Raw genomic sequence first — 57,428 nt, forward strand, 5'->3', positions numbered from 1 at the left:
CCAACTAATTTGCCGGGCGTGGGGGTTAAATATCACTTTACAACGAATTCCGGGAACATATGCAGCGTTGAATCTGATTCCGGTATTATCAACTCCGTAAGGACTTATGTTTGCCATATTCTGAAGGGAACAACGCCGAGTTTTAGTTTCGGCACGTCAGTTCAGTTTGTTAAAATAGCGGAGCCAAACGCCGTAGGTACCATTACGCAAATACCGTCGGTATCCGTGACTTTTAGCTATAACAACCAGGCGGGACAATACCCGCAGACAAATATGTACAGTGGCGCGGCGCAGGTGAATATTCGGTCGAATGGTTGCAATGTGACTAACCCTAATCTGACTGTTCCGTTGAACGATCATGCACAGTCGGATTTTAAGAATGTGGGATATCAGACTAAGTATCAGGATTTTAATATTTCCCTGAATTGTGATGCCGGGACAAAATACAGCGCTCAAATTACGGGTAATAGTGTTGCTGGCGTTAATGACACAATAGCGCTTGATAATGCAGCAGCAAGTACCACGGCACAAGGTATTGGCGTTCGATTAACGGATCAAAGCGATAGCAGCTGGGTTATTGGTCAGCAATACGCATTGGGTACAGCAGCGAGCGCAGGGATAATCAATATTCCTATGCGCGCACGTTATTACCAGTTTCAGTCAAAAGTGACGCCGGGCGATGCAAATGCTACAGCAACCATGACGCTGACTTATCAGTAAGGACGGCTCAATGAGAGTAATGAAGATAGCTTCAGTCGGCCTGTCCTTAAAAAATGGTCTGCGCTTACTGGCGATCCTTTCAGGATTGATGGTGGCACAGCAGGCCATGGCCGCGTGCAGCGTTGTTTCGGGTGGCCCGCTGTCCAGCTATAGTTTTACCGTTCCCAATATTCGTGTGGCTACCAACGTGCCGCCAGGGACTATTATTTGGGAGGGGCAGGTGCCAGTCACATCGCCCGTCTCCTTTAGCTGCGATCCGATAAATAATTACTCAACAGTAATTGCGCCTGTTCAGGGAACGGATACGGGGATAAAAATTCATGGTAATTACGCCGTTTATTCTATTCCCGGCGTGACGGGCGTTGGCTACGCATTGTCATACGATGCAGGAGGCGGGGTCTTTTCTTATAACGGTACGGATTCTACTTTCTATAAAGGGTTTCCAGTTAACGGGACACAAAGCGCTAACGGGGGGGTGCATACCACTAAGGGATCTTTTGCGCTGGTCGTTACCGGCAAGGTCTCGCCCGGTATTTTGCCCTCAGGTAATTATGGCCGCTGGACCGTCGGCGGAAATTTAATTATTGCCAACTGGATAACTAATTCATCGACGATCACCCCGGTCGGGTGCGAGGTTGCAATGCCGAACATCAATATTCCGCTTAACGACCACGTGCAATCAGAGTTTATTAAGGTGGGCTATTATTCCAGCTACGTTGACTTTAACGTAGGTTTGAATTGCGATGCGTCGACAAAATACAGCGCCAAAATTTCCGGCAATGCTGTCCCGGGAGTTAACGGTGTGATTGCTCTGGATAATCCAGCGGCCAGCACCACCGCGCAGGGAATTGGCGTCTGGCTTACCGATCGGAATGACGTTACCTGGATTATTAATCAGATGTATGACTTAGGCACGGCCTCGGACGACGGAAGAGTGAATATCCCGATGCGGGCCCGCTATTATCAGTACCAGGGAGCGGTGACGCCAGGTGACGCAAATGCCACGGCTACGATGACCGTTTTATATCAGTAAAGAGGATGCGATGAATTTATTACTATCAGGCGTTCTTATGAACTGCTTGCAGACCAATAAAATCGGGATGAGAAAGGCTTGTCTAAACTGGCAGAGCATTAACGTTAAATTTGTTTTATTAATTGCGATTTTTGTATCAGGTTGCCAGGCGGCTTGTGCTGCGTGTACATGGGTATCGGGCGCCAGCGCGACCACGGTCTCAGTAAATCTTGGGACAGTTACAGTACCTCCCTCTACCAGCGTGGGCAATATAGTAGCGACTCAAACCGTGCCAACTAATAAGGCTGGCGAGACGGTTTTTGCCACCGGTTGCGTAAATGGCAGCGATTTCGGATCCTGGCTGGCAGTTAATGCAGTCCCGGCCAGTGGGTTCACCAGGGTCTATCAAACATCGGTAGCGGGAGTAGGCATTAGCGTTCAGGCGGGAACGTCTACGATCTATTATCAAAATCCGCAATCAACAGTCGTTTCGGGCAACAGCCGCTGGGCTTACTCCTCGTGGGGAACCAGTTTTGTCGTTAGCCTGGTTAAAACAGGCAATATTCCAAACAATGGGGATATAGGAGCAAGAACCTTTCGGATGTCGCTTAGCGGTGTGGGTACGGTACTTACGTTAAATATTACAGGTGGGACTATTATTTCACCCTCCTGCACAGTGACAAACCCTAATATTACCGTGCCGCTGAATGATCATCAGCAAAAATGAATTTTCAGGTGTTGGCTACTCTACGAAATATCAGGATTTTAATATCGGATTAAATTGTAACGCTGGCACAAAATACAGCGCCCAGATAACGGGGGCTGGCATTGCGGGCGTTGACGGCACCATTGCTCTGGACAGCCCTGCCGCAGGCACTACCGCACAGGGAATTGGCGTAAGGCTGACCGATCAGAATGACGCCAACTGGATCATCGGGCAACAGTACCCGTTAGGCACGGCGGCCTCGACCGGCTTAGTCAATATTCCAATGCGGGCACGCTACTACCAGTATCAGGATAAAGTTACGCCCGGTGATGCCAATGCCACCGCAACGATGACGCTCACTTATCAATAAGGATAATGCCATGAAAAAGTTAATACAGAAGAACAGGCTGATAGTGGCGTGTTCGTTATGTGCGTTTGCGAATATTGCGCTGGCTGATACGGCCACCATGAAATTCACGGGTCGCGTGCTGGCATCAAGCTGCACGATCCAGTCGCCGGCCAACGTAACCGTGCTGCTCGGGAGCCGTAATGCGCACAGCGACTTTTTTGGCGTGGGGACAGCAACGCCCTGGGTGAATTTTGCCATAAACCTGCAGTGTCCCGCTGGATTACGGGTCTCGTCGCAAATCGATGCTACTGCTGACAGTTCGCTGGCGCCAGGAGTAATGCGACTCAATACGGAGACTGGCATGGCGACCGGGGTGGGCGTGCAAATGTATCTCGATACGACGCCAGAAGCGGCCGTGACCTTCGGTCAGCCTGTTGTCATTACGACGACGACAGCGCAGGGTCCTGTGAATATCAACTACAAAGCGCGTTATTATCAAACTGCCAGCACTATTACTACCGGACCGGCCAACGCTACGGCGCAATATACGCTTTCGTACCAGTAAATTATCAGATTAAGCATGTCACGTACTCTTCAGCTCATTTAACTGAAGAGGCGTGACAGCAGAATTGTTTGTTTTTTTAATCTATTCGCCTGCAAAAGGTGAGGGGGTTTCTTTGCCACAAATAGGGTTGTTTTCTACTGGCGATAAGTAGTTTGATTTCGTGAAGGTCCCGGAGGTTGTGATGAATAAACGTGTGCGAATAATTATTATGGAGCCTGACGATTTATTGCGTGACAGTATATCGCTCTATATCCAGGATTTATTTAGCGAGACTATTTCTATAGTGACCCAGGTCAACAGCCTGTGCCAACTGCGCATGGCAATGACGCAATTTGACTTCGATGTGGTACTGACGGATTTATACGGCGAGCAGGAAACCTTATATCACTGGTGTGATTTTTATGAGCAGTACAAAATTCACTGGCCGGATAAGCCCATTCTTGCCTGGACGGATGTCCCCGAATACTACATGTCTTATGTGAATTCACACATTAATATGCCCTACAACTTCAACAAATCCATCCCATTAGACGAGTTGAACCAGATACTGCAGCTGGTGGCCTGCGGAAAATCCGCATTGCTGAAAAGGCCACAGTTTTTCCGCCCGGTTTCCAGAAGAAATTTTCTGACGCGGCGGGAGCTTCAGGTCATCAACTGTCTTTTTCGGGGGGAGGTGCTGGGCCGGATTGCAAAACGTATGGGGCGCAGCATCAAAACGGTGAGCGGCCATAAGCGCAATGCCATGCGTAAACTTGGCGTAGAGAGCGACGGCATGCTGCTTAGTCTGAATAAAAAATACAGCCCGCTGATGATCCCTGAAGAGCTGGGCAACGAAGACGGGGATTACGACGATGCAGCTTATCCGTAAGGCATAAAAAGCTGTTCGCGCCGTAGAAGCTCTCCGTAACGTTACTATTCGTGGCCGTTATAGTACGGCGTCCCCAGATGCTCGGACTTGTCGCTGATGGTGTTGCTGGCGTGGTTATCAGCAGGGGGCATCATCATGCCGCCGTGGTTGGCCTGGGTGGCGTTATAACTGCCGGATTGTTCCGCCAGAACGTTGCCCGATACCAGAGCCAGTACCAGGGCAGCAGCGGAGATAAAGCGTTTCATGATTTCCTCGGTTACGCCTGAATAAACAGGCGTTTACAGCATTAATGACTTAATGATTTAGCGGATGAAGATACTTTCCGTCGCCGGCAAGGTGCGTGATGCGATACTTGTGCGGCGGCACGGAAAAATAGTTCTTGAACGTGCGGGTCAGCGTCTGCTGGGATTCAAACCCGTACCGTTCGGCTAAATAGAGTATCGGCTCGTCGCTCTCTTTCAGCTTCTGGGCGATCTCGGTCAGTTTGCGATTGCGAATATATTGTCCCAGGGAGTGCCCGGTCTCTTTTTTAAACATTCTTTGCAGGTGCCACTTAGAGTAGCCCGAACGCTGGGAAACCTTCTCTAGCGATAAAGGGGTTTCCAGGTTCTCTTCTATCCAGTCCAAAATGCTATGTACTGTCACTGCATCGTTATTGCGTCTGGACATCGTCTCACCTCATTTCAGCTTTACGGCAAAACCTTTGTCAGCAGGTGATAAAGCGCGTCGACTTCATCTGCCGTCAGGTTTTTTGTTAGTTCCTGGTGCAGGTCCTGGCCTACGAGGCTGTGGCATTTCTCACACAGCGTTTTCCCTTCTGGCGTCAGCCTCACCAGAACGCCGCGTTTATCGTTCGGGTTAGGCAAACGCTCGATCCAGCCCTTACAGAGCAGGCGATCGAGCATGCGGGTTAACGCGCCGAGATCTACCGACAGCACTTTCTTTAACTCAACCGGCGTGATGCACACCTGGCAATAGATGGAGCAGAGCACCTTAAATTGCGTCGCGGTGATATCCAGCGGCGAGAGATAATCGTTGAGCAGGCGGTCTTTATGCTGATTAACCATGTGAATCAGCCGACCGAGTGGGATCATTTCATTGAACAGATCGCTTGTGCTTTTCACTATGGTTGCCCAGGCAAGTAGATTAATCACGCGAGATATTATTGCCCGGGCAAGTATAAGTCAACGTGATGGTCCATCGGCTTAGAAAAATGACACAAATAGCTAAAACGTTTCAGTGTCCAGGGCGGGATGCACCTTGCAACAAAACTCCTGACGGCATGAAGCGCATTTGATTAGTATACTCGGCTGAAATTAACGTAACGGACATAAGGGCTTATTGATGATGGAATTACTGCAGGCCATTGGGCTTGGGCTGGTGGTACTGCTGCCGCTGGCAAACCCACTGACAACGGTTGCGCTGTTCCTGGGTCTCGCAGGGAACATGAACAGCAAGGCGCGAAACCGCACGGCGGTGATGGCATCGGTGAACGTCTTCATCATTATGATGGTTGCGTATTACGCCGGTCAGGTCGTGATGAGCACCTTTGGCATTTCCATTCCCGGCCTGCGTATTGCGGGCGGGCTGATCGTCGGGCTGATCGGTTTCCGCATGCTGTTCCCGCAGCAGAAGGCGCACGAATCGCCGGAGTCCAGAAGCAAGCATGAAGAGCTGAGCGAGGAGCCTGAGGCCAATATCGCCTTCGTACCGCTGGCAATGCCAAGCACCGCCGGGCCGGGGACCATTGCGATGATCATCAGCTCTGCCTCGACCATTAAACACGGCGTCGACTTTACCCCGTGGGTTGTGCTGGTCGCTCCACCCATTATCTTCGCGCTGGTAGGTGTGATTCTGTGGGCCAGCCTACGCAGTTCTGGCGCCATTATGCGCATGGTAGGTAAAAGCGGCATCGAGGCCATTTCGCGCCTGATGGGCTTCCTGCTGGTCTGCATGGGCGTGCAGTTCATCATCAACGGCGTAATTGAAATCATTAAAACGTGGCCTGCGTAAGCCACAAGGAGACGGATATGAAAAATCTCAAACTTCCCCAGGACGATTACAACGCGGTAGTAGGGCATATCGTTGATTACATGGAGGACAAGCACGATCTGCAGCTCGGCCAGTTCGAAGCCGAGTTCTTCCTCGACGAACTGGTGAAGAAGCTCGCACCGCTCTTTTACAATCAGGGGCTTAATAAGGCGATGGACGTAATCAACAACAACGTCCTGACGCTGGAAGAGCTGCTGGATCTGGAAAAAGAAGTGTGAAATGAGAGGGAGGGTGACAATCTCATCATAACGCATATAATGGATATAACCGCGTAAGTAATAGCCGCACGGAGGTGAAAAATGGTGTCGAAGGTAAATCTCGCACGGCGTAATGACATGCCCTGTAACGTCCAGGCTTTAAGCGGCAACGAACTGCATCAGCTAAAGCTCAATAAGGAATCTGAATATCTCCTCATTGATTTAGGTGACATCTCCGGACGGCACGCTGCTTTTGGCGAAATGATGGAAATAGCGATAGAGGCTGCCGTAAACGCGGCGCTGTCATCGCTCATTTCACTGGACGATGAGGTAAGTCGCTCATCTCATCAGGCCGATGCAGAAAAAAAGCAGCAGCGAGCCGAACGTAATGCTCGTCGTCTTGATAAGCTTAACGAGCAGATTTTGCAGGATTCTGTCTGGTTATCGGCCCGTGAACTCTCCGATAAAGCCAATTTTAAAAATAGTAATCCAAGCGCTGGCCCAAATCGCTGGAAGGCATCAGGGGCCATTTTTGCCGTTCCGGTTAATGGCAAAGACAATTATCCCAGATATTTACTGGACGAAGGGTACCGCCCGCTACCAGCGGTAAAAAAAATCCTCAGCATTTTTGGCGATAGCAAAACGCCCTGGGGCCTGGCAATCTGGTTTGGCTCAGGCAATAGCTGGCTTGATGGTCAAAAACCAAAAGAAGTGCTGGCCACCATGCCCGAACGGGTAATCGCTGCCGCTAAGGAAGAGCGCGAGGGAGGACTCCATGGCTAAAGGACACAAGGAGGTGTCTGAAGCATCACGCGAATTTCCTGTCCCGCCCCGGAATTTAAGAGTCAATACCACGCTCTGGCGTGCCGGGACTCAAATCTATCGTATCCATTCAAAACAATTTACGGCAGCCCAGTTTAACCCTGGGGCGGGTAATGCTCGTTTCAGCCCTTTAAGTAATGGTGTCAGCACGCTTTATGGCGGGGTGAGCACAGGCGTTGCTTTAATGGAGACGCTATTTCACGATCTCCCAGTCCATACAGATGGCGTATCGTTCGATCTCCGACGGGCCGAAAATGGGGTCCATTCTGTTCTCGTCCCCGTAATTGATTTAACGCTGGCAGATCTGAACCCCAGGACGCTCCGCAAAATAGGCGTCACGCGCGCCGAACTGCTGGACTCATCGGCTTCGCAGTATCCTTTCACGCGAGAGTATGCCCTGGCTATTTACGAGGCCCACCCGGAACTTCATGGTTTGCAGTGGTCATCCCGGCAGCACGGCGGATTTGCCATAATGCTGTTTGGCGACAGGGTCAAAAATGACCTGCTTAAGGTGCTCGTTGAATCAGAGCTGTTGCTGGAGTCTGAGATGTTAAGGGATATTCTTGAAGAAGAAGCCGATCAGCTTGGCCTGATATTGCTGGAGCCCGGCGGGGGGAGGAAATAAGCGGGTGGCGTAACGGCCACCCGAATTTGTTCAGCTATGATGAGCCTGCTCTTCCAGCGCCACGGGCCAGCGGCGGAAAATCAGCACCGACCAGATTAACGCCGCCAGCGCCGGTATCGCACCTACCCAGCCGATGCTGGCCATCGACAGGTGCAGGCTGACCTGATTTCCCAACAGCGCTCCCGCACCGATGCCGATATTAAATATCCCGGAAAAGAGCGACATGGCCACGTCCGTGGCGTCCGGCGCCAGCGCCAGAACCTTCACCTGCATGCCCAGCCCGATCACCATGATGGCGATCCCCCAGAACATGCACAGAACCGTCAGGTTAATATTGCTGTCAGATGCAGGCAGAAGCAGCGCCAGGCACAGCACCAGTAACGCAATAGCACCGCTAATAAGCGTTGAAGCATGTTTATTGCCAAGCTTGCCAAACAGCACGCTGCCAATAATCCCCGTGCCGCCAAGCACCAGCAGCAAAAGCGTCGCAAAATTCGCGCTTCGCCCGGCTACGGTGTTCACAAAAGGTTCAATGTAGCTGTAAGCCGTGTAGTGGGCGGTAACCACGACAGCCGTCAGCAAATAGATGCTCACCAGCGCAGGGCGGCGGAATAGCTGCGGAACGCTGCTCAGCGAACCTGAGTGTTCGCTCGGCAGTTTCGGCAGCAGCTTAATCAGGCAAACCAGGGTAACTGCCGCAACCACGCCGATAGCAAAGAAGGTGGTGCGCCAGCCGAAATACTGCCCGACTATACGTCCCAGCGGCAGGCCGAGCACCATGGCAAGCGCGGTGCCGGTGGCAATCAGGCTCAAAGCCTGGGCTTTCTTACCCGCCGGGGCCATGCGAATCGCCAGCGAGGCGGTTATCGACCAGAAAATTGCGTGGGCAAAGGCGATGCCGATGCGGCTAATAACCAGCACGGTAAAGTTCCACGCCAGGAAAGAGAGCACGTGGCTGGCGATAAACAGCACGAAGATGCCAATCAGCAGCTTGCGCCGTTCAACCATGCTGGTCATCAGCATAAACGGCAGCGACATCAGCGCCACCACCCAGGCATAGATCGTCAGCATAATGCCGACCTGCGCGGTCTCCATGCCGAAACTGTTGGCAATATCCGACAGCAGGCCGACGGGCACAAATTCAGTGGTATTAAAGATAAACGCCGCGACGGCAAGAGTAACGACTCGCAGCCACGCGGTTTTACGTGAGACCGTATTTATAGTCATAAGAGTTTCGCGTAGGTCAGACAGACGGGAGAGAAGGCGATCATAAAACCATCGATCGGGGCATACAACCCATTTTGTGATTAATGTCTCATTTTTTTGCGTAGCGGCGAGGGCCTGAAAAATTGTATACGCTTAGTCAAAGGCTTATGGCAGTGTAAGCGTGATGCACAGACAAATAACAACGAGAGGTTTAGCTATGCAACCAATTGACTTTTACATGGTGGATGCCTTCTCCGATACCACCTTTGGCGGCAATGCCGCCGCGGTTTGTCCGCTAACGGAATGGCTGCCGGATGAAACGCTGCTGAAAATGGCGAAGCAGCATAACCAGTCGGAAACGGCATTTTTCGTCACCACTGATTCCGGCTTCGAGCTGCGCTGGTTTACCACGCAGCACGAAATCAATCTCTGTGGGCACGCCACGCTGGCGGCGGCCCACGTGATTTTTGAGCATCTCGATTATCCCGATGCGGTTATCCATTTTGATACGCGCTTCGTGGGGCCGCTGACGGTCACCCGTAACGGCGAATGGCTGACGATGGATTTCCCCGCGTGGGCAACGGAGCCGGTCATGCCTCTGCCTCTGCTGCTGGAAACGCTGGGCATCAGCGAATGTAAAGAAGTCCGCGTGGCGCGTGACTATATGGTCGTTCTGGAAAACCAGCAGCAGGTGGAGGCGGTAAAAGCAGATATCAACGCCATGATCCCGCTGGAAAAAATGGTCTGCATTACGGCACCTGGCGACGGCGATTACGATTTTGTCAGCCGCTTCTTCTGCCCGGGCGAAGCCGTGGCGGAAGATCCGGTGACCGGCTCCACGCACAGCATGCTCATTCCTTACTGGGCGGAAAAACTGGGTAAAACGCAGATGCTGGCCCGCCAGGTGTCCGAACGCGGCGGCGATTTGCGCTGCCAGCTCGAGGGAAACCGCGTGCATATTGGCGGTAAAGCGACAACCTATCTGATTGGCAAAGTCCTGCTACGCTAATGCATACGTGCCTTCACCGCGGAGGCACGCTCTACACTCTGTGAGATTTCATATGGATTTGGTTAAAAAACTTCTGGCCGTATCCGTCGCCGCGCTGCTGTTTCCGCAGGCTGCTTTTGCCGTTAAAACAATAATCTACACCGACCACGAGGCGCTGGGCGGCATGCGTACCCGCTTCCTGAATGACGTTTTCTTTCCGGCGGTGGAAAAAGAGTCTCATGGGCGATTAAAAATAGAGCCGCACTGGGATGGCGAACTCTCAACCAGCTATCGCGCCTTACAGACTGTTGCGAAGGGGGCCACGGCAGATATGGCCGTTGTGGTGCCCGAATATTCCGCCAGCGAACTGCCGCTGCATCAGATTTTCAAAAGTTTTCCCGTCGGGCCTGCGGCCGACAAACAGGTCGCTTTTTTCCGTCGCGTTTATAAAGAAGTACCAGCTTTCCAGGCAGAGCTTCTGCGGGCAAACATCGTGCCCGTGTTTATTGCTACCGGGTATCCCGTGGCGTTTTTCAGCACCCATGAAATCAAAAAGCTCGACGACCTGAAGGAGACCAAATGGCGCACGGCGAGCTTCTGGCATCAGGACTTTCTGCGCAATGCCGGGGCCACGCCGGTCACCATGCCCTGGGGCGACGGTATCTACAAGGCGCTGGCAAACGGCAGACTGGACGGGGTGATGGTCAACGTGGACAGCGGCTATGAGCTCGAAGTGCACGAGGCCGCGCCATACGTGCTGATTTCCCCCGAGCTGTGGCTCGGGCATGTGTATCTGGTTGCGATGAATAAACAGACCTGGGACGAGCTAAGCAAAGAGGATCGGCAGGCTTTACGGCGCGCCGCGGCGTCCTCCTATAAAACGCTGGGGGGCATTATGAAGCAGAAAATGCTCACGCAAATCAGCGATATGAAAAAACAGGGCGCGCAGGTCAGGCTCGTGCGGCATGCCGAAATACTCAAGTGGGAAAATGCCACCCGCTACCAGGACGTTCAGGCAGGCTGGGTTAAGGAGCAGGAAAGCAAGGGCATCACCGAGGCCGGGCCGGTTATGCAGCGCGTCACCGAAATTATGAAAGAGAGCCGATAGACGGCCTGGCGCGCGCCAGCATCGGCGAAGGTCAGGCGAGCGGGTTCAGCAGCCCCATAAACGCATCCAGCTGGCGGGTTTTTGCGCCGCGCCGCCAGATAAGCCAGGTTTTCAGATAGCGCCAGTCGGGCGGCAGCGGCCAGGCGCTGGCCTGATGGCTGCCGGGCATGCTCTCCAGCATGCTGCGCGGCATCAGGGCAATGCCCGCTCCGGCGACCACACAGGCCAGCATGCCGTGGTAGGACTCCATTTCGTGAATTTTCCCCGGCATCGCGCCGTCGTGATGAAACCAGCTTTCAAAGTGGCGGCGGTAAGAGCAGTTGGCCCGGAAAGCATAGATGTCAGATCCGTTAACCTGCCGGGCATCCCTGATGGCAGAACGGTCGCCCGGCGTGACTATCACCATTTCTTCTTCGTAGACGGGCACGCCGTCGAGCGACGGATGCAGCACCGGGCCGTCGACAAAGGCGGCGGAGAGCTTGCCCTCCAGCACGCCGTCAATCTGATCCCCCGAAGGGCCGGTCGCCAGCGAGAGCTGAATTTTGGGGTAGCGCTGGTTGAAAGAGGCGAGAAGCGGCGGGATCCTGACGGCGGCGGTACTTTCCAGCGAACCCAGCGCCAGCATGCCCTGCGGCTCATCGCCGGCGACCACCATTCTGGCCTCGTCCACCAGCGCAAGAATACGTTTGCTGTACTCGAGGAAGCTGTGCCCGGCGGGCGCCAGCTTCAGGCGCTGGTTTTCACGAATAAACAGATCGACGCCGAGATCGGCCTCCAGCTGCTTGATGCGCGTGGTGAGGTTAGAGGGCACGCGATGAACCTTCTGGGCGGCGGCGTTTATGCTGCCGGTTTCGGCCACGGCGTTAAACATCTCCAGCTGTATCAGGTCCATTTGTATTCTCATTTCGTGAATGGTGTGCTTAGTATTATTCATTTTTAAACTTTTCGCCTCAAGGATAAGGTAGCCTCACATCCACTGAACGAGGCATCACCATGCATTCTGCTACCCCGCAAACGCACGCCATCTCCCTTAACCCGGCGAACGGCGAGCAGCTCGCTGCTTATCCCTTTGCCACCGATGCCCAGCTGGATACGGCTTTGGTCAACAATCACCGCGCTTTCCAGTTCTGGCGGAATATTCCCCTTGCTCAAAGGGCGCAGAAACTCAGAGATCTCGCCGTCGTGCTGCGGGATAACGCCGAAGAGATGGCCCGGATGATTACCGCCGAAATGGGCAAACCGATTGCTCAGGCGAGGGCGGAAGTCACTAAATCAGCAAATTTGTGCGACTGGTATGCGGAGCACGGTCCGGCCATGTTAAGTACGGAAGCAACGCTGGTGGAGGATAATAAAGCGGTGATTGAATACCGTCCGCTGGGTTCTATTCTGGCCGTGATGCCGTGGAACTTCCCGCTGTGGCAGGTGCTGCGCGGTGCGGTGCCAATCCTGCTGGCAGGGAACAGCTACGTGCTCAAACATGCTCCCAACGTGATGGGATGCGCGGCGCTAATCCAGGAAATGTTTGTTAAAGCCGAATTCCCGCAGGATTTATTCTCGGTAATCAACGTCACGCCCGAAGGCGTCAGCAGGGCGATAAAGGATCCGCGCATCGCCGCCGTCACGGTAACCGGCAGCGGACGTGCGGGCGCGGCCATTGGCGCTCAGGCTGGAGCAGCGCTGAAAAAATGCGTGCTGGAGCTGGGCGGCTCCGATCCTTTTATTGTGCTCAATGATGCCGACCTTGAAGAAGCAGTCAAAGCCGCGGTCGCCGGACGCTACCAGAACACAGGGCAGGTCTGCGCGGCGGCAAAACGCTTTATCGTTGAGGCGGGCGTTGCGGATGCGTTTACCGGTATGTTTGTTGCCGCTGCGGCGAAGCTGGTTTCCGGCGATCCGACGTCAGAAACCACGCAGCTTGGGCCGATGGCGCGCTACGATCTGCGAGACGAGCTGCATCAGCAGGTGACAACGTCACTTAGTGAGGGCGCGACGCTGCTGCTGGGCGGGGAGAAAATAGCCGGAGAAGGAAATTATTACGCGCCAACCGTGCTGGGCAACGTCACACCTGAGATGACGGCCTTCCGTCAGGAGCTTTTCGGGCCCGTAGCTGCCATCACCGTTGCACGAGATGCACAGCATGCGATGGAGCTGGCAAACGACAGCGATTTTGGCCTCTCCGCCACAATTTTCACCGCAGACGTTCAGCGCGCCGAAGAAATGGCGGCACAGCTTGAGTGCGGCGGCGTATTTATTAACGGCTACAGCGCAAGCGATCCGCGAGTAGCGTTCGGCGGCGTGAAGAAAAGCGGATTCGGGCGCGAGCTGTCCCACTTCGGCCTGCACGAGTTCTGCAATGCGCAGACCGTCTGGAAAGATCGTCGTTAGAAATGCAGGCAGCGGGTGTTTACCGCACCCGCTAAGCCGTTAAAACAGACTGGCCCGCTTCTGCTCGCCGAGCCGCCGTAGCCTTTCCGCCGTCATCACGCTCAGGGCATCCGTTGGGCAGGTCCGCACGCAGGCGGGGCCGCTGTCGTCATGCTGGCACATGTCGCATTTTATTATCGACATCGCATGCGGCGAACCGCCGTCCGCGACTATCTCTATCGCCCCGAACGGGCAGGCCACCATGCAGCTTTTACAGCCGATACACAGCGCTTTTATCGGTTCGATAATGCCGTTATTTTTACGCAGCGCCCCTGTCGGACAGGCGCTCAGGCACGATGCCCCTTCGCACTGGTGGCATACCGCAGGGGCGCTGTCCTGAGTGGCTTTATACACGCGCAGGCGAGGGTGAAAGCCGCTTTGCCCGTCAGCCTGATGATTAACCGCGCAGCTGACCTCGCAGGTTCGGCAGCCGATGCAGGCCTGGGCATTAACGTAAATAAACGAGGTGTTCATGAGGCCACCTCCATCGCTTCTGTCGATTGGTGCTCAAGCAAATCCACGATATCTTTTGCAGCCCTGCGCCCATCGGCCATCGCGGTGACGACCAGATCCGCGCCGCGCACGGCATCACCACCGGCAAACACGCGCGGGTGGGTTGTTTGCCCAGGATAGCGTGGGTTCAGGCCAATCCGGATCTGCCCCCACTTGTCGCATTCAACGTTGCCCTCTTTAAGCCACGGCATGGCGTGGGCCTGGAAGCCAAAGGCAACGATCAGCGCATCGGCTTCCAGCACAAACTCCGAGCCTTTAATGATTTTTGGCCTGCGGCGTCCGCTGGCGTCCGGTTCGCCCAGCTCGGTGCGCAGCATTTCAATGCCGGTAACATGGCCTTTTTTGTTGGTGATAATGCGCTGCGGCTGGACGTTAAACTGAAACTCAACGCCTTCTTCGCGGGCGTTTTTAACCTCTTTACGGGAGCCGGGCATATTCGCTTCGTCGCGGCGATAGGCGCAGGTGACCGACGTTGCCCCCTGGCGCACCGCCGTGCGCAGACAGTCCATGGCCGTGTCGCCTCCGCCCAGCACAACCACCTTTTTGTCCGCTAATGAAATAAACGGGTTATCCGGATCCTCAGGCAGCTGCATGACGTTACGCGTATTGGCAATCAGATAGGGGAGCGCTTCGAGCACGCCGGGTGCGTTTTCATTATCCAGACCTGCCGTCATCGACTTATAGGTGCCGGGGGCGATAAATACGGCGGCGTGTTCGCGAAGGAGCTGGCTGAAGCTGATATCGCGGCCCACCTCGCAGTTGAGCACGAACTCAATGCCCATCTGGCTAAAAATTTCCCGGCGCAGGGTCAGCACCTGCTTATCCAGCTTAAAGGAGGGAATGCCGAAGGTTAACAGGCCGCCAATTTCCGGATGGCGGTCATAAACCACAGACTTAACGCCGCTGCGGGCCAGCACATCCGCACAGGCCAGGCCCGCAGGGCCCGCACCGATTATGGCCACGCGTTCCGGGCGCGGCTGCACCTGGCTTAGATCGGGTCGCCAGCCTGCGGCGAGCGCGGTATCCGTTACGTACTTTTCTATGCAGCCCACGGTGACCGAGCCGCCGCTGCTTTTGAGCGTGCAGGATCCTTCGCATAGCCTGTCCTGCGGACAAACGCGCCCGCAAACTTCCGGCATGCTGCTGGTGCGGTGGGATAGCTCGACCGCTTCCATGATCTTCTCTTCTTTGGCGAGCCTTATCAGATCGGGAATCGCATTGTGCAGCGGGCAGGTCCAGCGGCAGTTGGCCTGTTCCGCACACATCAGACAGCGTTCACCTGCCTCGCAGGCCTGCGCGGGGGTAAACGAGCGGTAGATTTCTTTAAAGTGCAGCCGACGCTCTGCCGCAGGGGTTTTCTCCGGATCGCTACGCCTGCGGCTGCCGTCCAGCAGGCGCTCCCTTGCTGAGCGTGACAGGCTCCGTTTGCCGTTCAGCGTTTCCTGCTGACGTTTACGCCGCACCTGGCTTAGCTGTTCCTGAGTCACCAGCGACAGGGCGCTGGTCGGGCAAACCTGCACGCACGCCGGGCCGGTGTCAGCGCTTCGGTGCTGGCACAAATCACATTTTTCTACCACCGGGGACTCGTCGTGGTTCAGGGCAATGACCCCGAACGGGCAGGCGAGAATGCAGTTTTTACAGCCAATACACTTTTTCTGATCCAGATTAATGCGGTCGTTACCGTAGCTCAGCGCGTCCGTAGGGCAGCTGGTAACGCAGGGGGCGTTATCGCACTGGTGGCACATCATCGCCGTAGAGGCCTCCGGCGAGGCGAGCACCGTCACGCGGGGACGCAGAGTTTGGCCTGGCTCGGGATAACGCTCCTGATTGTGCGCGAGCACGCAGGCAATTTCACAGGCTTTGCAGCCGATGCAGTCACGAGAATTAGCGACAACAAAACGATTCATAATTACTCCCAGTATTGCGTTTTGCCAGCAGATGCAAGAAAGGTGCTCAAACGGTCTTTAAGTGGAATATCGATAAAATTTTGCGGTGCGTTTCACAATTCACGATTAAACCCCACGTTAATTACCGGCGACGATGCTAACGCGGCGGGTAAATTATCAGATTGATAAATTCGATATTATTCTCAATTCGATTAGCTTACTTCAGGCATTCGGCCAGGTTATTTCCCGCGCAGTTGTGCAAAGTTTTATAATCCGCCTCGCAAAAATAACAATGAAAAGTCCTTCTGCCGGTGAATGGCATGGCCTTTGCTTAGTCCTGCCTGATGAATTCACTTTTAGCTCTCTTCTTATTTACGGAGAATGGTATGGAAACAACGCTGGTAGGCACTGAAGTCCCGCGCGTTGACGGCGAAGCAAAGGTCAAAGGCAGTGCCATTTATGGTGACGATATCGTAATGACGGGGATGCTGTACGGCGTTTGTCGCTATGCGGATATCGCCGCGGGTCGTCTTGAAACGCTGGATATTAGCGAAGCGCAGAATGTTCCGGGCGTGGTTTATATTGCCACCGCCAAAGACGTGCCCGGCGTGGATCGCATAGGCGTGATTATTTCCGACTACCCGCCCATTGCGAAAGACGAAATCGCCTTCCGTGGGGATGTCATTGCCGTGATCGCGGCAGAAACCTACGAGGCCGCCTGTCTGGCCGCCGACAAAATCACCGCCACCTATACGCCCTACACGCCAATTACCGACCCGGCTGAGGCATTAAAGCCCGGCGCAAGGCTTATCCACTGCGACACCGAAAGCAACGTTATTAATCGTCACCACACGGTAAAAGGCGATATAGACGCAGGTTTTGCTGCTTCGACGCATATTTTTGAGCGCGATTACGAGGTGGGGTTCCAGGAGCATGCTTATATCGAGCCGGAATCCATCACCACCTATCTTGATCCCAACGAAAACATTATTACGGTGGCCGGCTCTATTCAGAACGCCCACCGCGTGCGCGGCATTGTTGCGAAATACCTCAACTTGCCGCAGGCAAAAGTTAACGTTAAGCGTTCGGTGCTCGGCGGATCGTTTGGCGGCAAGGACGATATTATCGACCATCTTGCCTGCCGCGCATCGCTATTAACGCAAATAACAGGCCGCCCGGTTAAATTTACCTACAACCGCGAGCAGTCCATGCGCGAAAGCTACAAGCGCCACCCTTATAAAATGAAATATAAGATAGGCCTGGACGACAAGGCGAAAATACAGGCGATTAAAATCGACATTATTGCCGATGGTGGCAGCTACGCGGGCCAGACGATATTCGTCACCTGGCGCAGTTCGGTGCAGGCGGCGGGGCCGTATAACATCCCTAACGTCCGCGTGGACGTCACCGGGGTTTATACCAATAACAACTATACGTCCGCCTATCGCGGATACGGCGCACCGCAGGTAATCTTTGCCAACGAATCGTTAATGGATGAGGTGGCGGCGGCCTTTAATCTCTCCCCGGTAGAGCTTCGACGCCGCAACGTCCTGAAGCAGAACGATACCAGCATGGCCGGGCAGGTGTTCAGCGAGCACACCGTGTCGGCACAGGAAGTGCTGGATCGCGCCCTTAACAGCAGCGAGTTCTGTGCCAAAAGGGATCACTATAAAAAGCTCAACGCGCAGAACGGGCCGATCAAATACGGTATCGGCCTGGCCCTCAGCCACCGCGGCTGTTCGCTGGGCGCTGAAGGGCTGGACGCCTCATCGGCGCTGATTCAAATCAACGCCGACAGCAGCCTCAACGTCTCCACCTCCGTTTCTGAAAACGGCCAGGGGCTGCAAACCACCATGTCGCTCATTGCCGCCGAAGCCTTCGGGCTAGAGCTTGATCGGGTGATGTTTACCGATCCGGCAACCTCAATGATTGCGGACGGTGGCTCCACGGTTGCTTCGCGGGGCACGCTGATGGGCGGCCAGGCGGTGCTGAGCGCGGCCAACAAGCTCAAAGGCAGAATGCTTAAGGCCGTCGGTCAGGAGCTGAACGCCAACAGCGTTGAAGAACTGTGCTGGCTGAAAGGCGAGGTCTTTAACCGCGCTCAGCCCGATCTGCGGCTCTCGTTTACGGACGTGGTCAATAAAACCAAAGCCCTTGGGGAGAACCTTTCTGCCTACGGCTGGCACGTTGCGCCGGATATCCACTGGGATGAGCATAAAGGCTCTGGCAGCCCGTACTTCACCTGGGTTTACGGCTGCCAGATTGCCGACGTGGCCGTCGATACCCGCACCGGGAAAATCACCCTCAACCACATCACCGCGGTGCACGACGTGGGTAAAGTCATCAACCGCGTGGGGATAGAAGGACAGATTTACGGCGGCGTAGTGCAGGGGATGATCGGCTACGGCATGCTGGAAGACTTTAATACCGCCCATGGCGAAGTGAAATCTGAAAACTTTGATACCTATCTGTTGCCGACCATCAAAGATGTCCCGCCAATCACGGTGATTACCGTGGAAAACCATGACAAAGCCGGGCCGTACGGGGCGAAGGTTATCGGCGAGCCGGTGCTGGAACTGGGCGCCGCGGCGCTGAACAACGCCGTCAGCTTCGCCATTGACCGCTGGAACCGGCAGATCCCGCTAACGCTGGAGCAGGTTCGCCTGGGCTACAACCTGAAAAAGCCGGAGCGGCAAAGCGAGGTTCAGGGTGAGCCGGGCGCCAAAAAGCAGGTACTGCGCATCAACAATATGCAGGTCTGCAACCCGACAAGCCTTCAGGAAGCGCTTGATGCGCTGAAGGAACCCGGCGCAACGGTGATTGCCGGAGGAACGGACCAGCTGGTGCAGGCCAGAATGCAGTCGGGAACCACTAAGCTGGTCAATATTTCCGGGCTAACAGAGTTAAGCCAGATTGCCGAGGCCGACGGCGGGGTGGTGATTGGTGCCGCAGTCTGTTTCAGCGACCTGATTGCCCATCCCGGCATCGCGGATAAATACCCGCTGCTGGTTACCACCTGTCGCACGATTGGCTCGCTTCAGCTGCGTAACCGGGCCACCCTCGGCGGCAATATCGTCAACGCCGCGCCCTGCGCAGACTCCGTGCCGCCGCTGGTGATCCTGGATGCGGAAGTCGAACTGCAGTCTACCGGGGGCGTGCGCTATCTGCCGCTCAGCCACTTTATCGAGGCGGGATACCGTACGAGCCTGAAGCCGGGCGAACTGCTGACGCGAATTATGATCCCGGCACCACGAAGCGATGTGCAGCTGCAACGCTATCTGCAGCTGGGCCGCCGCAACGCGCTTAACATCACGCGGCAAAGCCTGACGGGGCAGTTCAGCCTTTCTGCGGATGGCAGGCTCACGCTTTGCCGTCTGGTGGATGGCGCGCTGTTCAGCAAGCCTCAGCGGCTGTACGACATCGAAGACTGCCTGCTTGGTAAAGCGCTGTCCGCAGAGCTGATTGACTCGGTGGGCGAGGCCCTGAACCAGAAGATGGAGGCGGCGATCGGCGGGCGCTGGTCGGCCCCGTACAAAATTCCCGTCTATCTCGATATGTTCCGCCAGATGCTGAACGATGTGATGAACGCCGGAAAGTGAACAGGACTGAAAAATGAAAACGATAGAGCTGAAAGTAAACGGTATTCGCATTAGCCGCGAGGTTGAAGACAGCCGCAGGCTGGTTGATTTTCTGCGTGAAGATCTCCGTCTGACGGGGACCAAAGAAGGGTGTTCGGTGGGGGAATGCGGTGCCTGTACCATTGTGATGAACGGCAAGGCGGTTTGCTCTTGTCTGATCCTTGCGGTGCAGTGCGCAGGAGCCGAAATCACCACGGTTGAGGCGCTGCACCACGATCCGGTGGGCGTGAAGCTGCAAAAGGCCTTTGTTCGCCACGGCGGGACGCAGTGCGGGTTTTGTACGCCAGGCGTCCTGATGAGCAGCAAGGCGTTGCTCGATGCTCATCCGCATCCTTCTGACGAAGAAATCTGCGAAGCCCTGGAAGGAAATCTGTGCCGTTGTACCGGTTATCATCCGGTAATTAAGTCCATTAAAGCCGTACTTAAGGCAGTTTAGCCACTGTTTGGCCCCGATTTTCGGGGCCTTTTTTGGAGCAAAAAAATGGAGAGCAGACCTGAATGCGTCATGCTGGCAGCTGGCCTTTCAAGCCGCATGGGTACCTGGAAAATGATGCTGCCCTGGCGGGAGACGACCCTTCTTGATAGCGCCATTGAAAACGCGCTGGGGTTTTGCAAACGTGTCATCCTGGTGACGGGACACCGGGCCGAAGAACTGCACGTACGGTATGGCGGACACCCTCAGGTGACCCTTGCCTATAATCCTGACTTTCATGACGGCATGTTTTCTTCGGTCGTCTGCGGCGTGATGCAGACTCGCGGCGAACATTTCTTTGTGTCGTTAGGGGATATGCCCGGCATCCCCCCTTCGGTTTACGCCAGGCTTTGGGAGGCGCGAGGAGATAAGTGCGTAGTGCCGGAGTTTGGCAGCTATCGTGGCCACCCGGCGCTGCTGCCCGCAGCCATGCGGGGCATTATTCTGGCTGCCCCGCCGGAGGCAACGTTAAAGCCGCTGCTGGACGACTTTGGTCGCGTCAGCATTGCCGTGGCTGAGCCAGCTATCCACGAGGATGTGGATACGCCAGCTCAGTATCTGGAACTCTGCGCCATCCGCTCGCGCCAGCCGCTACCGGCGGCTACAGGCTCCCGGTTTTCGCATCTAAAGATTCCAGACCATATTTCTTAATCTTGCGGTACAGCGTGGCGACGCCGATGCCCAGCTCTTCGGCGATCGCGCGCTTATTGGCCTTGCGTATCAACGCTTCTTCAATCAGCGTTCGCTCTATGGATTTCAGGCTGGCGCCATTGTTGAGCGGTAAATCCCGCGGCTGTGAAGATGTGGGCACGGGGAGAGTATGGAAAGAAGGGGGCAGCATGGCGCTGTCAATCACTTCGCCCGTTGGCACGATATTCACCAGATACTCAATTAAATTGCTCAGCTCGCGAACGTTTCCCGGCCAGCGGTAACGCTGGAAGGCGAGAATAACGTCGCTGTTTACGCCGGGATAAGCCTTGCCAATCCTTTGCGAATGTAAATTGAGGAAGAAATGCATGAGCAGTTCTATATCCCCCTGCCGTTCGTGCAGCGGCGGAAGCGGGACAGGAATAACATTCAGACGGTAGAAAAGATCTTCGCGAAACTGGCCGTCGGTAATTTTTTGATCGAGCTTCTGATTGGTTGCTGAAATAACGCGAATATCAACTTTGACCGTATGGTTAGCCCCTACGGGCTGTAGCTCACGGGTTTCCAGCACCCGCAGGAGCTTGGCCTGTAAAATAAGCGGCATGTCGCCTATCTCATCCAGAAATAACGTGCCGCCCTGCGCCGACTGAATAAGGCCAATTTTCCCTCCCGGTGCCGCGCCGGTAAAAGCACCCTTGGTATAACCAAATAATTCGCTCTCCAGCAGGTTTTCAGGAATTGCGGCGCAGTTAATAGCGATAAAAGGTTTCGCATGGCGGGTGCTGAGACGATGCACGGCGCGGGCTACGACTTCTTTACCCGTGCCGCTTTCCCCGGTGATCATAATGCTCGACGGGCTGCTGGCAACCTGGGCTATCAGACGCTTTACCGTCTGCATCTGGAAGGAGTCGCCGATGATCTGCTCGATTTTGACCTCGCTGTGGTTCCTCTGCTCACCGTCCAGCAGGTGCGACTGGTGGAACGCAAACAGCAGCAGGCGATGGTTATCCACCGACAGAAGCTGACAGGTTGCCGTTTTTTTGATGTCGTTACACTGCAGGTGATACTGAACGAACCCGTTCCTGGCAATCGCCGAGAACGTCAGCGGCTGTAAGTCGATGCGCTGTCCGACCAGGGTATCTTCGGGAACGCCAAGAAAGTTAAGAGCGTTTTCATTGCACAGCACTACGCGATTCAGATCGTCGAGCACCATTACGCCCTGGTCCATTGCCGCGACCAGACGCGAGAAAAGCTGCGTGTCGCGCACGCTGGCGCTGCCGTGACGGGTGAGGTTGCTTATCACCAGCGCTGAAATATGCTTGATGTACTGGGTAAAGACCTGGCTGTTGTCACACAGCCGCTGGTACTGCTCCGGCGTGGTTGCAATCAGGCTAATCACACCTAAGCATTTGTCGTCATGCAGCACAGGCACGCCGATAAACGCCATTTCATGGCAGCAGTCGCGCCCGTCGCAGTCCTTGCAAAGCGGGTCAAGCCGGGCATGCAAAACGACCTGCTCTTTTTTTGATTCAATGACGGAACGTAGCAGGCTGCTATTTGTATTGGGGACTTCCCCCAGGTCGTAACCATATATTCCCGTCCCGGCAACCCGGACGTAGTGGTTATCAATAACTTCCACTTCGAGGTGTAAAACACGGTGCAATAACTGTGTGAAATGCGCCACCGTCGCCTGCACTTTCATTAATGTTCCTGGAGCGCCTGGGGTGATTTTCTTTTCTGGCATAAAAGTACCTGTAATCGTCAGGATATTTTGCAAATCATTTCAGATTGCTGCAAATATGCATTTTGCACGAAGGCAATCTGGCGCGATGATAATCTCATAATGAGAAATCTAACTGGCTTTATCATTTTGAACTGCTGTATATCGGCGCTGAACACCGCTTCCGGACAATAATTCATCATGTTCTGGCATTGCTGGCCTGAATCATTATCAATGAATTAGCGATTTCTTTTAATTGCACAGGAAATTTCGACTGTCCTCACATAATTCAACCCACTTGTCTCTGTCTGAACGTTCTGGCACGAAAGTTGTTACCTCTTTAATCCATAAGCAGGATGTGCCGAGAGGCGCGGATTATTTTCACTCACAGAGGTCAATTGTCATGAGTTCAATTGCAGGATTAATTGAAGCAATTAATAAATTACCGTCAGAGTTGCACAGCAAAGACTTTCTTCTTACCTGGGAGCAGAGCCAGAGCGAGCTTCAGCAGGTGCTCGGGATTGCGGAAACGCTAAAAACCATGCGGGCTGAAAATATTGCCACACGTCTCTTTAACAGCGGGCTGGGCATCTCCGTATTCCGCGATAACTCCACCCGTACGCGTTTCTCCTACGCCTCTGCGCTGAATCTGCTGGGCCTGGCGCAGCAGGATTTAGACGAAGGCAAATCGCAGATTGCCCATGGTGAGACGGTGCGCGAAACGGCGAACATGATCTCTTTCTGCGCCGACGCCATCGGCATCCGCGATGACATGTACCTGGGCGCGGGCAACGCCTACATGCGTGAAGTGGGGGAAGCGCTGGACGACGGCTTCGCCCAGGGCGTGCTGCCGCAGCGTCCGGCACTGATCAACCTGCAATGTGATATTGACCACCCGACCCAGTCGATGGCGGACCTGGCCTGGCTGAAAGAGCATTTTGGCGGGCTGGACAAGCTGAAGGGCAAAAAAATCGCCATGACCTGGGCCTACTCGCCGAGCTACGGCAAGCCCCTATCCGTGCCGCAGGGGATCATCGGCCTGATGACCCGCTTCGGGATGGACGTCACCCTGGCCCATCCCGAAGGCTACGACCTGATCCCGGACGTGCTGGACGTGGCGCGTAATAACGCCAGCCAGAGCGGCGGCAGCTTCCGTCAGGTTTCCAGCATGGAAGAGGCGTTCGACGGGGCCGACATCGTCTATCCAAAATCCTGGGCGCCGTGGCAGGTTATGCAGACCCGTACGGAACTGCTGTACGCCGGTAATGACCAGGGCCTGAAAGAGCTGGAAAAAGCCTGCCTGACGCAGAACGCCCAGCACAAGAACTGGCACTGCACCGAAGAGATGATGAAGCGCACCAAAGGCGGTAAGGCGCTCTACATGCACTGCCTGCCAGCCGATATCACCGGCGTCTCCTGCGAGGCCGGGGAAGTCGAGGAGAGCGTCTTCGAACGCTACCGCATCGCCACCTACAAAGAGGCCAGCTGGAAGCCCTACATCATTGCCGCAATGATCCTCGCCCGTAAATATGCCCGTCCAGGGGACGTGCTGGCGCAGCTGCTGCGTGAAGCCCAGCCGCGAATCAAATAAACGGCCCGTCGCCCACCCGGGCGACGGCCACAAGGAGGATGTAATGTCCCGGTTTACGATTCCGATGAATATCGCTGATAACGGCTGGTTTAACGGTCAGGGAATGGCGCTTTTCTCCAGGGAACCTGCGCTGAAGGCGCGGGCCTTTCACCAGCAGCTGCCCGGCTATCAGCCTACGCCCCTCTACGCCATGAATGCGTTTGCCAAAGCGCTGGGCGTAAGCCAGGTGTGGGTAAAAGACGAGTCCCGCCGCTTCGGGCTTAACGCGTTCAAAATGCTCGGCGGGGCGTACGCCATCGCTCGTCTGTACTGTCAGAAATACCAGATTGATATCAATAACTTCTCCTTCGAGCAGTGCCGTAACTCCCCGCGAGAGAAAATGACCTTTGCCACCACCACGGACGGCAACCACGGGCGCGGCGTGGCCTGGGCGGCGAAAGAGCTGGGCCAGCACGCGGTGATTTACATGCCGAAAGGATCGTCCCAGGAGCGCGTCGATCACATTACCCGTCTGGGTGCCGAATGCATCGTCACGGACATGAACTACGACGACACGGTGCGTCTGACCGAACGTACGGCGACGGAGCACGGCTGGGAAGTCGTGCAGGATACCGCCTGGGAAGGGTATACGGAGATCCCAACCTGGATCATGCAGGGGTACGCAACCCTGGCGGTGGAGGCGGCGGAACAAATGCCCGTCGCGCCAACGCATGTCTTTTTACAGGCTGGCGTAGGGGCAATGGCCGCTGGCGTGCTGGGCTACCTGGTGGACGTGTACGGCGCGGAAAAACTGCACAGCGTGATAGTCGAACCAGACCGGGCCGACTGTCTTTATCGCTCGGGGCGCAGCGGCACGATTACGCCCGTTGGCGGCGACATGAATACCATTATGGCCGGTCTGGCCTGCGGTGAACCTAACCCGCTCGGCTGGCCGCTGCTGCGTAACTGCGCCCACCAGTTTATCTCCTGCGACGATCGCGTCGCGGCGCTGGGCATGCGCGTGCTGGGCAACCCGCTACAGGGCGACACGCCGGTTATCTCCGGTGAGTCCGGTGCCGTCACGATGGGCGTACTGGCCGCCGTCATGTTCCATCCGCAAAAACAGGATCTCATGCAACAGCTGGGCCTGGACGAAAGCTCCCGCATTCTGCTTATCAGCACGGAAGGCGATACCGACGTTCAGCACTACCGGGAAGTGGTATGGGAAGGAAAACACAGTATTTCAGGTTGTAATAATCAGGAGCATCAACATGGCTAACATTCCGTTTAGCGACATCGTCGCAAAAGCCGAAAGCTACAAAGCAGATATGACCCGTTTTCTCCGCGATATGATCGCCATCCCCAGCGAAAGCTGCGACGAAAAGCGCGTGGTTCACCGCATAAAAGAAGAGATGGAGAAGGTCGGCTTCGACAAGGTTGAAATCGACCCGATGGGTAACGTGCTCGGCTACATTGGCCACGGCCCGCACCTGATCGCCATGGATGCCCACATCGACACCGTCGGCATCGGCAATATCAAAAACTGGGAGTTTGACCCCTACGAGGGGATGGAGAACGACGAAATCATCGGCGGGCGTGGCTCGTCCGATCAGGAAGGGGGCATGGCCTCCATGGTTTACGCCGGGAAAATCATCAAGGATCTGGGGCTGGAGGGGGATTACACCCTGCTGGTCACGGGGACCGTGCAGGAAGAGGACTGCGACGGCCTGTGCTGGCAATACATCATTGAGCAGTCGAAAATTCGCCCGGAATTTGTTGTCAGCACCGAGCCAACGGACTGCCAGATCTATCGCGGCCAGCGTGGGCGCATGGAAATTCGCGTTGACGTGCAGGGCGTGAGCTGCCACGGCTCGGCACCGGAGCGCGGCGATAACGCCATCTTCAAAATGGGGCCAATACTGGGCGAGCTGCAGGAGCTTAACAACCACCTTAAGCATGATGATTTCCTGGGTAAAGGCACGCTCACCGTCTCCGAAATTTTCTTCACCTCCCCAAGCCGCTGTGCGGTGGCGGACAGCTGCACCGTCTCCATCGACCGCCGCCTGACCTGGGGTGAAACCTGGGAAGGGGCGCTGGAAGAGATCCGCTCTCTGCCTGCGGTGAAGAAGGCGAAGGCAGAGGTCAGCATGTACAACTACGAGCGTGCGGCCTGGACCGGGCTGGTCTATCCAACCGAATGCTACTTCCCAACCTGGAAAGTGGAAGAGGATCACGTCACCGTCAGAACCCTGAGCCAGGCCTATCAGGGACTGTTCCGCAAAGATCCCGTGGTGGACAAGTGGACGTTCTCCACCAACGGCGTCTCTATTATGGGCCGTCACGGCATTCCGGTAATCGGCTTTGGTCCGGGTAAAGAACCGGAAGCCCACGCGCCGAACGAGAAAACCTGGAAAGCCCATCTTGTTACCTGCGCGGCCATGTACGCCGCTATTCCGCTGACCTATCTGGCCCAGCGTCAGGGGTAAGTCATCAGATCGTGGCGGGTAGCAGTCTACCCGCCTACTAAGGCGAGAACGATGAAACGGTTAATCCAGGGCGGCACCGTTGTCGATGAGTGGGGCGAATACCGCCAGGATCTGCTCATTGATAACGAAAAAATCCTCAGCCGCGAAACGCATATCTCCCCGGACGAGGAGACAGAAGTTATTGATGCCACGGGCTGTCTGGTGATGCCCGGCGGCATAGATGTTCATACCCATTTCAATATCGACGTCGGGCTCGCCCGCAGCTGCGACGACTTTTACTCCGGCACCCGCGCGGCGGCCTGTGGCGGCACAACCACCATCATCGACCATATGGGCTTTGGCCCGCAGGGTTGCAGCCTGCATCACCAGCTGGCGCTCTATCATCAGTACGCGGCGGGAAAGGCCGTCATTGACTACGGTTTCCACGGCGTTATCCAGCATATCGACGACGACATCCTCAGCGAAATGGCGTCAATGGTGACCGAAGAGGGCATCAGCAGCTTCAAAATATACCTTACCTATCAGTACAAGCTTGACGATGCCGCCGTGCTGAAGGCTTTTGAAGGGCTGAAAAGAGCAGGGGCATTAATCACCGTTCACCCAGAAAATGACGCGGCGATTAAATCGCGCGTTACGCAGTTCGTGCAGGAAGGCAAAACGCAGCCTGTCTGGCACGCCCGCAGCAGACCCATAGCCTGCGAGGCAGAAGCCATTTCACGCGTGGTTCATCTTGCCCAGCTGGCGGGTAACGCACCGCTCTACATTGTGCATCTTTCTAACGGCCCTGGTCTGGACATCCTGCGCCATGCCCGCGCTCAGGGACAGCCGGTGTGGGTTGAAACCTGCCCGCAGTATCTGCTGCTGGATGAAAGCAGCTACGAGCAGCCCGACGCGCTGAAGTTTATCCTCAGCCCACCGCTGCGGGACAAAGCCCAGCAGGCGCTGCTGTGGGACGGGATCTGTGACGGGTCGATAGACACCGTCGCCACCGACCACTGCACCTTCCCGTGGTCGCAGCGCCTGCTGCTTTCCGACGGCAACTTTACCCGCTGCCCTAACGGCCTGCCGGGCGTCGAAAACCGCATGGCGCTGCTGTTTACCTTCGGGGTGGCAACAGGCCGCATTACGCCGTCTCGTTTCGTGGCGCTGACCAGCAGCAATCCTGCCAGGCTGTTTGGCCTGTGGCCGCAGAAAGGCTCATTACAGGTGGGCGCTGACGCCGACATCGTCCTTTTTGCGCCGCATAAAACGGGCATTGTTCGCCACGAAGCGCTGCACGATAACGTCGACTACTCGCCCTACGAGGGCATGGCGCTGCGCGGCCTGCCGGTAATGACCCTATGCAGGGGCGAGATTGTCTGGCGGGACGGCTTATTTACCGGGCAGGCCGGTTACGGTCGCTTTTTACATCGTTTGCCTTTTACTACAAGGGATATTTCATGAAGAAAAGAATTGTGCTGGCGCTGGGAGGGAATGCCCTCGGTGAAGACCTGGCGCAGCAGATGCACGCGGTCAAAACCACGGCCAAAGCGATAGTCGACCTGATTGCCGAAGGGCATGAGCTGGTGATCACCCACGGCAACGGGCCGCAGGTCGGCATGATCCACCAGGCGTTTGAAGCGGCGGCCGTCCAGCACCACGGTCAGGTACTGCCCATGTCCGTGTGCGTGGCCTTAAGCCAGGGATACATTGGCTACGATTTGCAGAACGCTCTGCGCGAAGAGATGCTCAACAGGGGCATTCATAAGCCGGTGACTACGCTGGTCACGCAGGTACAGGTTGATAAGCACGATCCGGCGTTCATTGAACCCAGCAAGCCAATCGGTTCGTTCCTCAGCAAAAGCGAGGCCGAAAAGCTGATGTCCCAGGGCGTAGCGGTACGGGAAGACTCCGGCCGCGGCTGGCGGCGGGTTGTCGCTTCGCCTAAACCGAAAGATATCATTGAGAAGGAGTCGGTTAAGGCGCTGCTGGAAGCCGGGCATGTCGCCATTACCGTCGGCGGCGGCGGTATTCCGGTGATCGCGCAGGGTAACCATCTTAAGGGGGCAAGCGCGGTTATCGACAAAGACTGGGCCAGCGCCGTGCTGGCAGAGATGATTTGCGCTGATCTGCTGATTATCCTCACGGCGGTAGAGAAGGTGGCGATTAACTTTAACCGCCCTGACCAGCAGTGGCTGGACGCGATGTCCGTCGACGAAGCGAAACGCTACATTAAAGAAGATCAGTTTGCGAAAGGGTCAATGCTGCCAAAAGTGGAGGCGGCGATGCATTTCTCATCCTCCGCACCGGGCCGTGAAACCCTGATAACGCTGCTGGAAAAGGCGAGCGAAGGGATAGCCGGCAAAACCGGCACCCGGTTACGCAATATGTAAATCCGCTTTCGTCTACGGCAGGCCGGATGGCGCCGCGCTCATCCGGCCTGCCGTAGCGAGAGTTCCAGCGTACCCCCTGTTTCAAATGGCGGCGCAGGCCGCCATTTCTTCTTGCTCCACGGCTTTCATTTTGTGCTTCGGCCCTTTGGTGACCAGCAGCAGCTCCGCCATCACGCTTACCGCTATTTCTTCCGGCGTTTCGGCGCCAATATCCATCCCCACCGGCGAATGCAGATGGGCCAGCTGGTCTTCCGTTATGCCTTCTTTTCTGAACAGTTCTCTGAAATGCTGGGCCTTGCGGCGGCTGGCCAGCAGGCCGAGGAAGCGCGAAGGGCGGTTGATTAAGGCGCTCAGCGACTCTTTGTCCTGATGGTTGGTGGCGATAATCACCAGGCTTTTATCGTCCAGCGGCAGATTGGCAATCAGGCCGGTGAAGCTTTCCCCGTGGTAGCGGTGGCAGCCCTCCGGCAGTTCGGGATGGTCGAGATTCTCCAGCCAGGTATCCACCACGTGGACTTCAAAATTTAGCGGCACCGCCATCTGCGCGATAGCGCGATTCACATGGCCGCCGCCGATCAGCATCAGGGAAGGGCGCCGGGGATAGACGGCGATGTGCACCGTCATCGCGCCGCCGCAGTCCGACCCCACGGCATGCTCCCCCTGCTGCGCCATGCGGCCATGAAACAGCTGGGACTGCCCCTCTTTTAACGCCTCGCGGGCTTTCTCCAGCACCAGCCGTTCCATCATGCCGCCGCCAATCGTCCCGGCCATCTTCCCGTCCTCGGTAACTATCATGCTTGCGCAGTGGCGCGGCGTTGACCCCCGGCTTTCAATAAGCTGGATCAGGGCAAAACTCCGGTTCCGGCTTTCGCACAGGCTCGCAAGTTGAAAAAGCATCATCACAGTTCCTCTTCGACAGTTGAATACAGCTATCCCTGCAATATTCATGCCCTGCGGCAAAGAGCATTAAACCGGGAGGTGAAGGGGATGCGGCTTATCAATACGATAATTGTTTTCTTAATATGAAAATGAGAGGTGTAAAAGAGATGCGTTAACCCAGCAATATGCCTGAGAATAATTAAAGCGTGCGATCGTACTCACATATTTACTCCCTTCCTGGGCGAACGGGCCGCCATGGCGCGGTTGTTGCTTTACTGAAAGAAAAAACGCAGACGCGATGAGCTATTTATTCTTTAAGGAGCAATGATCGATGAGTGATATTATGCGTCCGATTCCCTTTGGCGAACTTCTTCACAGAATGTTTGCTGAATATGAAACGAATCGCTCTATTTTTGGCATCCCCGAAACAGAATTTTATCTTCGCGACCCGGGCAGACAGCTGACCATTTTTGGTGAGACCTGTGACACCCCCGTCGGGCCTGCCGCCGGGCCCCATACCCAGCTTGCGCAAAACATCATTACCTCTTGGCTGACCGGCGGGAGCTTTATCGAGCTGAAAACCGTGCAGATCCTGGACCGTCTGGAGCTTGAAAAACCCTGTATTGATGCGGAGGACGAGGCTTTTAATACTGAATGGTCTACGGAATTTACGCTGCTGAAGGCCTGGGATGAATATGCCAAAGCGTGGTTCGCGCTCTGGCTGCTGGAAGAGATATTTACCCCTCGCCACCAGCAGGCGGGCCGCTCATTTATCTTTAATATGAGCGTCGGCTATAACCTGGACGGCATAAAACAGCCGCCGATGCAGAAATTTATCAACGAGATGATGGATGCATCTGAAAATAGCAAATTTGCATCTTATCGTAACGAATTGAAAGAGTGGGTTGCGCGCGAAGAATTTATTAACCTGATGGGGCTTGCCTCCCGTAAAAAAGATTTGACGGCGCTGCCGGATCGTATTCCGGCAACCATGGTAAAAGGCGTGACGCTTTCCACCATGCACGGCTGCCCGCCGGAGGAAATAGAATCCATTTGCAGCTATATGCTCACCGAGAAGAAATTACATACCTTCGTGAAGCTTAATCCTACTTTATTAGGTTACGCGCGGGTACGTGAAATTTTAGATGGCTGCGGCTTTGATTATGTCGGGCTCAAAGAAGAGTCTTTCGCCCACGATCTGAAGCTGGACCGCGCGCTGGAAATGCTGCAAAGACTGATGGCGCAGGGCAAAGCGGTCGGGCGCGAGTTTGGCGTGAAGCTGACCAACACGCTGGGCACCATCAACCATAAAGGCCGCCTGCCGGGGGAAGAGATGTACATGTCCGGCCGTGCGCTTTATCCGCTGTCGATCAACGTGGCGGCAACGCTTTCACGCGCCTTTGACGGCAAATTGCCTATCTCCTATTCCGGCGGCGCCAGCCAGTTCAATATCGCCGATATTTTTGCCACCGGCATACATCCCATCACCATGGCCACCGATCTGCTCAAACCCGGCGGCTACCTGCGCCTGGCCGAGTGCGCAGGCATTCTGGCGAAGGCCGAAGGCTGGGAACGGCATTCGGTTAACGTAGAGAAACTCGAACGGCTTGCCGCCAGCGCGCTGAAGGAAAACTGGTCGCAGAAAGAGTGGAAAAGCAAAGAGAGCATTGATGCGGGCGGCCCGCTGCCGCTCACTAACTGCTACGTGGCCCCCTGCGTTACGGCCTGTGCCATCAAACAGGACATCCCCGAATATCTGCGTTTAGCCGGGGAAGGCCGCTACGTGGATGCCCTTGAGCTGATCTATCAGAAAAACGCCTTACCCGCCATTACGGGGCATATCTGCGATCATCAGTGCCAGTACAACTGCACCCGCCTGGATTACGAAAACTCGCTGAACATCCGCGCCATTAAGGATCTGGTGGTTGCTAAAGGATCGGCGGAATACCGCAGCCGCTGGCATAAACCTGCGGGGTCGGGGAGCAAACATCCCGTTGCGGTAATTGGTGCCGGACCTGCGGGGCTCGCTGCGGGCTATTTCCTGGCCCGGGCCGGACACCCGGTAACGCTGTTTGAACGCGAAGCGAACGCGGGCGGCGTGGTACGCAATATCGTGCCGCAGTTCCGTATCCCGGCGGAAAAAATCATCCACGATATCGATTTTGTTGCTGAGCACGGCGTGAAGTTTGTCTTTGGCTGCGACCCGGCGCTGACGGTTGAAAAACTTCGCCAGCAGGGTTTCCACTACGTCTGCATCGGCATTGGTGCCGACAGCAACGGCGGTATGCCCCTGGCCGGGGACAACCGTAACGTCTTTAAATCCTTTGAGTTTCTGCGCGCCTTTAACCGGGGTGAGGCCCTGAATCTGGGGCGGCATGTCGCCGTCGTTGGGGCGGGCAACACGGCGATGGACTGCGCCAGAGCGGCGCTGCGCGTGCCCGGCGTTGAAACCGCGACCATCGTTTATCGCCGCAGTAAAAACGAAATGCCCGCCTGGCCGGAAGAGGTAGAAGAGGCGGAGCAGGAGGGCGTTCGCTTCCGCTTCCTTGCCAGCCCAGAGCGCTTCGATAACGGTGGCCGTCTGGTGGTGCGTGAGATGACGCTGGGCGAGCCGGACGCGAAGGGCCGCCGCAGGCCGCTTGCTACCGACAGGTTGGAGGTGCTGAGCATCGACTCGCTGATCTCCGCCATTGGCGAAAGCCCGGACTACGATCTGCTGGCCCGGATGGGCGTGCCGCTGGATGTGAAGGGCTACCCGCAACTTAACGCCGGAACGCTGGAAACGTCCGCATCCGGCGTGTACCTGATTGGCGATGTGCAAAGCGGCCCGTCGTCCATCGTGGCGGCCATTGCCGGAGCGCGCAAAGCCACGGACGCTATCCTCGCCAGGGAAAATATCCGCTCTGACAAAGGCGACAAGCGCTGGCTGAATAACGATCCCGTGGCGACCTACGCCCGCAAAGGCCGCATCGCGGTACAGCAGCTGGGGGCGGACGCCGGTGACGACTTCGCCCGCCAGGAGGCGCAGCGCTGCCTGGAGTGCAACTATATCTGCGCCAAATGCGTGGACGTCTGCCCAAACCGCGCCAACATCTCGCTGGCCGTACCCGGCTTTAAAGATCGTTTCCAGACCCTGCACCTGGACGCCTACTGCAACGAATGCGGCAACTGCGCCCAGTTCTGCCCGTGGCAGGGCAAGCCGTACAAAGACAAGCTCACCGTGTTTAGCCTGGAAAAAGACTTTTACAACAGCACCAACCCTGGCTTCCTGTGGCGCGGCGACGAGTGCCTTATCCGCCAGGGAGAAGGGGTCTGGAATCTTCCTGTCACGGCTGAAGGCCGACTGGGCAACGCGCCGGAAGAGCTAGCCGAGGTCTGCACCATCATCAATTACGTTAAACGCCAGCACGGCTACCTGCTGGGCGCGGTTGAGGAGTAATCATGCTAATTTTAAAAAATGCTACGGCGGTACAGTTCTCTCCGGCCAGCGTGCAGGAGGGCATCGACATCGTCATTGAGGGCGACCGTATCGCAGAAGTGGGAAGCAATCTTTGCGCGAAATACCCTCAGGCGGCCAGCAAGGAGATGCGCGGGCGCATAGTTATGCCGGGGCTGGTCTGCGCCCATAATCACTTTTACTCCGGGCTGTCGCGGGGGATCCTGGCATCCATCGCGCCCTGTCCGGACTTTATCTCCACGTTGAAAAACCTCTGGTGGCGGCTCGACCGAGCGCTGGACGAAGAGTCGCTTTATTACAGCGGGCTGATTTGTTCGCTGGAAGCTATTCGCCACGGCTGCACTTCCGTCATCGACCACCACGCCTCACCGGGGTATATCGCCGGTTCGCTGAATATTCTCCGCAGGGGGTTTATGGAGGCGGGGCTGCGCGGGATGACCTGCTACGAAACGACGGATCGCAACGGCGGTCTGGTAGAGCTTGAGAAAAGCATTGAGGAGAACGTTGATTTTGCCCGCCTGATTGACGAGGAGAAAAGAAAAGCGTCAGCGCCTTATCTGGTTGAGGCACACATTGGCGCACACGCGCCCTTTACCCTGCCTGATACCGGGCTGCGAATGCTGAAATATGCCCTCGACAGCACGTGGCGCGGCTTACATATTCACGTTGCAGAAGACCGTTACGATGTTTCCCACAGCCACGACAGGTACGGCATCGACCCCGTTGTGCGCCTCGATGATGCCGGGCTGATTAACCAGAAGGCACTTATCGCCCACGGGCTGTATCTCAGCGATGCCGAAGTCGACATCATCAATCAGCGTGGGGCAACGCTTGCCCACAACGCGCGCTCCAACATGAACAACCACGTCGGCTACAACCAGCAGCTGACGGCAATAGAACGCGTGGCGCTCGGCACGGACGGCATCGGCGCAGATATGTTCGAGGAGCTGAAGTTCGCTTACTTCAAGCACCGCGATGCGGGCGGGCCGCTGTGGCCGGACGGCTTCCTGGCCATGCTGCACCAGGGCAACGCCATTCTCGAAGCTAATTTTGGCGCGCGCTTTGGCGTGCTGGCAGCAGGGTATACGGCGGATCTCACCATCCTCGACTACACCCCGCCAACCCCGCTGCAGGCCGAAAACCTTGCCGGACATTTCGCCTTTGCCATAAACAGCAGTCACGTAGACAGCGTTATGGTGGCGGGCCACATGGTGTATGAAGACAAAGCGTTCCCGCAAAGCGTGGAACACCTGTACCGCGAAGCTGCCCACAGCGCGAAAAAACTATGGGCAAGAATGGACGCTCTGTAAGCGGAGGTATCGTAATGAGCACCATCCAGAAAGACGTTATGCCCCGGCACGTGGAGCCGGTAGATGAAGTTTTACCGCTAGGACAGATGATCGTGTACGGCTTTCAGCACGTGCTGGTGATGTACGCCGGGGCGATTGCGGTGCCGCTGATCATCGGCAAGGCCGTCGGCTTTACCGACAGTCAAATCATCCTGCTGATCAGCACCGATCTGTTTATCTGCGGCTGCGGCACCATTCTGCAGTCCATCGGCATCGGCAAATGGATCGGCAGCCGCCTGCCGATTGTGCAGGGCTGTACCTTCGCCGCCCTTATCCCTCTGGGGCTGATAGGGCAGCAGTACGGTATCGGCGGGATTTCCGGCGCGGTGATCGTCGCCGGGATCTTCACTCTTATCTGCGCCCCGTGGATAAGCAAGCTGGTGCGGTTTTTCCCGAAAGTCGTGATGGGAACTATCGTCACGCTGATTGGGCTTTCCATTCTGCCGGTGGCGGGCGGCTGGATCGGCGGCGGGGATGCCCATGCGGCGACCTTTGGCAACCTGGGGTCGCTGGTGATGGCGTGCTTTACCCTGGTGGTTATTCTCACCATTTATACGTTTTCCACGGGGATGCTGAAAAATCTGGCGGTGCTGCTGGGGATTATTATCGGCACGCTGGTCTACTTCTTCCAGGGGAAGCTGAGCATCGGCTCCCTGGATGAAGTGGGCTGGATGACCTTCCCGAAAATTATGCGCTTCGCCACGCCGGAGTTTCACTTTGTCCCCGCCGTGCTGCTGTCGATGGTGATGATAGTGGTGATGGTCGAAACGATGTCCTCGATGATGGCGATGGGGGAGATCGTTGGGCGCACCGCAGATAAAAACGTGCTCAAGCGCGGGCTGTATGCGACGGGGGCTGCCACGCTTGTCGCGGGGATCTTCAATATGTTCCCGTACTCCGCCTTTGCCCAGAACGTCGGGCTGGTGAGCATGACGGGCATCCGCAGCCGGTTTATCGTCGGCGTCGCGGGCTGCATTCTTATCGTCATGGGGATGTTCCCGGTGCTGGCCGCGATGGTGGTCGCCGTGCCCAAGCCGGTGCTTGGCGGTGCGGGGATTGTGATGTTTGGCATGGTGGCGGTGGCGGGTATCCGCACGCTTGGCCTGGTGGATTATCGCAACAACAATAACGGCATGGTGGTGGCGCTGACGCTGAGCATCGGCCTGTTGCCGGTGTTGGTGCCGCAGCTGTTCCATAATCTTCCCCCGGAAATTGCCATGTTCCTGCACAGCGGCATAACCATCGGCACCGCGGTGGCGATTATCTCTAACCTGGCGCTGAACGGCGGCGGACGCAGGAAAGAACAGGCCTGCGCCCACTGCGAGCCGGGAGAGATAGATAACTCCACCACGGCGGCCCGCAGCGCGGCAATCCGCACCGTGCGCGTCTGGCTGCTGGTGCGTCGCGCTCGGGAAGAGCGGGCCGCGCACCACAAGCTCTGATATAATGGCGGGCGTAAAATTCCCGCCAGTTCAGGAGCTTCGGGTGCCCGTTCAGTTAGATAATCATTTGCTGGAAGAGATTCTGGCGCAGGTCAGGCCCCTTATCGGCCAGGGTCAGGTGGCGGACTACATTCCCGCGCTGGCAGAGGTTCAGGCCGATAAGCTGGGCATTGCCGTCTGCACCGTTGACGGCGATCTGTTCACCGCCGGCGACGCGCAGGAGCGGTTCTCCATCCAGTCTATTTCTAAAGTGCTGAGCCTGGTTCTCGCCATGGGGCGCTACGAAGAGGCGGAAATCTGGCAGCGCGTCGGAAAAGAGCCGTCCGGCCAGCCCTTTAATTCCCTTGTGCAGCTTGAGCTGGAGCAGGGAAAACCCCGCAACCCCTTTATTAATGCCGGTGCGCTGGTGGTCTGCGATATGCTGCAAACCCGCCTCAGCGCCCCGAGGCAGCGCATGCTGGAGGTTGTCCGCCAGCTCGCGGACCAGCCGGATCTGGCCTACGATGCCCGTATCGCAAAATCAGAGTTCGAACATTCGGCGCGCAACGCCGCCATCGCATGGCTGATGAAGTCCTTCGGCAACTTCGACAACGACGTCATCACCGTTCTGCAGAACTATTTCCACTACTGCGCGCTGAAAATGAGCTGCGCGGAGCTGGCGAAAACGTTTCTGTTTCTGGCAAACCAGGGGCAGACGCTGCAGCACGACGAGCCGCTAATCACCCCGCAGCAGACCCGCCAGATTAACGCGCTGATGGTGACCAGCGGCATGTACGACGGGGCCGGGGAGTTTGCCTACCGGGTTGGCATGCCGGGCAAGTCGGGCGTCGGCGGGGGGATTATCGCCATCGTTCCGCACGAGATGTCGATTGCCGTCTGGTGCCCGGAGCTGGACGCCTCCGGCAACTCGCTGGCGGGCACCGCCGCGCTGGAGATCCTGGCGAAGCGTATCGGCCGCTCTATTTTTTAAGACGGTCCTCAACACAGGTAAAAGGAATAAACAGTGAAGATCAGAGTTGCCACACCGAACGACGTGGCTGATATGTTTCGTATTCGGCTTTGCGTCGAAGACAACAAGATGAACATGGAAGAGCTGGCTGAGTATGGTATTACGCCTGAGTCGCTGCCGGAAATGCTCTCCGGCGACGGGCGGGGATGGGTGGCGGAGCTTGAGGGCCAAACCGTCGCCTTCGCGATGGCCGATGCCAGCGAAGCTACCGTGTTCGCCCTGTTTGTCGATCCCACCTTTGAGGGGCTTGGCGCCGGCCGAAAATTAATGGCTGAAGCCGAAGCCTGGCTTAAGGAGAGAGGATGCGCACAGGCGTGGCTGGAAACGGACAGCGACACGAAAGTGCGCGCGAACGGGTTCTATCGTCATCTGGGCTGGCTGGAACATGGCATGCAGGAGGATGGCCAGACAAAATTCATTAAGGATTTATAGCCGCAGCCCCGAGCCGGGCCTTTGCTGACGCCTTTGGGCTACCAGAAAATCATGGTGCCCGGATGCGTCAGCAGCAGCAGGCTGACCGAACTTACCGTTACCAGCACCGCGCCCATAATCATCGTCACCACCACAGCTTCAGCAAGCGTCGACTTTCTCAATCTCTTCTCCAGGTAATCATTAGTCTGCTCAATATAATCCCGCCACCGTAAACGCCGCGTAAACCAGCGGCCGGGTACAACCTGTTGTACTCGCTGAAAATAAATCTGCGCTTCTGGTCACAATTTTACCCGCCAGAGATCGCTTCCCGGCGGCTGAAAAGCAAAGTTTGATCCGTTTCACATTTGACGACTCCCCTGGCCGCCACACTGATTCCATCAGACCAGACCGGAGTCCAGCATAGTGGAATCAACCAAAGTACCCGCCCTGACGCGATCCATTGAGATCATGAATTTTATTGCCCGGCACGGCCCGACCAGCGCCGCGACGCTTATCAGCGAACTGGCTATCCCGAAAAGCACGCTTTACCTGCTGCTGGGCGAACTGCGGAAGCACCGTTTTGTGTCGGTAGATGCTCAGGATAACTACTGCCTGTGGACAAAACTCGTTGAGCTGGCGGAGCAGGCGCTAAGCAAAATCGATCTGCGCGACATTGCCCGCAGGCGGCTTACGCAGCTGATGGAGCTGACGGGGCTGCTGTGCCACCTGGGGATCATTGATGATGGCAACGCCTACTACATCCTGAAAATAGAATCTTCCGCGACGATAAGCGTGCGCTCCCACGAAGGCAAAAGCCTCTCGCTCAGCCGCTCCGGCATCGGCAAATGCCTGCTGGCATGGCAGCCCTCGCCGCTGCGGGAGAGCATTATTGACGGGCTTGATTATTCTCCCCGCACGCCGACCTCCATCACCACGCCCGAGCGGATGCGTCAGGAAACGGACAAAATCCGCCGCCAGGGCTGGAGCTATGACCACGGGGAAGACTACCCGGACGTTCGCTGCGTTGCCGCTCCGGTATTTAACGGTCATAACGCGCTGACCGCCGCGATTTCCGTAGTGGGTACCCGATTACAAATCAACGATGACAATCGCGATCTTATCGCCAGCCAGACCATAGCCTGCGCGAAAGACATTTCCCGCCTGCTCGGCTGGCGCAGCCCGTTCGACTTAAAAGCGTCTTAACGTAACGTAAGGAGACAGATTTATGAACTTACCTAAAATCAAAGAAGTGCGTGCATGGTACCTGGGAGGGGCGACCGCCGAAAAGGGCAGCGGCGGGGCGGACTATCACGATCAGGGCAACCAGCACTGGATCGACGATCATATCGCCACGCCAATGAGCAAATACAAGCAGTATGAGCAGTCGCGCCAGTCGTTTGGCATTAACGTGCTGGGCACGCTGGTGGTAGAGGTGGAAGCGGATAACGGGCAGGTTGGTTTTGCCGTGTCCACCGCCGGGGAAATGGGCTGCTTTATCGTTGAGAAACACCTCAACCGCTTTATTGAGGGCAGGTGCGTCAGCGACATCAGGCTTATCCACGATCAGATGCTGGGCGCCACGATGTATTACTCCGGCTCCGGCGGCCTGGTGATGAACACGATTTCCTGTATTGACCTTGCGCTCTGGGATCTGTTCGGCAAGGTCGTCGGGCTTCCCGTCTACAAGCTTCTGGGCGGTGCGGTGCGTGACGAAATACAGTTTTATGCGACCGGCGCACGCCCGGATCTTGCCAAAGAGATGGGATTCATCGGCGGGAAAATGCCCGCCCATTATGGCCCGCATGACGGCGATGCCGGGATCCGCAAAGATGCGGCGATGGTGGCCGAATACCGCGAGAAATGCGGCGATGACTTCTGGCTAATGCTCGACTGCTGGATGAGTCAGGACGTGAATTACGCCACGCGGCTTGCCCACGCCTGCGCGCCCTACAATCTGAAATGGATTGAGGAGTGCCTGCCGCCGCAGCAATACGAAGGCTACCGCGAACTCAAAAGGAACGCGCCTGCGGGGATGATGGTAACAAGCGGCGAACACCACGGCACGCTGCAGTCATTCCGCACGCTTGCGGAGACCGGTATAGATATTATGCAGCCGGACGTGGGCTGGTGCGGCGGGCTGACTACGCTGGTGGAAATTGCCGCCATTGCGAAATCGCGCGGCCAGCTGGTTGTGCCTCACGGATCGTCGGTTTATTCCCACCATGCGGTGATCACCTTCACCAATACGCCGTTCAGCGAATTCCTGATGACCAGCGCGGACTGCTCAACTCTGCGACCGCAGTTCGACCCGATTCTGCTCAATGAGCCGGTACCGGTAAAAGGGCGCATGCACAAATCGGTGCTGGATAAGCCCGGCTTCGGCGTGGAGCTGAACAGGGATCTCAACCTGAAACGCCCTTACAGCCACTGATTTTAAGCGTCACGTTATGCAGCCGAACAGCATGAAGTAAACGTGACGTTGTCACCTAAAAACGACCTCATTGAGGATATTCGCTATGGATTTAATTCTGAAGAGCGCGGTGAAGAAGAATCGGGTGCGGCTGATCCCGTTCATGCTGGCGCTTTATATTCTGGCCTTTCTTGACCGCTCAAACATCGGCTTTGCCAAAGAGACCTATCAGATTGATACCGGGCTGAGCAACGAAGCCTATGCTCTTGGCGCCGGGATATTTTTCGTGGTGTACGCTCTGCTTGGCGTTCCGGCAAATCTTTTGATGCGCCGTTGGGGGGCGCGCAGATGGATTGGGGGTACCACGCTGCTGTGGGGATTTCTCTCTGCCGCCATGGGCTATGCGGACACGGAAGCGAAGTTTCTGCTGGTGCGTACCCTGCTTGGCGCCGCTGAAGCAGGCTTCTTCCCCGGCATGATTTATCTCACCTCCCAGTGGTTCCCGCAGCAGAACCGCGCCGCCATTATGGGCCTGTTTTACATGGGCGCGCCGCTGGCCTTAACGCTTGGCTCGCCGCTCTCCGGCGCGCTGCTCGAGATGCACGGTTTCATGGGCAGCCCGGGCTGGTACTGGATGTTCCTGATTGAGGGGCTTCTGGCGGTGGCCGCCGGGGTCTTCACCTTCTTTTATCTGGACGATACGCCGCAGAAAGCCCGTTTTCTGAGCGAGGAGGAAAAGCAGGTGCTGTTAGCGCAGCTGGCGAGCGAAGAGCAGACCAAAACTACTTCTCGCTTCAGGGACGCCATCAGCAACGGCCGCGTCTGGCAGCTCGCAATTGTCTACATGACCATCCAGATTGCCGTTTACGGGCTGATTTTCTTCCTGCCGACCCAGGTCGCGCAGCTGATGGGCACTAAAGTCGGTTTTACTGCCTCCCTGGTCACCGCCATTCCCTGGGTGGCCGCGCTGTTCGGCACCTGGTACATACCGCGCTATTCCGACAGAACCGGCGACCGCCGCAACGTGGCGGCGCTGACGCTGCTTGCCGCGGGGGTTGGCATCGGTGTCTCCGGACTCGTCAGCCCGGTGCTTGCCATCGTGGCGCTGTGCGTGGCGGCGGTTGGATTTATCGCCGTGCAGCCCGTGTTCTGGACGATGCCCACCCAGCTGCTGTCCGGCACGGCGCTGGCCGCAGGCATCGGCTTTGTGAATTTGTTCGGAGCCGTGGGCGGATTTCTTGCGCCGCTTATTCGCGTGGAGGCAGAGAAGACGTTTAACAGCCATGCGGCGGGCCTGCTTGCTCTGGCGGGGATCGCCGTTGTTGGTTCATTAATTATTTTGACGCTGAGCGTGGCAAAGCAAAATCCGCTTGCCGATCCGCAGCGTTCCTGACCTGGAGGGAAGTTTATGAATTCGGTTTTAAGCAATCCATTTAAGCAGGGCTTACTGGCGGGCAGGGTGCAGCTGGGGCTGTGGCTAAGCAGCACGTCATCTTATCTTGCTGAGATCGCCGCCACGGCGGATTACGACTGGCTGTTAATCGACGGAGAACATGCCCCCAATACCGTGCAGGACCTTTATCATCAGCTGCAGGCTATTGCGGCCTACCGCAGCCAGCCGGTGATCCGGCCCGTTGAAGGGCAGAAAAGCCTCATCAAGCAGATGCTGGATATCGGAGCCAGAACGCTGCTGATACCGATGGTGGATACCGCAGAGCAGGCTCGTGAAATCGTCAGCGCGACCCGCTATCCGCCGCTGGGGACGCGGGGCGTAGGGGCAAGCGTTGCCCGCGCTGCCCGCTGGGGACGAGTGGAAAACTACATGGCGCAGGCGAACGAGGAGCTGTGCGTGCTGATTCAGGTAGAAAGCAAAACGGCGCTCGATAACCTCGACGAGATTCTGGAGGTGGAGGGCATCGACGGCGTCTTTATCGGTCCGGCGGATCTCTCCGCCTCGCTTGGGTATCCCGATAATGCCGACCACCCCGAGGTACAAAAAACAATAGAGCAGAGCATTCGGCAGATCCGCCGCGCGGGCAAGGCGGCGGGATTCCTGGCGGTGAGCCCGGACATGGCGCACAGGTGCATTGAGTGGGGAGCAAACTTCGTCGCCGTGGGCGTGGACACCATGCTTTATACCCAGGCTCTGGACGCGCGTCTCGCGCTCTTCACCGGCTGTGCCCCCGAGAGCGATAAGCAGAGCTACTAGAGCCTGCGGCGACTCAGGGACGAGTCGCTATCACCTGGCATAGCTGAATGTGTACGACATCACATTACTTAAAATTACTTCGGCGAACGTAGCCTGGCAGGCAGGAGCGTAAAACAAAGATTAGCAGGCTATTAATGTGCAGAACGCATCAATAGATGCATAAATTGCACTTATGTCCGCGTCGCGGCGGGCGCACTCTGTTGGTTATCAAAAAGTTACTGACAATTAACGAAGCTGTTAATAATGGAGTGCTGAATGCCAGCTGTTATCCCTCTTACCACCGTCCGCGCGAAGGCCAAAGCGATCCTGCAGGTCACGTCGGGAAACTTCCTCGAGCAGTTCGACTTTTTCCTGTTTGGCTTTTATGCCACCTACATCGCCCACACCTTCTTCCCGGCGGAAAATGAATTCACCTCGCTGATGATGACCTTTGGCGTCTTCGGGGCAGGCTTCCTGATGCGCCCGCTGGGCGCGGTGATCCTCGGAGCATGGATTGACAAAGTAGGGCGTCGAAAAGGCCTGATTGGCACCTTGTCTATCATGGCGACGGGAACGTTTCTGATTGTGCTTGTACCGGGATACGACACTATCGGCATCTGGGCACCGCTGCTGGTGCTCAGCGGGCGCTTACTGCAGGGATTCTCTGCCGGAGCAGAGCTGGGCGGCGTGTCCGTCTATCTGGCGGAGATGGCGACGCCGAACCGCAGGGGGTTCTATACCAGCTGGCAGTCCGGCAGCCAGCAGGTTTCCATTATGGCGGCGGCAGCGCTGGGCTATATCCTTAATCAGGCCCTTAGCGAATCCGCGATCCATGACTGGGGCTGGAGAATACCCTTCGCCATCGGCTGCCTGATCGTGCCTTTTATTTTCATCCTGCGTAAAAATCTCAACGAGACGGCGGAATATGCCAAACGCCAGAGCCACCCGACGTTAAAACAGTCCGTCAGGATTTTAATGGCAAACTGGCACGTGGTGCTGGCCGGGATGTTTATGGTGGCGATGACCACGACGGCTTTCTACCTGATCACGGTGTACGCGCCAACCTTTGGCAAGAAAGTGCTGCACCTTAGCGCATCGGACAGCCTGCTCGTTACTTTGCTGGTCGCCATTTCCAACTTTATCTGGTTGCCGATTGGCGGCATGGTTTCTGACCGCATCGGACGCAAACCCGTGCTGCTGGCGATGACCGTGCTGGCCATCGCCACAACCTGGCCCGCGCTGCGGATGCTGACCCACGCCCCCGATTTCAGCATGATGCTGGGCGTGCTGCTGTGGCTGTCGTTTATCTACGGCATGTACAACGGGGCGATGGTGCCTGCGCTCACCGAAATCATGCCGCTGGAGGTTCGGGTTGCGGGCTTCTCGCTGGCCTACAGCCTGGCGACAGCCCTGTTTGGCGGCTTCACCCCGGCTGTCTCAACGGCGCTGATTCAGTACACCGGCGACAAAGCCGCCCCCGGCTACTGGATGAGCTTCGCTGCTGTCTGCGCGCTGCTGGCAACCCTGTACCTCTACCGCCGCGCTTCACATCAGCAGTTCGGTACCGCCCGTCTGGCTAAGGAGAGGGCATGAAAAATCAGGCCGTATTCATCCCGCTGCTGCCGGTGCAGACGCGAAGGCCACGGTAGAGAAAACCGGGCTTACTGCTCTGCCAGCCAAACTGAACGACTGCGCTGCTTAAGCGCTGGCCTGATAAAAAGAGACGATTTCGGCTTCAAGCCCGGCGGCAAGCGGGGAGAGCGCTTTACCCGCTTTTTTAACGAGCCCGACCTGGCGTTTTACTACCGGGTCGGTGAGGGGGATCTGCACCAGTGACGGGTAAGCGTAGTCCGGCACGGCCATCTCCGGAACTGCCGCTATACCCAACCCGGCATTGACCATGCCGAGCATCGCCGTAACGTGTCGCGTTTCACAAACCGGCGGCCTGGCGGGCTTGATGCTGCCGAGAGCCTGATCGAGAAGCTGCCGGTTCCCCGACGGCTTATCCAGCCAGATATAGTCGCCCCCGAAGAACTCCGTCCAGCTGAGGCTGGCGCGCCGGGCCAGCGGATCGTCCCGGCGGCAGACGGCGCGGTAGGTTTCATCTACCAGCGGCATAAAGATCAGGCCGACGTCGATACTGGACAGAAAGCTCAGGCCAAAATCCGCCTGGTGGTGCTGAACAGCCGAAGCAACTTCCCCTGCGCTGGTGTCGACAACTTTAATCCTCGCTTTCGGGAAGCGCGTTCTGAAGCGGGTTATCACCTGCGGCATAAAATAGTTCGCCGCAGAGGGGACGCAGGCGACCGTAACCAGCCCCGTTCCGTGCGCTGCGCGGTCGCCAATCCCCGCTAAAGCATCCTCAAATTCAAGCAGCAGATGCTGCGCCCGCGGCGCGAAGGTTCTGCCGATCTGCGTTAGCGTGACCCGACGGGTGGTTCTGTCAAATAATCTGACCCCCAGCAGGTTCTCCAGCTTTTCAATGCGTCGGCTCAGCGCGGACTGTGAAATACAGATAGCCTCGGCGGCGGAGCGGAAGCTTCCGTGTTCGTTCAGGGCGAGGAAGGCGTAGAGATCCTGTAAATCGAAGCTGGGCAAGGGTTATTCCTTAACAATTTATCAACATCCTACTCTAGCGCATCGATGTTTATCAGGGACAGGTTTTTGTCTTTATCCTCCCGGATGACAGCCGCGATCGGCGTATGAATACGCTGAAACAGGGCAAGCCCAAATACCCTCTGGTTAATTGCGGTTATTAGCGGATTATTATCCGCCTTATTAGCAGGGTTTTGAATTTATTACTTAATCTGACTCATCCGATCAGGTGGTGGGAAAACATGCTACTATAAATTCAAATTTCCTCTCTCTCCCACGGGCTTATTTTCCCGTCACGTGAACGCCTACATATGAATCTTAATCGCATGGCTAGCCAGAAGAAGTTGGTTTTATTTTCCCCGGACAAAACGCTGGCCAATGCTATCGGCATATTTGTTATCACCTCGCTGTTTTATTTCTTTGGCGCCGCCCTGCGCCTGATAGACGAACTGTCGCTTTTCTGGCCGCTAAACGCCGTGCTGGCGGCGGTCTTCGTCCGCAATCCCTTTCTTAACCGTGCGCTTTACTACGCCCTGTGCTACTGCGCGATGATCGTCTACGACGCCTTCACTGCGTCCTGGGGCTGGCAGTCGTTAATCATCAATTTTTCAAATATGGTATTTATTATTACCGTAGCGCGATTATTACTTCGTTATTCTTATCAGCACAGCGACAATAACTGGGCGGTTAACGCTTTTAATATTTTTCACTTTAGCCTGATTGGCGCAATATTATGCTCTTTGGTCGGCGCGCTTGGTTCAATTGATAACTTCAGCGATTATCCCAGATTGTTACCATTGTATGCGGACTGGGTTAGCGAGCAATTTTCCACCGGGGTGCTGATGCTGCCGTGCCTGCTATCGGCAAAATGGCCGGACTGGAGCAAAATTCCCCCGTTCAGACTCTCAAAACTCTATCCCCTGGTAGGGCTGGTGGTTTCCCTTTGTGCCTCGGTGGCCATCGGCGGTGCGGGCAGCCTGGCATTCCCGCTACCGGCGCTTATCTGGTGTGCCATTCGCTACCCGCTGCCTGTTACGGCGCTGGTCACGCTGCTGACCGGCGGCACGGAAATCATTCTGGTGGCCAGCTCGGTGATTAGCATTAATGCCGACCAGCCGCTGCTGGTAAACCAGATGTTTTCCGCGCGGCTGGGTATCGCCACGATTGCCATCTGCCCGCTGATTGTGTCCGTGAGCGTGGATGCTATTAACCAGCTGATTAAGCAGACCTCGCTGCGCGCCGATTTCGATTATCTGACGGGCGTCTATTCCCGCTCTGGCCTGTTTGAAACGCTGAAAACAGAACGGTACCCCCTGGCCGGGCAGGATAAGCCCACCCTGTGCGTCATGCTGCTGGATATCGATTTCTTCAAGCGCATTAACGATAACTACGGCCACGAATGCGGCGACATCGTACTGGCCTCTTTCGCCACTAAGCTGCGGCAGGTCGTCGGGGACAAGGGGCTGGTGGCTCGCATGGGCGGCGAGGAGTTTGTGGTCGTGGCAGGCGTTGAAAATGAGGCTCAGGGCTATGCCCTGGCAGAGCGGGTGCGTAAAAGTATCGAGCTGGATTCCTTCCGCTATCAGCAGGAGAGCCTGTACATCACCGTCAGCGTAGGGCTTGCGACGGCCAGCATCACCCGTAGCCCGTTACTGGAACTTTTTAACGAGCTGGTCCATGAGGCGGACAGGAACCTCTATACTTCGAAGCGCAATGGCCGCAACCAGACCATCACCTCATCCGCTGGTCCGCAGGACGTTAGCACCTCTTTTCAGTCCGCCCCCTGAGCCGAGGACGAAGCGTGTTTAACTCTTCAGGAAATTTTACCCACAGGAAAGCAGCTCATGAACTCTGAATCCCCACTGCATGACGTCGCAACTACCGATGAACTCACCGGCCTGTTAAACCAGCGGGGCTTCAATCTCCTTGCGGATTACCTGATGGTAGCGTCCCAGCGCCGGGCCGAACCGCTGAGTTTTGCGCTCATCGCTCTTGATGATTTCGGGCAGATCAACAGCCACGGCGGTCCGGAAGAGGGCAATAAGGCGCTTGTGGCAATGGCTGGCCTGATGAAAAATGCATTCCGCGATACGGATGTCATTTCCCGTTCCGGCGGCGACAGGTTTGCGATTATTTTTGCCGACACGGACGAAGCCGGGGCGTTTATTGCGCTGGAGTATCTGGGCGAGCAGGTAGCTGAATTTAATCGCACTTCCGGGCTGCCGTGGCAGCTGAGCTATTCGGTGGGCATTCTCGAATACAATGAGCTGGTCTTTACAGGCAGGGCGGATATTATCCTCCGTGCTGAAAATGAGATGCAAAAAATGAAAGCGAACCATCAAAAATCCGTCGGTCACTGAGTTTTTACATTCCGTGCTTTAAACTGACCGTCCTGATGTTTTCATAACGCCGTTGTAATTACGTATAAGTTTCCCCTCATACACTTTGCCCGTTGAATTTAAGGATTTTGAGGCGAGGGGAAAATGACTATTCTTGACCAGCACGAGACGCTGCGGGCAGAAAATACTGGGCTGTCGACAATTATGGCTTTAATTGGCGGAGGGCTTATTCCCGCTGATATCTGGCGTGAAAAAGCCTACCGGGCAAAATTCTGCCTGCGCACGCTGCTGGCCCCCCGCCAGACGCTGCGTTTCTTTAACGAGATGACCCGCAACCGTTATTTTTCGGCTCTGCTTTCGGCCCAGAAAACATTACCCAGCAAAATCCATCGTCATTATTTGCATCTGGGCCTAAATGCGGCTTCGCGCGTCGATGCAATTGTCAGCCACTACGCATTTATAGACAGACTTGATGCAGGGCAGTTAGGCCAGGCGCTTACCTCAGCGGATAAAGTCTCGTTAATTCACCTGACGGGGAAAGAGGGTGAGGAGATAACGGTTCGCGCCAGCTCCGCCAGCGGCGCGGAACGCGAAGGGGAAAGTACGCTGTGGCTGTATATGAACGAAACGCTGCTGGCATCGGTTACTTTTTGCGTCACGGGGCCAGCGGGCGACCAACAGATTGTCATCGGTGGGCTACAGGGCGCAAGCCGTCATGTACCGCACGAGACAATTAAAATCGCCACCAAAGCCTGTCACGGCCTGTTTCCCAAGCGGCTGCTGATGGAAACTTTGTGGCTGCTGGCGCAGCGGCAGAATATTAATGCCGTATACGGCGTCAGCGACGGGGGACATGTATTTCGCGGGCTGCGCTATCGCCTGAGCAAGGGTAAGCACTTTCACGCCAGCTATAACGAATTCTGGAAATCGGTAGGCGGAGAAAAATATGACAGCCACCTTTTCAGCCTGCCGCTTTCGCTGCCGCAAAAAGATCTGAGCGAAATCCCCAGCAAAAAGCGCTCGGAATACCGTAAGCGATATGCGCTGCTGGATGCCCTGAAGCAAGAGTTTGTCCTGCTGAGATAAGTAATTCCTCTGACCCGCATGATTGACGCCGGGCACAGGCTCTCTACCGGGAAAGTTTGGAGACCGAAAATTACCGTAGATTATGGCTGTTGGGTCTGAAATAGTATTTTATTGCCGCCAGCCATTTCCTCCGCACGGGTACGCTCCATTACACAGGCATCTCCTCGAGATAAGTCAACGACTAAAATCAATAAGCAAAAAAAAAGTAAGCTCAGCTCAATCAGCTTATAGCGATAATTTACTGTTCTTTACATAAATGAGCTTTACATATACATTTGCGTCATGTAAAGGTTGAGTGGCACTTTATGTTAAACTAAATTTTTTAAAAGGGATTTTTATGCCGAATATTAGAGAATTGAGCTTCGATGAGATTGCCTTAGTCAGTGGCGGCAACGCAAACAGTAATTATGAACGTGGCGGGAGTCGTAGTAGAAAATCTGGAGCCCGTAACTCCCTGGGACGAAATGCACCGACACACATTTACAGTGACCCGAGCACAGTTAAGTGTGCTAATGCTGTTTTCAGTGGAATGATTGGTGGTGCCATTAAAGGTGGACCTGTAGGAATGGCCAGAGGAACTATTGGTGGAGCAGTTATCGGCCAGTGTCTCTCAGGTAGAGGAAATGGGAACGGAGGCGGAACCGGAGCGGGTTCAAGTAATTGTTCAGGAAGTAACGTTGGTGGTACCTGTAGCCGATAAATAAGTATCAATGGAGGATACTGCAATGGTTATTAGAATATTCTCTTTTATATTAAGTTTACTCCTGGGTTTCGCGCTATTAAGTGGTTCCTCCATCATTGATTTATCCTGGTTTTCGTTGCCTGAGGAATTTTCAAAAATAGTCATCACATTAATCACTTTATTTTCCACTGCTAAATTTACAGATATGGTTTTAGCAAAAATAGCAACCTTTATAAAGTGAAGCCTTGTAATGAATGTGCATGCGAGCCAATTTATATATAGCAAATAGATGCGTTTTTCATCCAGTATCAGCAGCCTGACCGATAAGTTTTTTTCCTGGCGTATGCTCGATGTCTACAACGAACGTCTGGCTGATATTGTACTGACTCCTACTGAAGGTCATCAGCAACAGTCTTTTCGTGAGCAGACCGACACTTCTCTCTTTCCTTCTGTATTGCGTAGAGAGATGGCTGTAGATGCTCATTCTCCGCTATTTATTGAGCACATTATATTCAGCCACAAGGGCGGGAATACACCGATAATCCGCGGGGTGTCGCTGACACTCAATCCCGGAGAATTGGTTGCCATCACAGGTAAATCCGGCTGCGGGAAATCGACGCTGGTGAAGCTCATCCCTGGGATCCACATCCCTGATGAAGGCAAGATCAGGACATTTGGCATACTGCATACGCACCCAGATTATTTTCAGGTTCGTCAGCGGATCGGTACCGTACTGCAGGATGACCATCTTTTTAGAGGTTCTGTTGCAGATAACATTATTTTTTTCAGCGAAGACCGCAATTATGAACGAATGATCCAATGCGCCAGACTGGCATTTATCGACTGCGATATTATGGCAATGCCGATGGGGTATCAGACGCTGATTGGTGAAACCGGCGGAGGGCTTTCCGGAGGGCAAAAACAACGCATTCTGCTGGCAAGGGCGTTATACAAGAAACCGGGATTTTTGTTACTGGATGAAGCGACCAGCCATCTTGATATTGAGAGCGAAATTCTGATAAGCCAGATGCTACGTCAGTTGGGGCTTCCTGTCCTGCTGATAGCCCATCATCCGGAAACCATAGCATCTGCAGACCGTGTTCTGAATCTGGCAGAGGGCTACTTTACGTAGCTGGGACACAAGCGCACCATCGATGATGACGATCCGGGTTGTGATCTTACTGATGACAGGAAGGTCAAAAATCAATCTTTACGTATAATAATTATCTGCCCCTAATATGCCAAAACAGCTATATAACGGAGAGAACCCGATGACCGATCGGCTCATTCGCGCACTGCCATTTTCCGAGTTTGCCTCCCGCATTCCGCAGCTCAATGAAATCCTCATTGAGTGCGTGGCCGGTGGGGCATCCGTCAGCTTTATGCACCCGCTCTCGGTTAGCAAAGCGACGCAATTCTGGCAAAACGTCGCGCTAAGCGTTGGCAATAACGAACGAACCGTTCTGATTGCGGAAGATGAAAACCAGCAGATCGTCGGCACCGTTCAGCTGATTACGGACCAGCCGGAAAACCAGCCCCATCGCGCAGACGTTTCAAAAATGCTGGTACATCCTCGCGCGCGCCGCCGGGGCATCGCGCAAAAGCTCATGCGGCAGCTTGAAGCTACTGCCAGCCAGGCCGGTAAAACGGTGCTGGTGCTGGACACCGCGACGGGAAGTGATGCCGAGATGTTATACCAAAGCCTGGGCTGGGTCAGAAGCGGCTCCATCCCGGACTATGCCCTGATGCCCGATGGTGCCTTATGTTCAACGACTTTCTATTTTAAGCATCTAAAATTGGTATAATAACTTTGACTTGATCAAAACGGGGTTTCAGCGCAAAAGATTCTGCTACGTTAGCTGGACGTGTCTGTCGTCGTCCTTACCTCTGCTAACGAAGGAACCCTATAGTGAAAACGCTAAATCGTCATGATTTTCCCGGCGCTCGGTATCCCACCCGCATTATTCAGTTTGGTGAAGGCAACTTCCTGCGTGCCTTTATCGACTGGCAGATCGATTTACTCAATGAACACACCGACCTCAACGCGGGCATCGAAATCGTTCGCCCGATTGACAGCGCGTTTCCGCCATCGCTGTCCATTCAGGATGGGTTATACACTACCGTAATTCGCGGTCTGAACGAGCAGGGCGAAGCCGTCAGCGACGCGCGTCTGATTCGCTCCGTTAACCGTGAGATTAACGTCTATCAGGATTACGAGCCTTATCTGAAGCTGGCGCACAATCCGGATATTCGCTTCGTCTTTTCAAACACCACCGAAGCGGGCATCAGCTATCACGCGGGCGATAAATTTGAAGATGCGCCTGCGGTGAGCTACCCGGCCAAACTGACGCGCCTGCTCTTCGAACGCTTCAGCCATTTCGACGGGGCCGCCGACAAGGGCTGGGTCATCATTCCCTGCGAGCTTATCGACTATAACGGCGAAGCCTTACGGGAACTGGTGCTGCGCTACGCGCAGGAGTGGGCGCTGCCGACCGCCTTTACCGAATGGCTGGATGAGGCCAACACGTTTTGTTCAACGCTGGTTGACCGTATCGTGACCGGCTACCCCCGCGAAGAAGCCGCCGCCATTGAGCAGGAGCTGGGTTACAAAGACACGTTTCTCGCAGCGGCAGAACACTTCTATCTGTTCGTTATCCAGGGGCCTGCGTGGCTGGCAAAAGAGCTGCGTCTGGATAAATATCCCCTCAACGTGCTGATTGTGGACGACATCAAACCTTATAAAGCCCGGAAAGTTGCCATTCTGAACGGCGCGCACACCGCGCTGGTGCCGGTCGCGTATCTGGCCGGGCTGAATACCGTTGGCGAAGCGATGAACGATGCTGACGTGTGCCGCTTTGTGGAAAAGACCATAGCCGAAGAGATTATTCCGGTGCTGGACCTGCCGCGCGACGAGCTGTTGACCTTTGCTGAAGCGGTTACCGGCCGCTTCCGCAACCCGTACATTCAGCACCAGCTGCTGTCGATTGCGCTGAACGGCATGACAAAATTCCGCACCCGTATCCTGCCGCAGCTTCTGGCCGGACAGCAGGCGAGCGGAACGCTGCCGCCGCGTCTGACCTTCGCGCTGGCGGCGCTGATCGCGTTTTATCAGGGCGAGCGCAACGGTGAAAGCTATCCGCTGCAGGACGATGAGCACTGGATCGTGCGCTACCAGCAGCTGTGGACGCAGCTTCGGGACCAGCAAATCACCGTTCAGCAGCTGGTTGCTGATGTACTGGGCGACAGCGCACACTGGGAACAGGATTTAACTCAGGTTCCGGGCCTGGTCGACCAGGTGGCGGATAATCTCCAACAAATTCAGAGCCTGGGGATGCGTGCAGCTTTGGCTAAGATGTAAAGCGTAGGCCGGATTCGCGCAGCGTCATCCGACAAATCAATACGGTGCGGCTCCTGCCATGGGCCAGGCCCGGCGTGATATAGTGCCTGTCATTTCGACTGGCAGGCACTTTTCATGGACAATACCGCGCTCTGGTTTCGTCAGTTCGGGCACCCCGAAGACGTCCTGACCCTTGAATCTCACCCCCTCCCGCCTCGTAAACCCGGCATGCTGCGCGTGCAGATGCGCTATTCACCCGTTAATCCTTCCGATCTGATTCCCATTACTGGCGCTTATCGCCACCGCGTTCTGCCGCCAAAGATTGCTGGCTATGAAGGCATGGGCGTTGTGGTTGAGGCGGATAATCGCGCGCTTCCCGGCCTGCGCGTTCTGCCGCTGCGTGGGGAGGGGACATGGCAACGGTTTGTGGACTGTGATGCAAGCCTTGCGGTGCCCGTCCCGGACGAGATCCCCGATTTGCTGGCAGCTCGCGGCTACATCAACCCGCTGGCCGCCTGGGCGATGCTTAACCAGTGGCCCGTGCGGGGCAAAACGGTGCTGCTGACCGCCGCGAACTCTTCCTGCGCGGGGCTTCTGGCGCAGTGGGCCAGGCGGCAGGGAGCGAAGCACATTTTTGGCGTTTATCGCTCTGCTGTCGCTGAGAAAAGCGGAATAGTACCGCTAGAATCAGACGATTTTACGGGGCTGGCGGAGGCGGCACGGCGCTCGGACGTGGTTTTCGATGCCGTCGGCGGGGAGCTGGCAACTACGCTGCTACGGCACCTGCCCGCAGACGCAGATTTTGTCTCTTATGGCCTGCTCAGCGGCCAGCCCTATCAGCTGAACGGCAGCAGGGTTAACCCCCGGCGCTTTCACCTGCGCGATACGCTCGCCACAACGCGGCCGGACGTCTGGCAGCAGTGGTTTAAGGGGATCTGGACGCTATTACCCGAAAGTCAGCTACCGGAAGTAAGTTTGTTTGCGCTGGAGGAGTGGCGGGAGGCTTTGCGGGAGTTCGCGGTGCCGGGAAGACGCCGCAAACCTGTTTTAGCGTTCTGAATACGATGCCTTAACGGTGGATGACGCTGACGCTTATCCACCCTACGAATTACCGGTACTACACAAAATATGTTCGTAGGTCGGATAAGCGCAGCGTCATCCGACACAAAATTACGGCTTGCCGCCCATTATCGTCTGCAGCGTTTCGGCATCCGGCAATCCCTGATGCTGCTGAAGGCGTCCGCTATCATTCAGGTAATAAATGGATGGCGTGGCGTTCCCCCCCAGCTCGTCCATCAGCGCCAGATTGTTTTTCAGCGCCTCGTTGATGTCAGGCTTGATGGCCTCTGGTTTCTTCAGCGCCATCTTGCCCTGGCTGTTTTCATAATCCGCCAGGGTTTTCGCCGGGTCGTCGGCCATCATAATCGCCGCGGCTTTCTGCGCGCTGTCCGGACGCAGCATGCCAACCATCAGCACCCGCAGCTGAACCTTGCCGGATTTCAGCCACGGCTGGGCGCTCTGCCAGAACTGCGTGCAGTACGGGCAGTACGGATCCGCAAAGGCATAGACGATACGCGGCGCATCTGCTTTCCCTGCGGCAATCCAGTGGTTTTTCTCCAGCTTCTGCCACATCTCTTTGGCCATCGGGGCATAGACCCACTTCTCGACCTGCGCATCGCTGAGGTTTTTGCCGCCCGCGTCCACCATATTCCCCATGATGGCGTGCTGCTTATCCGGGGTGAGATACACCGTGGTGCCTTGTCCCTGATACTGCATGGCGTACCCCTGATGATCGCCGGGGGCTTTAAATTCACCTTTCAGCTCAAAGCCCTGTTTTTGCAGCGCTTCAATGGGGGCAGGGAGCTTAGTTTCTGCTGCAAGCACGCCCGTGCTGGCAAGCAGGGTAAAGGAGGCAAGCCAGGTTGATGCAATTTTCATGTATCGTCCTTAAGGGTTTTAACGAATTTTTACCAGCGTCCGGCCCTGAATGGCGTTGTTCAGGAAATCTGCGGCGACTTCAGGCGCATTTTCCAGAGAAATTTCCGTGGTGGCAGTTTCGTAGAAACTCTCCGGCAGAATGTTTGCCAGGCGCTCCCAGGCTTCGGTGCGGCGTTCGAACGGCGCGCTGACGGAATCCACACCCTGTAAACGCACGTTGCGCAGAATAAATGGCATTACAGTAGTCGGCAGATCGAAACCGCCTGCCAGGCCACAGGCGGCGACGCAGCCGGAGTAGTTAGTTTGTGCCAGAACCTTAGCCAGCACGCCGCCGCCGACGGTATCGACAGCGCCTGCCCAAATCTGTTTTTCAAGCGGGCGGGTTTCCGCAAACTCGCTGCGTGGCACAATGCGCGACGCGCCGAGTTTTAAAAGATACTCGTGAGTGCTTTCACGGCCCGTTACCGCCGCAACCTGGTAGCCAAGCGCATGCAGAAGCGCGACCGCCGTGCTGCCAACGCCGCCGCTTGCGCCGGTTACCACCACTTCACCGCTTTCTGGCTTCACGCCAGCTTCTTCCAGCGCCAGAACGCAAAGCATCGCCGTCAGCCCGGCCGTACCAACAATCATTGCTTTACGGGCAGACAGGCCGACCGGAAGGGGGACCAGCCAGTCGCTTTTTACCTGCGCCTGTTCTGCAAGGCCGCCCCAGTGGTTTTCACCCACGCCCCAGCCGGTTAAAACAACCTGCTGGCCAGTGGTGTAACGTGCGTCGTTGCTGTGCTTAACGGTACCGGCGAAATCAATGCCGGGCACCATCGGGAATTGACGAATGATTTTGCCTTTGCCGGTGATCGCCAGGGCATCTTTATAGTTCAGGCTTGACCACTCCACGTCCACCAGCACGTCGCCCGCCTGCGCGGCAGGCAGATCGGCCTGTTTAATCGTGGCCTGGGTTTTGCCGTCTACCTGCTCGAGCACTATCGCTTTCATTATTTTTCCTCTGCTTACGCCAGCATTTTTCACAAATTTGAGTCCGAAGGGTACCCTAAGCCTGTTTGCCAGCCGAATCAACACCGTGGTGAATGGGTTGCGGAGTAAGTTGATTTCGCTCAGTATGGCGCCCGTCATTTCTACAGAATTCAGGACCCGCGCAATGAACACCCCTCCTTCAAAAGATCCTCTCCACGGCGTGACGCTGGAAGCGCTGCTGAACGCGCTGGTAGCCCAGTACGGCTGGGAAGAGCTGGCTAAGAAAATCAAAATCAACTGCTTTAAAAGCGATCCGAGCGTGAAGTCGAGCCTCAAGTTTTTGCGCCGCACGCCCTGGGCACGTAAAGAAGTTGAAAATCTCTACCTAGATTCGCTGGAAGAGAGGGCGGAACCCCCGGCGGACGGCCCGTGGGCCAACTGGCGCAGCAAGAAAACGGATTGATCGGCTTATAAAGACTTATATTTTTTCTTCAGGTGCCGATAAAGAGAGGGATCTTTCATCTTCAAGGGGAAAAATATGAACATAGGAGCCGCGGGAAACGCCGCTGCCGTAGCGAAAATGGAACAGCTATCGGCCCCCTCCGGCGGCGGCGGGAACATTGCCGCACAGATCAGAATCGTGATGAATAAAATTACCGAGCTTGCGGAGTATATTCAGAAAAACGCTGCCGGGATGAGTAAAGAAGAGCAGCAGAGCGTGCAGGAGCAGATGGCGATGCTGCAACAGCAGCTTGCAGACCTGATTCAGAAGCAGGCGCAGGAGGCGCAGCGCAGGCAGCAGATGTCCGGCGTTGACAGCGTAAGCGCCGTCGATACGCAGGCAAAGCCTACCACCATCGATGTACGGGTCTGACGATCGGGGTCGCTCTGGCGGCCCCTTACCCTGCGCCGATTTATTTTTAGATAAAATAATCGCCAACAAAGCACGATAAACGCAGCGGCAAAATTCTCAGGCGACTAGCATGCGCGTTCTTTTAACATTATTCATAACCCAGCGTTATTTCCGGGTTATGTTTTGAAATGGAATGCACATGCGATTTAAACAAATACTGCTTATTGCCGCCGCCGTTGTGGCGCTCGCAGGCTGTAGTGCGGATGGCGACACCGCCAGCCAGCAGCGCGCTGCCATTGAGCACATGCGTAACGACACCCTCAATCAGCTGTATAAGCTTCATCCTGAAGTCAAAGATGAGATCAAGAAATCCCAGGGCTACGCCGTCTTCTCGAGCAACAGCAGCAAAATCTTTGTCGTCGGATTTGGCGGCGGCTACGGGGTCGTCAAAGATTTCCGCTCCGGTAAAAATACCTACATGAAAATGGCGCAGGGCGGAGCGGGTCTGGGGATCGGCGTGAAGCAGCTGCGTACCTTGCTGATCTTTAACGACAGCAAAGCGCTGACCGATTTCATCACCAACGGCTATATCGTCGGTGCCGACGCGAACGCCGCGGCGAAATATGACGATCAGGGTTTGCCGGCTGTCGGCGCTTCCGCAAGCGCAGTGGCGCCAAGCAGCGTAGAAGTCCCGAAACCAGTTAGCGTTTATGAGCTGACGGAAAAGGGTCTGGCGGCGCAGGCGATGGTCAACGGCTACAAATACTGGCCGGATGACGAGCTGAACGCAGCCAAATAACGGTTAATGAAAAGAAATTTTAAGGCGCCTGACGGCGCCTTTTTTATGGGGTTCATTTGATGGACTTAAGCTGGCTTACGGCCTGATTGACGATATCTGCGGCCTGAGCCTGGATTTCTTCGCTGCTGCCGTGGTAAGCGTGCAGCTGGCTGCGCAGATCGTGAATCGCCTGGGTAAGCGACGGGGCAAAAGGCTGACGGTGTTCGAACATGGCCTGGTTCACGGAGTCGCTCTGGCGGGCAAACATCTCAAGCTTTGCCAGCAGGGCATCGGCGGTGGGTTGATTGTCCGCAAGGTAGGCTTCTCCCTGCTCATTAATGGCGTAACGCTTGCGGGTCCCTTCCTGCTGCACGTTCACGTAACCGACGTCCTCCATGTAGGTCAGCGCCGGGTAGATAACGCCCGGGCTTGGGGTATAGAAGCCGCCGCTCTTTTCCGCAAGGATTTTGATCAGCTCATAGCCATAGCTGGCCCTGTCTTTCAGCATACTAAGCAGCAGAAGCTGCAGCTCGTCCGCACCGAATTTACGGCCGCGCAGGAAAGAAGGGCGATCGCGATGACCGGCATCATCCCCGCCGCGACCATGGCCACGATGACCGCCGCCCGGGCCGCCCCGGCGTTCGGCATGGCGGCGATGGTGATGGTGGTGATGCTCACCGCGTGGATCTTTGAATATTGAATTAAACATGGGTTGTGTCCTTATTGGGTAAGTGTATCTTACGACTGCATCGTACG

General features: G+C 55.9%; 54 protein-coding genes and 1 pseudogene (1 of these 55 only partly in view). 41 read left to right on the plus strand and 14 right to left on the minus strand.

Translation table 11 applies throughout. The features are described 5' to 3' along the window. The 6 genes from AAE045_RS05725 to AAE045_RS05750 form a co-directional block, all read left to right on the plus strand. Positions 1-720 carry the 3' portion of a fimbrial protein gene (locus AAE045_RS05725; protein ID WP_455546864.1) on the plus strand. It extends 306 nt beyond the left edge of the window, so only the last 720 of its 1,026 coding nucleotides appear in the window; the start codon falls outside the window, past its left edge; the stop codon is at positions 718-720. 10 nt (positions 721-730) lie between these two features. Beyond that, the gene (locus tag AAE045_RS05730) at positions 731-1,753 is read left to right on the plus strand and encodes a fimbrial protein (protein ID WP_455546865.1); all 1,023 of its coding nucleotides are present in this window, start codon (positions 731-733) and stop codon (positions 1,751-1,753) included. A gap of 10 nt (positions 1,754-1,763) precedes the next feature. Further along, positions 1,764-2,459, plus strand: a complete 696-nt coding sequence (locus AAE045_RS05735; RefSeq protein WP_455546866.1) for a hypothetical protein — start codon at positions 1,764-1,766, stop codon at positions 2,457-2,459. Next, positions 2,440-2,808, plus strand: a complete 369-nt coding sequence (locus tag AAE045_RS05740) for a fimbrial protein (RefSeq protein WP_455546867.1) — start codon at positions 2,440-2,442, stop codon at positions 2,806-2,808. The genes AAE045_RS05735 and AAE045_RS05740 overlap by 20 nt, the downstream gene beginning before the upstream one ends. A gap of 10 nt (positions 2,809-2,818) precedes the next feature. After that, positions 2,819-3,352: a fimbrial protein gene (locus AAE045_RS05745; RefSeq protein ID WP_455546868.1), complete on the plus strand. Its 534-nt coding sequence runs from the start codon at positions 2,819-2,821 to the stop codon at positions 3,350-3,352. A 181-nt stretch (positions 3,353-3,533) separates the two neighbouring features. Next, the gene (locus AAE045_RS05750; RefSeq protein WP_455546869.1) at positions 3,534-4,220 is read left to right on the plus strand and encodes a response regulator transcription factor; all 687 of its coding nucleotides are present in this window, start codon (positions 3,534-3,536) and stop codon (positions 4,218-4,220) included. Between the two features lie 44 nt (positions 4,221-4,264). Here the strand turns inward: AAE045_RS05750 and marB are convergent, their stop codons facing one another. From marB to marR, 3 genes are read right to left on the minus strand one after another with little or no spacing between them, the layout of a single operon-like run. Then, a complete protein-coding gene (marB, locus tag AAE045_RS05755) occupies positions 4,265-4,465 on the minus strand; it encodes a multiple antibiotic resistance regulatory protein MarB (protein WP_455546870.1) in 201 nt (66 codons plus the stop codon). A 49-nt stretch (positions 4,466-4,514) separates the two neighbouring features. Continuing rightward, complete coding sequence (gene marA / locus AAE045_RS05760; RefSeq protein WP_455424476.1) at positions 4,515-4,889, minus strand: MDR efflux pump AcrAB transcriptional activator MarA; 375 nt, start codon at positions 4,887-4,889, stop codon at positions 4,515-4,517. A gap of 20 nt (positions 4,890-4,909) precedes the next feature. Next, a complete protein-coding gene (gene marR, locus AAE045_RS05765; protein ID WP_202301643.1) occupies positions 4,910-5,344 on the minus strand; it encodes a multiple antibiotic resistance transcriptional regulator MarR in 435 nt (144 codons plus the stop codon). 220 nt (positions 5,345-5,564) lie between these two features. Between marR and AAE045_RS05770 the strand changes: the two genes are divergently transcribed. The 4 genes from AAE045_RS05770 (at position 5,565) to AAE045_RS05785 (ending at position 7,916) form a co-directional block, all read left to right on the plus strand. Beyond that, complete coding sequence (locus AAE045_RS05770; protein WP_455546871.1) at positions 5,565-6,233, plus strand: MarC family NAAT transporter; 669 nt, start codon at positions 5,565-5,567, stop codon at positions 6,231-6,233. Between the two features lie 17 nt (positions 6,234-6,250). Continuing rightward, a complete protein-coding gene (locus tag AAE045_RS05775; protein WP_455546872.1) occupies positions 6,251-6,490 on the plus strand; it encodes a DUF2164 domain-containing protein in 240 nt (79 codons plus the stop codon). 81 nt (positions 6,491-6,571) lie between these two features. Further along, positions 6,572-7,252: an integrase gene (locus AAE045_RS05780; RefSeq protein WP_455546873.1), complete on the plus strand. Its 681-nt coding sequence runs from the start codon at positions 6,572-6,574 to the stop codon at positions 7,250-7,252. Then, on the plus strand, positions 7,245-7,916 hold the full coding sequence (locus AAE045_RS05785; RefSeq protein WP_455546874.1) for an RES family NAD+ phosphorylase: 672 nt from the start codon (positions 7,245-7,247) through the stop codon (positions 7,914-7,916). Before AAE045_RS05780 ends, AAE045_RS05785 begins: the two co-directional genes overlap by 8 nt. A 30-nt stretch (positions 7,917-7,946) precedes the next feature. Here AAE045_RS05785 and AAE045_RS05790 read toward each other — a convergent pair whose 3' ends face one another. After that, positions 7,947-9,143, minus strand: coding sequence for a sugar transporter (locus AAE045_RS05790; protein WP_455546875.1), 1,197 nt, complete (start codon positions 9,141-9,143; stop codon positions 7,947-7,949). A 196-nt stretch (positions 9,144-9,339) separates the two neighbouring features. Here AAE045_RS05790 and AAE045_RS05795 point away from each other — a divergent pair, with 196 nt between their 5' ends. Both AAE045_RS05795 and dctP read left to right on the plus strand, forming a co-directional pair. Next, positions 9,340-10,131, plus strand: a complete 792-nt coding sequence (locus AAE045_RS05795; RefSeq protein ID WP_455546876.1) for a PhzF family phenazine biosynthesis protein — start codon at positions 9,340-9,342, stop codon at positions 10,129-10,131. A gap of 52 nt (positions 10,132-10,183) precedes the next feature. Beyond that, positions 10,184-11,218, plus strand: coding sequence for a TRAP transporter substrate-binding protein DctP (dctP, locus tag AAE045_RS05800; RefSeq protein ID WP_455546877.1), 1,035 nt, complete (start codon positions 10,184-10,186; stop codon positions 11,216-11,218). Positions 11,219-11,249: 31 nt separating this feature from the next. On the opposite strand, the gene ptrR is transcribed toward dctP, so the two are convergent. Continuing rightward, positions 11,250-12,110 carry a putrescine utilization regulator PtrR gene (gene ptrR, locus AAE045_RS05805; protein ID WP_455546878.1) on the minus strand — a complete coding sequence of 287 codons (861 nt, stop codon included), beginning with the start codon at positions 12,108-12,110 and terminating at the stop codon, positions 11,250-11,252. Between the two features lie 101 nt (positions 12,111-12,211). On the opposite strand from ptrR, the gene sad reads away from it, so the two are divergent. Beyond that, on the plus strand, positions 12,212-13,603 hold the full coding sequence (gene sad / locus AAE045_RS05810) for a succinate-semialdehyde dehydrogenase (RefSeq protein WP_455546879.1): 1,392 nt from the start codon (positions 12,212-12,214) through the stop codon (positions 13,601-13,603). A gap of 39 nt (positions 13,604-13,642) precedes the next feature. Here sad and AAE045_RS05815 read toward each other — a convergent pair whose 3' ends face one another. Then, on the minus strand, positions 13,643-14,116 hold the full coding sequence (locus AAE045_RS05815) for a 4Fe-4S dicluster domain-containing protein (RefSeq protein WP_455546880.1): 474 nt from the start codon (positions 14,114-14,116) through the stop codon (positions 13,643-13,645). Further along, a complete protein-coding gene (aegA, locus tag AAE045_RS05820; protein ID WP_455546881.1) occupies positions 14,113-16,062 on the minus strand; it encodes a formate-dependent uric acid utilization protein AegA in 1,950 nt (649 codons plus the stop codon). Before aegA ends, AAE045_RS05815 begins: the two co-directional genes overlap by 4 nt. Before the next feature lie 365 nt (positions 16,063-16,427). On the opposite strand from aegA, the gene AAE045_RS05825 reads away from it, so the two are divergent. The 3 genes from AAE045_RS05825 to AAE045_RS05835 are packed head-to-tail and all read left to right on the plus strand — an operon-like array spanning position 16,428 to position 20,802. Next, positions 16,428-19,640, plus strand: coding sequence for a molybdopterin cofactor-binding domain-containing protein (locus AAE045_RS05825; RefSeq protein ID WP_455546882.1), 3,213 nt, complete (start codon positions 16,428-16,430; stop codon positions 19,638-19,640). A gap of 13 nt (positions 19,641-19,653) precedes the next feature. Then, positions 19,654-20,115, plus strand: coding sequence for a (2Fe-2S)-binding protein (locus AAE045_RS05830; RefSeq protein WP_455546883.1), 462 nt, complete (start codon positions 19,654-19,656; stop codon positions 20,113-20,115). 45 nt (positions 20,116-20,160) lie between these two features. Then, positions 20,161-20,802 (plus strand): NTP transferase domain-containing protein, encoded by a 642-nt coding sequence (locus tag AAE045_RS05835; protein ID WP_455546884.1) that lies wholly within the window; start codon positions 20,161-20,163, stop codon positions 20,800-20,802. Here the strand turns inward: AAE045_RS05835 and AAE045_RS05840 are convergent. Continuing rightward, a complete protein-coding gene (locus tag AAE045_RS05840) occupies positions 20,753-22,543 on the minus strand; it encodes a sigma 54-interacting transcriptional regulator (protein ID WP_455546885.1) in 1,791 nt (596 codons plus the stop codon). The two genes, AAE045_RS05835 and AAE045_RS05840, sit on opposite strands and share 50 nt — an antisense overlap. A gap of 379 nt (positions 22,544-22,922) precedes the next feature. Between AAE045_RS05840 and ygeW the strand changes: the two genes are divergently transcribed. Genes ygeW through arcC form a run of 5 tightly spaced genes read left to right on the plus strand, consistent with a single transcriptional unit; the run spans position 22,923 to position 28,947 of the window. Then, positions 22,923-24,110, plus strand: a complete 1,188-nt coding sequence (ygeW, locus tag AAE045_RS05845; RefSeq protein ID WP_455546886.1) for a knotted carbamoyltransferase YgeW — start codon at positions 22,923-22,925, stop codon at positions 24,108-24,110. Positions 24,111-24,153: 43 nt separating this feature from the next. Next, positions 24,154-25,368: a diaminopropionate ammonia-lyase gene (gene dpaL, locus AAE045_RS05850; protein WP_455546887.1), complete on the plus strand. Its 1,215-nt coding sequence runs from the start codon at positions 24,154-24,156 to the stop codon at positions 25,366-25,368. Further along, positions 25,361-26,575 (plus strand): YgeY family selenium metabolism-linked hydrolase, encoded by a 1,215-nt coding sequence (locus AAE045_RS05855; RefSeq protein WP_455546888.1) that lies wholly within the window; start codon positions 25,361-25,363, stop codon positions 26,573-26,575. The genes dpaL and AAE045_RS05855 overlap by 8 nt, the downstream gene beginning before the upstream one ends. A 51-nt stretch (positions 26,576-26,626) precedes the next feature. Next, positions 26,627-28,018 (plus strand): dihydropyrimidinase, encoded by a 1,392-nt coding sequence (gene hydA, locus AAE045_RS05860; RefSeq protein WP_455546889.1) that lies wholly within the window; start codon positions 26,627-26,629, stop codon positions 28,016-28,018. Beyond that, a complete protein-coding gene (gene arcC, locus AAE045_RS05865) occupies positions 28,015-28,947 on the plus strand; it encodes a carbamate kinase (protein WP_455546890.1) in 933 nt (310 codons plus the stop codon). The genes hydA and arcC overlap by 4 nt, the downstream gene beginning before the upstream one ends. 81 nt (positions 28,948-29,028) lie before the next feature. Here arcC and AAE045_RS05870 read toward each other — a convergent pair whose 3' ends face one another. Beyond that, a complete protein-coding gene (locus tag AAE045_RS05870) occupies positions 29,029-29,847 on the minus strand; it encodes an XdhC family protein (protein WP_455546891.1) in 819 nt (272 codons plus the stop codon). 310 nt (positions 29,848-30,157) lie between these two features. On the opposite strand from AAE045_RS05870, the gene ygfK reads away from it, so the two are divergent. From ygfK to AAE045_RS05895, 5 genes are read left to right on the plus strand one after another with little or no spacing between them, the layout of a single operon-like run. Then, a complete protein-coding gene (gene ygfK, locus AAE045_RS05875) occupies positions 30,158-33,265 on the plus strand; it encodes a putative selenate reductase subunit YgfK (protein ID WP_455546892.1) in 3,108 nt (1,035 codons plus the stop codon). A gap of 2 nt (positions 33,266-33,267) precedes the next feature. Continuing rightward, positions 33,268-34,593, plus strand: coding sequence for a putative aminohydrolase SsnA (ssnA, locus tag AAE045_RS05880; RefSeq protein ID WP_455546893.1), 1,326 nt, complete (start codon positions 33,268-33,270; stop codon positions 34,591-34,593). Between the two features lie 14 nt (positions 34,594-34,607). Further along, positions 34,608-36,074 (plus strand): nucleobase:cation symporter-2 family protein, encoded by a 1,467-nt coding sequence (locus tag AAE045_RS05885; RefSeq protein ID WP_455546894.1) that lies wholly within the window; start codon positions 34,608-34,610, stop codon positions 36,072-36,074. Positions 36,075-36,078: 4 nt separating this feature from the next. Further along, complete coding sequence (glsB, locus tag AAE045_RS05890) at positions 36,079-37,044, plus strand: glutaminase B (protein ID WP_455546895.1); 966 nt, start codon at positions 36,079-36,081, stop codon at positions 37,042-37,044. Between the two features lie 33 nt (positions 37,045-37,077). Further along, positions 37,078-37,515 carry an N-acetyltransferase family protein gene (locus AAE045_RS05895; protein ID WP_455546896.1) on the plus strand — a complete coding sequence of 146 codons (438 nt, stop codon included), beginning with the start codon at positions 37,078-37,080 and terminating at the stop codon, positions 37,513-37,515. Positions 37,516-37,553: 38 nt separating this feature from the next. On the opposite strand, the gene AAE045_RS05900 is transcribed toward AAE045_RS05895, so the two are convergent. Continuing rightward, on the minus strand, positions 37,554-37,676 hold the full coding sequence (locus AAE045_RS05900) for a hypothetical protein (RefSeq protein WP_455546897.1): 123 nt from the start codon (positions 37,674-37,676) through the stop codon (positions 37,554-37,556). Between the two features lie 238 nt (positions 37,677-37,914). On the opposite strand from AAE045_RS05900, the gene AAE045_RS05905 reads away from it, so the two are divergent. The 5 genes from AAE045_RS05905 to tcuC all read left to right on the plus strand — a co-directional run bounded on the left by AAE045_RS05905 (position 37,915) and on the right by tcuC (position 43,685). Next, a complete protein-coding gene (locus AAE045_RS05905) occupies positions 37,915-38,697 on the plus strand; it encodes an IclR family transcriptional regulator (protein WP_455547172.1) in 783 nt (260 codons plus the stop codon). A 22-nt stretch (positions 38,698-38,719) separates the two neighbouring features. Then, on the plus strand, positions 38,720-39,925 hold the full coding sequence (gene rhmD / locus AAE045_RS05910; protein WP_455546898.1) for an L-rhamnonate dehydratase: 1,206 nt from the start codon (positions 38,720-38,722) through the stop codon (positions 39,923-39,925). A gap of 85 nt (positions 39,926-40,010) precedes the next feature. Then, positions 40,011-41,297 carry an MFS transporter gene (locus tag AAE045_RS05915; protein ID WP_455546899.1) on the plus strand — a complete coding sequence of 429 codons (1,287 nt, stop codon included), beginning with the start codon at positions 40,011-40,013 and terminating at the stop codon, positions 41,295-41,297. A gap of 15 nt (positions 41,298-41,312) precedes the next feature. Then, positions 41,313-42,113, plus strand: coding sequence for a 2-keto-3-deoxy-L-rhamnonate aldolase (yfaU, locus tag AAE045_RS05920; RefSeq protein ID WP_455546900.1), 801 nt, complete (start codon positions 41,313-41,315; stop codon positions 42,111-42,113). A 255-nt stretch (positions 42,114-42,368) separates the two neighbouring features. Next, positions 42,369-43,685, plus strand: coding sequence for a tricarballylate/proton symporter TcuC (gene tcuC, locus AAE045_RS05925; protein ID WP_455546901.1), 1,317 nt, complete (start codon positions 42,369-42,371; stop codon positions 43,683-43,685). Between the two features lie 105 nt (positions 43,686-43,790). On the opposite strand, the gene AAE045_RS05930 is transcribed toward tcuC, so the two are convergent. Further along, positions 43,791-44,690 (minus strand): LysR family transcriptional regulator, encoded by a 900-nt coding sequence (locus tag AAE045_RS05930; RefSeq protein WP_455546902.1) that lies wholly within the window; start codon positions 44,688-44,690, stop codon positions 43,791-43,793. Positions 44,691-44,998: 308 nt separating this feature from the next. Here AAE045_RS05930 and AAE045_RS05935 point away from each other — a divergent pair, with 308 nt between their 5' ends. The 7 genes and pseudogenes from AAE045_RS05935 (at position 44,999) to AAE045_RS05965 (ending at position 53,190) form a co-directional block, all read left to right on the plus strand. After that, positions 44,999-46,474 carry a sensor domain-containing diguanylate cyclase gene (locus AAE045_RS05935; RefSeq protein ID WP_455546903.1) on the plus strand — a complete coding sequence of 492 codons (1,476 nt, stop codon included), beginning with the start codon at positions 44,999-45,001 and terminating at the stop codon, positions 46,472-46,474. A gap of 57 nt (positions 46,475-46,531) precedes the next feature. After that, positions 46,532-47,047, plus strand: a complete 516-nt coding sequence (locus tag AAE045_RS05940) for a GGDEF domain-containing protein (RefSeq protein ID WP_455546904.1) — start codon at positions 46,532-46,534, stop codon at positions 47,045-47,047. 123 nt (positions 47,048-47,170) lie between these two features. Then, positions 47,171-48,112 carry a VirK/YbjX family protein gene (locus AAE045_RS05945; protein ID WP_455546905.1) on the plus strand — a complete coding sequence of 314 codons (942 nt, stop codon included), beginning with the start codon at positions 47,171-47,173 and terminating at the stop codon, positions 48,110-48,112. Between the two features lie 971 nt (positions 48,113-49,083). Further along, a pseudogene (locus tag AAE045_RS05950) lies at positions 49,084-49,926 on the plus strand (ATP-binding cassette domain-containing protein); the annotation flags it as partial. 139 nt (positions 49,927-50,065) lie between these two features. Then, positions 50,066-50,599 (plus strand): GNAT family N-acetyltransferase, encoded by a 534-nt coding sequence (locus tag AAE045_RS05955; protein ID WP_455546906.1) that lies wholly within the window; start codon positions 50,066-50,068, stop codon positions 50,597-50,599. 104 nt (positions 50,600-50,703) lie between these two features. Next, complete coding sequence (locus AAE045_RS05960; RefSeq protein WP_455546907.1) at positions 50,704-52,152, plus strand: tagaturonate reductase; 1,449 nt, start codon at positions 50,704-50,706, stop codon at positions 52,150-52,152. 114 nt (positions 52,153-52,266) lie between these two features. Further along, positions 52,267-53,190, plus strand: coding sequence for a zinc-dependent alcohol dehydrogenase family protein (locus AAE045_RS05965; protein ID WP_455546908.1), 924 nt, complete (start codon positions 52,267-52,269; stop codon positions 53,188-53,190). Between the two features lie 111 nt (positions 53,191-53,301). Here AAE045_RS05965 and dsbG read toward each other — a convergent pair whose 3' ends face one another. Continuing rightward, complete coding sequence (gene dsbG, locus AAE045_RS05970) at positions 53,302-54,069, minus strand: thiol:disulfide interchange protein DsbG (RefSeq protein WP_455546909.1); 768 nt, start codon at positions 54,067-54,069, stop codon at positions 53,302-53,304. 18 nt (positions 54,070-54,087) lie between these two features. Beyond that, positions 54,088-55,062 carry an acrylyl-CoA reductase (NADPH) gene (gene acuI / locus AAE045_RS05975; RefSeq protein ID WP_455546910.1) on the minus strand — a complete coding sequence of 325 codons (975 nt, stop codon included), beginning with the start codon at positions 55,060-55,062 and terminating at the stop codon, positions 54,088-54,090. 163 nt (positions 55,063-55,225) lie between these two features. On the opposite strand from acuI, the gene AAE045_RS05980 reads away from it, so the two are divergent. The 3 genes from AAE045_RS05980 (at position 55,226) to AAE045_RS05990 (ending at position 56,693) form a co-directional block, all read left to right on the plus strand. Continuing rightward, positions 55,226-55,504 (plus strand): VF530 family protein, encoded by a 279-nt coding sequence (locus tag AAE045_RS05980; protein ID WP_455546911.1) that lies wholly within the window; start codon positions 55,226-55,228, stop codon positions 55,502-55,504. Between the two features lie 75 nt (positions 55,505-55,579). Beyond that, a complete protein-coding gene (locus tag AAE045_RS05985; RefSeq protein ID WP_455546912.1) occupies positions 55,580-55,915 on the plus strand; it encodes a hypothetical protein in 336 nt (111 codons plus the stop codon). 178 nt (positions 55,916-56,093) lie between these two features. Further along, positions 56,094-56,693 (plus strand): lipid-binding SYLF domain-containing protein, encoded by a 600-nt coding sequence (locus tag AAE045_RS05990; protein ID WP_455546913.1) that lies wholly within the window; start codon positions 56,094-56,096, stop codon positions 56,691-56,693. A gap of 52 nt (positions 56,694-56,745) precedes the next feature. Here the strand turns inward: AAE045_RS05990 and AAE045_RS05995 are convergent, their stop codons facing one another. Next, positions 56,746-57,381 (minus strand): PadR family transcriptional regulator, encoded by a 636-nt coding sequence (locus AAE045_RS05995; protein WP_455546914.1) that lies wholly within the window; start codon positions 57,379-57,381, stop codon positions 56,746-56,748. Positions 57,382-57,428: the final 47 nt, after the last annotated feature.

The organism is Dryocola clanedunensis (assembly GCF_038405435.1).
GTDB classification, from domain to species: Bacteria; Pseudomonadota; Gammaproteobacteria; order Enterobacterales; family Enterobacteriaceae; genus Dryocola; species Dryocola clanedunensis_A.

Bases quoted from the DNA above. Each gene is read 5' to 3' on its own strand.
- AAE045_RS05735 (WP_455546866.1), top strand. From the start codon at position 1,764: ATGAATTTATTACTATCAGGCGTTCTTATGAACTGCTTGCAGACCAAT.
- arcC (WP_455546890.1), top strand. From the start codon at position 28,015: ATGAAGAAAAGAATTGTGCTGGCGCTGGGAGGGAATGCCCTCGGTGAA.
- dctP (WP_455546877.1), top strand. From the start codon at position 10,184: ATGGATTTGGTTAAAAAACTTCTGGCCGTATCCGTCGCCGCGCTGCTG.
- AAE045_RS05740 (WP_455546867.1), top strand. From the start codon at position 2,440: ATGATCATCAGCAAAAATGAATTTTCAGGTGTTGGCTACTCTACGAAA.
- AAE045_RS05935 (WP_455546903.1), top strand. From the start codon at position 44,999: ATGAATCTTAATCGCATGGCTAGCCAGAAGAAGTTGGTTTTATTTTCC.
- ptrR (WP_455546878.1), bottom strand. From the start codon at position 12,110: ATGGACCTGATACAGCTGGAGATGTTTAACGCCGTGGCCGAAACCGGC.
- AAE045_RS05965 (WP_455546908.1), top strand. From the start codon at position 52,267: ATGGACAATACCGCGCTCTGGTTTCGTCAGTTCGGGCACCCCGAAGAC.
- AAE045_RS05790 (WP_455546875.1), bottom strand. From the start codon at position 9,143: ATGACTATAAATACGGTCTCACGTAAAACCGCGTGGCTGCGAGTCGTT.
- dpaL (WP_455546887.1), top strand. From the start codon at position 24,154: ATGTCCCGGTTTACGATTCCGATGAATATCGCTGATAACGGCTGGTTT.
- AAE045_RS05985 (WP_455546912.1), top strand. From the start codon at position 55,580: ATGAACATAGGAGCCGCGGGAAACGCCGCTGCCGTAGCGAAAATGGAA.
- dsbG (WP_455546909.1), bottom strand. From the start codon at position 54,069: ATGAAAATTGCATCAACCTGGCTTGCCTCCTTTACCCTGCTTGCCAGC.
- AAE045_RS05750 (WP_455546869.1), top strand. From the start codon at position 3,534: ATGAATAAACGTGTGCGAATAATTATTATGGAGCCTGACGATTTATTG.
- AAE045_RS05780 (WP_455546873.1), top strand. From the start codon at position 6,572: ATGGTGTCGAAGGTAAATCTCGCACGGCGTAATGACATGCCCTGTAAC.
- AAE045_RS05730 (WP_455546865.1), top strand. From the start codon at position 731: ATGAGAGTAATGAAGATAGCTTCAGTCGGCCTGTCCTTAAAAAATGGT.
- marB (WP_455546870.1), bottom strand. From the start codon at position 4,465: ATGAAACGCTTTATCTCCGCTGCTGCCCTGGTACTGGCTCTGGTATCG.
- AAE045_RS05885 (WP_455546894.1), top strand. From the start codon at position 34,608: ATGAGCACCATCCAGAAAGACGTTATGCCCCGGCACGTGGAGCCGGTA.
- AAE045_RS05785 (WP_455546874.1), top strand. From the start codon at position 7,245: ATGGCTAAAGGACACAAGGAGGTGTCTGAAGCATCACGCGAATTTCCT.
- AAE045_RS05795 (WP_455546876.1), top strand. From the start codon at position 9,340: ATGCAACCAATTGACTTTTACATGGTGGATGCCTTCTCCGATACCACC.
- AAE045_RS05815 (WP_455546880.1), bottom strand. From the start codon at position 14,116: ATGAACACCTCGTTTATTTACGTTAATGCCCAGGCCTGCATCGGCTGC.
- sad (WP_455546879.1), top strand. From the start codon at position 12,212: ATGCATTCTGCTACCCCGCAAACGCACGCCATCTCCCTTAACCCGGCG.
- AAE045_RS05830 (WP_455546883.1), top strand. From the start codon at position 19,654: ATGAAAACGATAGAGCTGAAAGTAAACGGTATTCGCATTAGCCGCGAG.
- AAE045_RS05775 (WP_455546872.1), top strand. From the start codon at position 6,251: ATGAAAAATCTCAAACTTCCCCAGGACGATTACAACGCGGTAGTAGGG.
- marA (WP_455424476.1), bottom strand. From the start codon at position 4,889: ATGTCCAGACGCAATAACGATGCAGTGACAGTACATAGCATTTTGGAC.
- AAE045_RS05945 (WP_455546905.1), top strand. From the start codon at position 47,171: ATGACTATTCTTGACCAGCACGAGACGCTGCGGGCAGAAAATACTGGG.
- AAE045_RS05840 (WP_455546885.1), bottom strand. From the start codon at position 22,543: ATGCCAGAAAAGAAAATCACCCCAGGCGCTCCAGGAACATTAATGAAA.
- AAE045_RS05980 (WP_455546911.1), top strand. From the start codon at position 55,226: ATGAACACCCCTCCTTCAAAAGATCCTCTCCACGGCGTGACGCTGGAA.
- hydA (WP_455546889.1), top strand. From the start codon at position 26,627: ATGAAACGGTTAATCCAGGGCGGCACCGTTGTCGATGAGTGGGGCGAA.
- yfaU (WP_455546900.1), top strand. From the start codon at position 41,313: ATGAATTCGGTTTTAAGCAATCCATTTAAGCAGGGCTTACTGGCGGGC.
- AAE045_RS05915 (WP_455546899.1), top strand. From the start codon at position 40,011: ATGGATTTAATTCTGAAGAGCGCGGTGAAGAAGAATCGGGTGCGGCTG.
- acuI (WP_455546910.1), bottom strand. From the start codon at position 55,062: ATGAAAGCGATAGTGCTCGAGCAGGTAGACGGCAAAACCCAGGCCACG.
- AAE045_RS05825 (WP_455546882.1), top strand. From the start codon at position 16,428: ATGGAAACAACGCTGGTAGGCACTGAAGTCCCGCGCGTTGACGGCGAA.
- ygfK (WP_455546892.1), top strand. From the start codon at position 30,158: ATGAGTGATATTATGCGTCCGATTCCCTTTGGCGAACTTCTTCACAGA.
- rhmD (WP_455546898.1), top strand. From the start codon at position 38,720: ATGAACTTACCTAAAATCAAAGAAGTGCGTGCATGGTACCTGGGAGGG.
- aegA (WP_455546881.1), bottom strand. From the start codon at position 16,062: ATGAATCGTTTTGTTGTCGCTAATTCTCGTGACTGCATCGGCTGCAAA.
- AAE045_RS05870 (WP_455546891.1), bottom strand. From the start codon at position 29,847: ATGATGCTTTTTCAACTTGCGAGCCTGTGCGAAAGCCGGAACCGGAGT.
- AAE045_RS05835 (WP_455546884.1), top strand. From the start codon at position 20,161: ATGGAGAGCAGACCTGAATGCGTCATGCTGGCAGCTGGCCTTTCAAGC.
- ygeW (WP_455546886.1), top strand. From the start codon at position 22,923: ATGAGTTCAATTGCAGGATTAATTGAAGCAATTAATAAATTACCGTCA.
- AAE045_RS05745 (WP_455546868.1), top strand. From the start codon at position 2,819: ATGAAAAAGTTAATACAGAAGAACAGGCTGATAGTGGCGTGTTCGTTA.
- AAE045_RS05995 (WP_455546914.1), bottom strand. From the start codon at position 57,381: ATGTTTAATTCAATATTCAAAGATCCACGCGGTGAGCATCACCACCAT.
- tcuC (WP_455546901.1), top strand. From the start codon at position 42,369: ATGCCAGCTGTTATCCCTCTTACCACCGTCCGCGCGAAGGCCAAAGCG.
- AAE045_RS05855 (WP_455546888.1), top strand. From the start codon at position 25,361: ATGGCTAACATTCCGTTTAGCGACATCGTCGCAAAAGCCGAAAGCTAC.
- AAE045_RS05940 (WP_455546904.1), top strand. From the start codon at position 46,532: ATGAACTCTGAATCCCCACTGCATGACGTCGCAACTACCGATGAACTC.
- AAE045_RS05770 (WP_455546871.1), top strand. From the start codon at position 5,565: ATGATGGAATTACTGCAGGCCATTGGGCTTGGGCTGGTGGTACTGCTG.
- ssnA (WP_455546893.1), top strand. From the start codon at position 33,268: ATGCTAATTTTAAAAAATGCTACGGCGGTACAGTTCTCTCCGGCCAGC.
- glsB (WP_455546895.1), top strand. From the start codon at position 36,079: ATGGCGGGCGTAAAATTCCCGCCAGTTCAGGAGCTTCGGGTGCCCGTT.
- AAE045_RS05990 (WP_455546913.1), top strand. From the start codon at position 56,094: ATGCGATTTAAACAAATACTGCTTATTGCCGCCGCCGTTGTGGCGCTC.
- AAE045_RS05955 (WP_455546906.1), top strand. From the start codon at position 50,066: ATGACCGATCGGCTCATTCGCGCACTGCCATTTTCCGAGTTTGCCTCC.